We start from the raw sequence: 57671 nt of genomic DNA, 5'->3' as shown, positions 1-57671 counted from the left end.
CTGAAAGGACGGATCAAGAACGCTTTTGGAATTGGCCTGAAGGCCTTTAGTTGAAGGGTTTGGCAGGCAGATGAAATTTCTGCGGGGTATTTTTGAGATGAGGGAATACCGTCATGAACGCGTGGTATTGCGCCACAGTGGGGCATTCGGTAACAAGTTGGTGCGCGAGGGAAACGGCGAAAGACTTATCTGACGAGGGAATTATCTGTGGTGAGGGAATTTATCCCCTCACCACAGGGGGACAGGGCTGAAGTCAGTGGGCAGTCAGCTCGATCACGCAGCATTGGCCGTGGCTGGAGATGTCCAGCAGCCCGGTGTTACCGCTCAATTGCAAGCAGTCGTAGAGGCCCAGGTTGACGGCGGACTCGCCAATCTCGATCGCCAATCCCGGGGCCGCGCTGAACACCAGCACCGTCCCCGCCTCGCTGAAAAACCGCTGTCGGCCTCCCAACCACTGCAATCGCACGCGGTAACGCTGCGGCGCATAGATCAGGTTGAAGTCACGGATAGGTCCGCCCAGCAACGTGCAATAGACATGGCTCTCGCCGCTGAACGCAAAGGGGTCCAGCGGGTGCAATGGCCGCGTGACTTGACCGTCGACGTTCAGTGTCATGCCATCACCCTGCAAGACGCTGATGATCCGCTCGTAACCGGTGAATGTAGAAAAACCGCCCGACTCAGCGATGTCGGCAATCGACAGACGCCAGCCGAAGCCCTCCAGGCCGGTTCCGGCATCGCGAGTGATTTCCTCGGTGCTGCCGCCGCCATTTTTCCACGGCATGCGTGGATAATCCGCAGCGCGTAAAACCTTCAAGTCACTCATTTATGAAATCGTCCTTCCAGGCGATGACGGGAGCCGGGATGAATCAGGCGCGCGGCCGTCACCGGCTGGCGCCCGGACCAGGTCCGGCGACGGATCAACAGGCATGGCTCGCCCCGCTCGATCTGCAGCAGCTTGCACTCGCTCGGTTCGGCCAGGATCGCTTCGACCACATGTTCGCCTTCAGTCAACGGCGCGACCTGGTTCAGATAGGCGTAGGGGGTTTGCAAGGTAAAGTCCTGCTTGAGATAGTCCGGCGCCACCAGTGCATTAACGAAACGGTCCTCGATTTGCACGGGGATGTCGTTTTCAAAATGCACGATCAACGAGTGGAACACCTTCTGCCCTTCACGCATGTCCAGGGCCAAGGCCCGTTCGGAACCGGCGGCTTCTTCTTCCAGAGTGATGACCTGGCATGTGTGACGATGGCCGCGGGAAGCGATTTCGTCGGCGATGTTATGCACTTCGAACAACGCGGACTGGCTTTTGGGTTCAGCCACAAAGGTGCCGACCCCCTGCATGCGCACCAACAGGCCATCAGCGGTCATCTCCCGCAGGGCCCGGTTGATGGTCATGCGGCTGAAGCCCAACTGGCTGACCAGTTCGCTTTCCGATGGCACGCGGTAATGCGGCGGCCAGTTTCCACTGTCGATCTGCTGGGTGATCATCTGTTTGACGCGGGCGTACAAGGGCGCCGGACTTTCACCCATGTTTGCGGCCAGCGGCGGTTTGGCAGGCGGAGTCGGCACGGCGGTTCCTTGTTCTGCAAATAAGAATGCTAGCTTGCCGGAGTTTACCGGCCAGGCAAACGTCTGTATATGTATATACAAATTACGCACGATGAGGTTGAACCATGTCCGCCTTCTTTGCTGAACGCGCGCTGCTGCCTAGTGGATGGGCCAATGCTGTACGTCTTGAGGTCAGCGCCGAGGGCGTCCTGACTCATGTCCAGGCCGACTCCCACGCAGATGGCGCCGAGCGGCTGGGCGGTCCACTGTTGCCGGGCATGCCGAACCTGCACTCCCACGCCTTCCAACGCGCCATGGCCGGGTTGGCGGAAGTGGCGGGCAATCCCAATGACAGTTTCTGGACCTGGCGCGACTTGATGTACCGCCTTGTCGGAAAGATCAGTCCCGATCAGCTCGGCATCATCGCCCGGCAGCTGTACATCGAAATGCTCAAGGCCGGCTACACCTCGGTCGCCGAATTCCACTATGTGCACCACGACACCGACGGGGCGCCCTATGCCGACCCGGCGGAACTGGCGTTGCGCATCAGCCACGCCGCCACCGCCGCCGGCATCGGCCTGACGCTGCTGCCGGTGCTCTACAGTCATTCCGGTTTTGGCGGCCAGGCGCCCAATGACGGACAGCGTCGTTTCATCAACAGCAGCGAGAACTACCTGAAACTTCAAGCACGCCTGCAGCCGGTCCTGGCCAAACAACCGGCGCAGGCGCTGGGTTTGTGCTTTCACTCCCTGCGCGCCGTGACACCTGGACAAATCCAGGAAGTGCTGGCTGCGAGCGACCGTCAGTGCCCGGTACATATCCACATCGCCGAGCAGCAGAAAGAGGTGGACGATTGCCTGAGCTGGAGCGGCGCTCGTCCGTTGCAATGGCTGTACGAAAACACCGAGGTGGATCAGCGCTGGTGCCTGGTCCACGCGACCCACGCCAACGCTGATGAAGTCAGCCTCATGGCCAAGAGCCGGGCCATCGCCGGCCTGTGCCTGACCACCGAAGCCAACCTGGGCGACGGAATTTTTCCAGCCGTGGACTTCCTCGCACAAGGCGGGCGCCTGGGCATCGGTTCCGACAGTCATGTGTCGCTCAGTGTGGTCGAAGAGTTGCGCTGGTTGGAATATGGCCAGCGCCTGCGGGACCAACGCCGCAACCGCTTGTATCGGGCGGATCAGCCAATGGTCGGTCGTACCTTGTTCGATGCGGCGCTGGAAGGTGGCGCCCAGGCCTTGGGGCAACCGGTCGGTGCTCTCGAAATCGGCAAGCGCGCCGACTGGCTGGTACTCGATGGCAACGATCCGTACCTGGCCACGGCCCATGGTGACGGGATTCTCAATCGCTGGCTGTTTGCCGGCGGGGATCGCCAGGTGCGCGATGTGATGGTTGGCGGACAATGGGTGGTGCGCGACGGACGCCATGCCGGCGAAGAAGAAAGCGCCCAGGCGTTTACCCAGGTGCTGCGCGAACTTTTAGGCTGACGCGGATAAAAAATGTGGGAGCGAGCTTGCTCGCGATGAGGCCTTCTCATTCAACACTGAGGTTGATTGAAAGTCCGTCATCGCGAGCAAGCCCGCTCCCACATTGGTTCTCGGGAGGCAATTAGTCTGAAGTCTTGGCCATCTGTCGATCCGACGCGCGCCAGATCAAGCGTGTCGTATCGTAGCCCTGCTGACGCGCCGTGCTCAGCAGCTCTTCGCGCACAACGCTATTGACGGTCGGCGTACGGGACAGCAGCCACATATAGCGGCGGCTCGGGTCGCCGACGATGGCGGTCTTGTAGTCGTCGCTGACGTACAACACCCAGTACTGCCCTTTCGCCACGCCCGGCACGATCCGTGAAAACCAGTTGTCGAACTCGACCCAGAGCTTGTCGGTCTTGCCCGGCACCTGTGGCGTCGCAGTGCCCTTGGCCTCTTCCCACTGCCAGTCCGAAGTCAGGCAGCGATTGAGCACACCCATATTGCCGTCAGGCTTGAGGGTGTAGTGAGCTTCCGATTGGGCGCAATTGCGCTGGAAATACATGGGCAGGCGGGCCAACTCGTACCAGGTCCCTTGGTAACGCTTGAGGTTGACGCTGTTGACAGTCTTGGGTGCCAACGGGTCTTCGCCAGAAGTGGCACAGCCAGCCAAAACCAGGCCAGCTAAAAACACTAACACTAACCGCATCATTATTTTTCTCCCGCGGGCACTGAGTGACCTGCGTGGTGAGTTCGTCGGCTCAAATTCGAAGGCGAACTTGACTGGCAGAACCGATCACACAGGACACTATCCCCGGTTTACTTCAGGCCTTGGCCGGAAAACATCAACACTTTGTCACCAGCGTACTGCACGCTGATAAAGCTTTTCTGATCGCCCCAGGTGCAACTGGACATGCCGAGCGCGCCTGAACAATCGGTCGGTTTCCCCAGTAACGTTTCGACTTCGGACTTGGGCATGCCAGCCGACAGCTTCGAATAGTTTTCCTGGTTGACCTTGCTGCACGCAGTCAGTACGACGCATACAAACAACAAGGCGATAGATCGCAGCGACATGGTGTAACTCCTGGAACGGAAGGGGGTGGCAGGGTGCCAACCAGAAGCTTAGAAGAGAAAACCCCTATCTGGTTCCCCGACGGCCCCGGTATTTATTGGGCTTCGCCAGGTGTTTCATAGGTGAAACACTCAGTTTGTGACAGCATCGTGCATTTCGTCGGAATGGAATCGCAGACGGCTGATGGGACGGGTTCCTGCGCCGATAAAAAGAAACAGCGCAATCTACTGCGTTATGGCAAATTGACGCCCCGTCCTGACCCGTCTCTCCGCGGTAGTGTTCTTAATGACCAGAAACATGAAATTCAGCCACAAAATACTGCTGGCTGCTGCTCTCGTGGTAGCCGTTGCATTCGCTTGTTTCATCCTGTTCAACGACTATCGGCAGCGCCAAAGCCTGCACGCCAGCACCGAAACCTCCATGCAGGAACTCGGCAACCTGACCAGTCGTAACATCCAGACGTGGGTCGAAGGCCGTATCCAATTGCTGCAATCGCTGGCCCAGCAGATCGCCGTAGACGGCAGCAGCGCCGACAGCCTCAAACGCGCCGTGGGCCTGCCGGCATACACCAGCAATTTTCAGCTCAGCTATTTCGGTGGCACCGACGGCGTGATGTTCTCGGTACCGGCCGGCAATCGCGCCGCCGATTACGACCCCCGCGCCCGTGGCTGGTACAAGGCCGCCAGTAGCGCACAGCAAACCATCGTGACCGAGCCCTACATTGCCGCCTCGTCGGGCAAACTGGTGATCACCGTCGCCACCCCCGTGCAGCACCAGAACCAGATGATCGGCGTGGCCGGTGCAGACATCGACCTGTCCAGCGTCAGCGCCATCATCAACTCGCTGAATTTCGGCGGCCACGGCCATGCGTTCATCGTCAGCGCCGACGGCAAGATCCTCATCCACCCCGACAGCAAGCGCGTACTCAAGACCCTGGCCGAGGCCTACCCCAACGGTGCACCGCAAATCAGCCCGGGCGTCAAAGAGGTCGAGCTCGACGGCAAGACCCAGTTCATCTCCTTCACCCACGTCAATGGTTTGCCGGGGGCCGATTGGTATGTGGCACTGGTGCTCGACAAGGACACCGCCCTGGCGATGCTCAGCGAGTTCCGGACCTCGGCACTGATCGCCATGACCATTGCCGTGGTGTTCATCATCGCCCTACTGGGCATGTTGATCCGCGTGCTGATGCAACCGCTGCTGACCATGGGCCGCGCCATGCATGACATCGCCGAAGGCGAAGGCGACCTGACCCGACGCCTGGTCATCCATGGCCACGATGAGTTCGGCGCCCTGGGTACTTCGTTCAACCGTTTTGTCGAGCGCATCCATACCTCGATCCGTGAGGTAGCCTCGGCCACCGGCCAGGTCAATGAAGTCGCCCTGCGCGTGGTCAGTGCGTCCAACTCGTCGATGTTCAACTCCGACCAGCAGGCGTCGCGCACCAGCAGCGTAGCCGCAGCCATCAACCAACTCGGCGCCGCCGCCCAGGAAATCGCCCAGAACGCCGCCCTCGCTTCGCAGCACTCCAGCGATGCCCGCAGCCTGGCTGAAGACGGCCAGCACGTGGTGGATAAAACCATCGCCGCCATGCAGCAGTTGTCAGCCAAGATCAGCGATTCATGCGGCAACATCGAAACCCTGAACAGCAACACGGTGAACATCGGCCAGATCCTGGAGGTGATCACCAGCATTTCCCAGCAGACCAACCTGCTCGCCCTGAATGCCGCCATCGAAGCCGCCCGGGCCGGTGAAGCCGGACGCGGCTTCGCGGTGGTGGCCGATGAAGTGCGCAACCTCGCCCACCGCACCCAGGATTCGGCGCAGCAAGTGCAGAAGATGATCGAAGAACTGCAAGTCGGCGCCCGGGAAGCGGTGCTGACCATGACCGACAGCCAGCGCCAGAGCGAAAGCAGCGTCGGCATCGCCAACCAGGCCGGCGAACGCCTGGGCAGCGTGACCCAGCGCATCGGTGAAATCGACGGCATGAACCAGTCCGTGGCCACCGCCACCGAAGAACAGACCGCCGTGGTGGAATCGATCAATGTCGACATCACCGAGATCAACACGCTGAACCAGGAAGGCGTGGAAAACCTGCAGGCTACCTTGCGCGCCTGTGCTGACCTGGAACAGCAGGCGGCGCGGTTGAAGCAGTTGGTAGGCAGCTTCCGAATCTAGCGCCTGGACTGGCCCCATCGCGAGCAAGCTCGCTCCCACATTGAACCGAGCCTACTGTTAGCACGCGGTCGAATGTGGGAGCGGGCTTGCCCGCGATAGCGGCATCAGCCTCACAGCAAAAATCAGAACCTGGACCCAGGCCTGTTCAAGAACTCGATTTCCTCAGCCGTGGACTCGCGCCCCAACACCGCATTGCGATGGGGAAAGCGTCCAAACCGGGCAATGATCTTCTGATGCCGTTCGGCATAATCCAGGTTGTCTTCAAACACCGCCCGATCCGCTTCGGGTTGCTCTCGGACCAGGTCGATAAACCGTGACACGGCTTCGTTCTGCACCGCCAGGTTTTCGCAGTGTTCGAGCACCAGGTAGATGAACACCCGCTGGATCGGCTTGAGTTGCCGGTCGAAACCCGCCGCCAGGCCCTGGGCCACTAGCGCTTGGGCACGCAGGTCGCCGGAAAAGGCCTTGGGGGTGTCGCGAAAAATCATTCGCGGGAGTTGGTCGAGTGAGAGCACCAAGGCCAGCCAACCTTCCGGGCGTTGCGCCCAGTCGGTCAATCCGCCGGTCAGTGCCTGCTCGACCAGATCGCCGAAGCGCTCGCGCGCCTGGCGATCATGGCGTTTGCCGAACCACAGCTTGCCCTTGTCAGCGGCTATTTCGTCCGGTGTGCCGGCTGAGCCGAACCACCAATCGAGCAACGGCTGCCAGGGCTCGGCCATGCCTTATTCCTTGTGGTAGGCCGTGGCGCGGGCGACTTCTTCCTTGGAACCAAGGAACACCGCCACACGCTGGTGCAGGCCTTCAGGCTGGATGTCGAGGATACGCTGGTGACCGTCGGTGGAAGCACCACCCGCCTGCTCCACCAGGAACGACATCGGGTTGGCTTCATACATCAGGCGCAGTTTGCCCGGCTTGGACGGTTCGCGGCTGTCGCGTGGGTACATGAACAGACCGCCACGGGTGAGGATCCGGTGCACATCGGCAACCATCGCGGCGACCCAACGCATGTTGTAGTTCTTCTTCAGCGGACCTTCTTCGCCCGCCAGCAATTCTTCGACGTAGCGTTTTACCGGGGCTTCCCAATGACGCTGGTTGGACATGTTGATGGCGAATTCCTGGGTGGTTTCAGGAATGGTGATGTCTTCGTGGGTCAGGACGAAGCTGCCCATCTCGCGGTCCAGGGTGAAGCCTTTGACGCCGTCGCCCAAGGTCAGCACTAGCATGGTCTGCGGGCCGTAGATGGCATAACCGGCGGCAACCTGCTGGGTGCCTGGCTGCAGGAACGCCTTTTCATTCAGGGCTTCGTTCTGGCTCAGGTATTCGTTCGGGCAACGCAGTACCGAGAAAATGGTGCCGACTGGCGCGTTGATGTCGATGTTCGACGAACCGTCCAGGGGGTCGAATACCAGCAGGTAGGCACCCTTGGGGTATTTGCCCGGGATCTGGTAGGCATTGTCCATTTCCTCGGACGCCATGCCGGCCAGGTGGCCGCCCCATTCGTTGGCTTCAAGCAGGATTTCGTTGGAAAGCACGTCGAGCTTCTTCTGCACTTCGCCCTGCACGTTTTCAGTGCCCATGCTGCCCAGGACACCACCCAGTGCGCCTTTGGAGACGGCGTGGCTGATCTCCTTGCACGCACGCGCCACCACTTCGATCAAAAAGCGCAGATCGGCAGGGGTGTTGTTGCTACGGGTCTGCTCAATCAAATAGCGACTCAAGGTAACGCGGGACATGGACGGCTCCGAAGAATAGGGGGCGGAAAAACCAGCGCAGTTTAGCGCGAGTCGGGACTTAATTCCTCCTATGAGACGGGGAATGGAGGATTGAGTTCACGGGGTAGCGGCTCGCTTGGGTATTTCTGTTGATTGAGAGGACGCCATTGCGAGCAAGCCCGCTCCCACAATAGACCGCGTTTGTCGAAACAACTCGGTCAACTGTGGGGGCGAGCTTGCTCGCGATGAATGCACCTCAACTCTTGACCGGCGGCTTGCGCAACAAGCTGAACGCCATCGCCGCGAGGAACAGCACACTGATCAACAACACCGCCCACAAGCCGATTTTCTTCCAGTTGGTCTCGACCGTTGCAGGCGTGGTTGCAGCGGCCGCCTCCGGTGTCGAGGTTGCCAGCCCACTCACCGTCGCCGTACCCAGGGCCGCCAGGCGTGACGGTTTGTAATCGGGCACCAGCGTCGTCAATGGCAAGCTGGCGGCTTTCACCGTCGCGCTGCCCAGCGCCAGGCTGTAGGGCCCTTCGCCGCGTGCCAGGAACACCACCTGGGTCGGCCGTACGGCAAAGCGCAGGGCCGGGGCTTCACTACCCAGGCCACCGCCACGCTCGTCCACCGTCAGCTTCAATTGCTGGACCGTCTGGCCGGACAGTTGCAGTTGGTTCTGCAACACATCCTGGCCGTTCTGAGTCAGGCGATACAGCAAGCCACTGCCCATCGGCTGCCATGGCAGACTGCTTTCCCGGCGCCCGGCCAGGGTCACCGGCGCCAGGCTGTTGGCTTGGCTCAGGTCGACCTGCACCTGTTCGATATTCAGCCCCATGGGCAGTTGCCAGGTGTATTCACCGGCCTTCGTGGTGGCGCCAGCCAAAGGTTTCGACCAGACCAACGGCAACGGCAGGCTTTCGCGGCTGGCGCTTTGCAACTGGGCCGAGGTCAGCACCGGCGCGGAGGACGGCGAATCCCACAACAACCGCAGATAGCGCGCCGGTTGCCCCGGCAGGTTCACCTCATGCTGCTCGACCCGCTCATCGGCAAAGGTCAGGCGCGCCACCTGGCCTTCACCCCATGACTGCCAGTATTGCAAGTCGTCACTGGCCTCGATGGTGAAGCGCTGGAAACCGTCGCGCTCGCTGGTCCAGTCGAGAATCAACTGCTGCAGCGGTGCCTTGATCGCGCTGGCATCCAACAGCCAGCCACGCAGCTCTTCCTCCCCCGCCTCGAGCCGACTCGATGGCTGGACTTCCACCAGCGTGCCATTGGCGTTCGATTGCACTCGCACACTGGGCGCGCGCTCGTTGTCATCGGCGGCGTTGTACAGCGGGAACCACTTCACATCGGTAAGGATGCGGTTTTCCCGGCTCTGGGCCGACTCGTGAACCAATGCATAGGCCTGGGCTTGCCCGGCCGCGTTGAAAACCCGCAGATCGCTCAGGTCGGTCTGTCGCGCCTGCAACTGAACATCCAACGGCAATGGGAGGCGATACCAAGGCCCTTCGCCACTCAAGACCAGCGGCACCTGATGGGCAAAGTCCGCCGGTTGCTCCTGGGCCGTAGCCGACAATGCCACCCACAACCCGACCACACCCAGCCCGATCCGACTCAACTTGCGACTCAAGACGACACTCCCTCATTGACAGGCATCGGCGGTTCGGCCGGCGAGGCCGCTTCCGGACGCTTTGGCGGCAGTGGCGCGAAGTAGCCGACCACCAGCAGCAAGACACCCACACCGATAAACGACACGATCCGCGCCAGACCGCCACGGTTACTCAATTCAACAAAGAACAGCTTGGCCACGACCACGGCAATCAACGCCGCGCCGATCAGCCACACTTCACGCCGATGCCGCAGATGCCCACCAATCATCAAGCCCAGGGCGATCAGGGTCCAGACGATGGACAGCCCGGCCTGTACGAACATGGACTCCAGCAACGCATCCAGCTCGAACGGCACCCCCATCCACTGGTGGGCGCTGCGCATCACCAGGGCGGTGAAGAAGGCGAACAACGACACGCCGGCGACCAACTGGGCGATGTGTCCGACGCGACTCCAACGGTTCGTCGATTGCGCCACGGCGTTGCGGGCCCACACATAGACACCGAACAAGGCGAACAGCAGGCCCAGCTCCAAGGGATTGAGCAGCGGCACATAAGGCAATGGCTCCGCGGTGCCATCGCTGAAGGTGTTGGTCAGCCAGAACCAACCGAGCATCAACAGCGCCATGGGTGCCGCGGCGTAAATACGATATTCGCGCGGCTGGGCCGAGACCGGCCACGGCCAGGCACGCGGCGCGGCCATCAACACCAGGTACAGGCTCGGCAAGATCGCCCAACCCAACCAGCGCCAGGCGTTGTACTGCTCGGACAGCAACAGCAGGCCGTAACGCAACTCCAGCATCAACACCGCCATCAGCAACCAGCAACCGAGCACATGGGCGGTACTGCGCGCCTGGGCCGGCAGCATCGGCGCCAGGCGCTTGAGCGAGAGGAAGTGCACGCCAAATACCGCCAGCCAGGCCAGCCAACCGAAATCCGCGGCCGGGTGATAGTAGCTGTGCCCCATTGCCACCAGCACACAGCCCGCCGCCGGAATCAACAAGGTGCACAGCAGCCCCAGCGCCGGCCAGTTCAAACGCAGCGCCAAGACGGTCCACAGCGCCACACTGATCGCCGCGACGAACAGCAGCAAACTGCCCTGCAGGTTCACCGGGGCAAAGCGCAGCACTTCGCTGACCCACGCCAGGGCCCACCAACCGCCTCCCCAGATCAACAACAGCTCAGACAGACGCTGCAAGCTCAGGGCTTCGAATTCCGCTGCCGCATGGCCACGCTGCAGTCGCCACGCCCCCACCAACGCCGCCAGGCCCAACACCAGCGGTGTCCAGAACCCGCTATGGGCCAGAGGTCGCAAATCCTCGGTATTGAGCGGCCCCAGCAGCGCCGGCCCCGCCGTCAGGAACGCCGCACCGCCGAGCAGTTGCAACAGCAGGCCGAACACAAAGCTCACTCGCTGCTTCAAGTACAGGCTCAGCCAGATGATCAGCAGACCGCTGGCCGCCCACACCCCGCTCGCGGTTTGCCAAGGCAGGACGAACAGCACCGCGAGATTGATCAGCACCAGCCCCGCCAGCAACACCACTGACAACCCGCGCAGCAACCGGACATCGTTGCGCACCATGTCATCGCGCGCCGCCAGCAACATGCCGCCAATCAACGCCAGGCCGATCAGGGAGGCGCTGAGCAAACCGCTCCAGCCGGCGCTGAACACCGCCGCCGAGTCGCCCTCGGCACCCTGCAGGCGCAACAGGAACAGCGCACCACCGAGCAGTTGCACCGCAAACGCGGTGAACAGGAAGCTGCGCGATTGCAGGCGCAGGCCCACAAACAGCGTCACCAAACCGGCCAGGGCCCAGGCGATAGCGGTGCCTTGGGTGAAGAAAAACAGCGGCGCCAGCAAATACAGGAAGCTGAGCCCCAGGACAGCCAACACCGGTAAACCCTGGCGCTCCCAATTGGAGGTGAGCTCCGGCGCAGCCTTGCGCAGTTGGTAGAAGGTGAACAGCAAGGCGCCGCCAAGCATCAACGCGCCCAACGGGGCGCCATCGAGCAGGCTGCCTTCGCCGGGACGCAGTTCGCTGATGAAGGCCAGCGCCGAGCCCAGTTGCAGTAACAAGGCAAAGGCCCGGGCCAAGGGGCGTTGCTGGCGCAGGCCCAGCCAGAAGATCCCCGCGCCCTCCACGGCCCAGGCCGCCGAGGTCCAGCGGGCGTCGAGCCCCAATGGAATCGCCAGGCTGGCAAAAATCACCCCCAAGGCCAGGCAGGTTTCAGCCAGCAGCAAGGCGCGCCCCCCCATCAGCACCCGAGCCAGGCCCATGTAGATCATGCCCAGGGCCAGGGCGCTGAACGCAGCGGCAAATTCCAAATGCTGCACCAACGCGAACTGCAGGCCGAAGCCCACCAGCGGCGGCGCGAACAACATCGTACCGTCCACGTAATCGCCCTTGCGCGCCGACCAGCGCAACACCGCATCCCGACTGCCATCCTCGGGAGCATCGTTCATTTCCAACAGTTTGCGACGGGTGAACAACAAGCCAATCGCCAGGTACATCAGGAAGAACAGAATCAGGAACGGCTCGGTGCTCCAAAGCAGCTCCGGCGCGTACGAGCGCAGGCCCCAAGCGAAACCGATACCGAAGGTGCCGACAAAGCCAATCATGTTGAGCAGGCGCCAGGCCTTGAACCAGGCAATCGCAAGGATGCCGGCATTGAGCAGGATGAAATAGCTGAACAGGGCAACGTGGTTGCCGCTGCCGGTGGAAGTCAGGATGGGCGCGGCAAACCCGCCCAGCGCTGCGGCTGCGGCCAGGCCCAAGGCATTCTGGGTCACCGCCAGGATCGCTGAGAACACCGTGACCGCCACCAGCAAGCCCAGGGCCGCCTTGGAGTCGAGCAACGGATGCAGGCGCATGGCGGCGAACACCGTCAGGTACAGCACCGCGATCCCGGTGCCCTGGAGCATCAATGCATAATTGCTGTTGCGTTGGCGCAGCCACCAACCCAGGCCCAGCAGGCCCAAGGCGCTGGCCGCAACACCGGCGTACCGCAGCTCGATCGGTACCACCATACCTTCAGTGGCATAGCGCAGCAGGAACGCCAGACCGAGGAACAACAGCACCACGCCGACCCGCAGCACGGTGTTGCCGCCAAACAACCAGTTGCGTGCACCCATCATGGCGCGGTCGAACAGACTCGGGCCACGAGGGGCCGCGGGCTCCGCAACCATCGGTTCCAGGGGCAACGGTGCAAAGTCGCGGTCGGCACGCCTGCTGGAAGTCGCTGGCGCAGGGGTCCAGATATCATCGGGCAACGGCTGGCTGGCCTGGGTAGCCATCGCGGCAGCCGGCTCGAGGTCTGGCGGCAATTCCCAGACGAGTTCTGGCTCGGTGCGCGTCTCGGGCTTCGCGGCCTGGGGTACGACAACCTCGGGCGCCGACGCCGGCTCACTCGATTCGGCCACCTTACCGCGTTCGAGAACCGCCAGGCGTGCTTCCAGCGTGAGCACGTTCTGCTGGGCCTCTTGCAACAGAACCTGTTGCTTGGCGGCCTGGGCTGCGAGGCGGCTCAGGCCAAAGGTCTGGGCGATGCCAAGTCCCACCAGCGCACCTATCAGCGCATCGGCGAACGACTCATCCACCACCCAGCCCAGTGCCAGGCCCAACAGCGTCAATATCCATTGCATGGTCGATATCCCTAAGCGGCCCGTTGCGGGCGTAACCGGGGCGATGCGGTGCCTGGATCAGTCCAGTGGAAACCACCCAAACCCTGTGGGAGCGAGCTTGCTCGCGATAGCGGCGTGTCAGGCGCATTGATATTGCCTGACCCACGGCTATCGCGAGCAAGCTCGCTCCCACATAGGATTGTTGGCACTCCCAGTACTGAGTCCAGCCACACAGCCCGGCGAAACTGGCGCTTAGTATATCGACGAAGCCCAACCACCGTTGGGCTTCGCTCACATTTCTTACAGCAAACGCTACTCCAGGGCTTTCCAGATGTCGGTGGCGTACTCGCGGATGGTCCGGTCCGAGGAGAACCAGCCCATGCGCGCGGTGTTGAGCACCGCTGAACGCCACCACTGCTTGGAGTCGTGCCAACGCTCTTCGACCTTGGCCTGGGCGCTCCAGTACGAGTCGAAATCGGCGCAGACCAGGAAGCGGTCATAGTCCACCAGCGAGTCCACCAGCCCGGTGTAGCGCATCGGATCATCCGGCGAGAACACCCCGCCACGAATCGCCTGTAGCACATCGTTGAGGCGATGGGACGCGGCGATGTCCGGTGCGGCACTGAATTCACCGTTCTGCTTGCGAGCTTCTACCTGTTCGGCGGTCAGGCCGAAGATGAACATGTGCTCACCGCCGACGCGCTCGTGCATCTCCACGTTAGCGCCGTCCATGGTGCCAATGGTCAGCGCACCGTTGAGGCCGAACTTCATGTTACTGGTGCCCGAGGCTTCGAAACCGGCCGTGGAGATCTGCTCCGACAGGTCCGCCGCCGGGATGATGCTTTCGGCCAGGCTGACGTTGTAGTTGGGCAGGAACACCACTTTGAGCAGGCCGCGCACGGTCGGGTCGTTGTTCACCACCCGGGCGATGTCGTTGGTCAGCTTGATGATCAGCTTGGCCTGGTGGTAACTGGCGGCGGCCTTGCCGGCAAAAATTTTCACCCGCGGCACCCAATCCACTTCTGGTTCAGCACGGATCGCCTGGTACAGCGCCACGGTGTGCATCAGGTTGAGCAACTGGCGTTTGTATTCGTGGATCCGCTTGACCTGCACGTCAAACATCGCCGCCGGGTTCACGGCAATGCCCAACCGCTCGTGAATCAGGTACGCGAGGGCTTTTTTGCTATGCAGGCGCTGCTCGGCGAACTGTTTGCGAAATGCCGGTTTATCGGCGAACGGCTCCAGCTCGATCAGGCGCTCCTCGGGGTTGTCGAGCACGCTCGGGCCAAGGGCATCGACCATCATCGAGGTCAGTTCGGAGTTGGCCTGGAACAACCAGCGGCGGAAGGTGATGCCGTTGGTCTTGTTATTGATCCGATCCGGATAGAGCTTGTGCAGCTCGGAGAACACCGTGCTGCGCATCAATTGCGTGTGCAACCCGGACACACCATTGACGCTGTGGGAGCCGAGGAATGCCAGGTTCCCCATGCGCACCCGGCGACCGTTGTCTTCTTCGATCAGCGAAACCGAGCGCAGCACGTCGAAATCATGCACGCCCTTGGCCCGCAGCGAATCGATGTGCTGGGCGTTGATCAGGTAGATGATCTGCATGTGCCGGGGCAGCATGCGCTCCATCAGCCCAACCGGCCAGGTTTCCAGGGCCTCGGGCAGCAACGTGTGGTTGGTGTAGGACAGCGTGTCCTGGGTGATCTGCCAGGCCGCATCCCAGGCCACGTCGTAGACGTCCACCAATTGCCGCATCAGCTCGGCCACGGCGATCGATGGGTGGGTGTCGTTGAGCTGGATCGCCGCATGGTCGCCCAAGGTCAGCACCGAGGTGTGCATGTTGCGGTGACGGCGCAGCAAATCCTGCAGTGAGGCGGCAACGAAGAAGTATTCCTGGCGCAGGCGCAGCTCCTGGCCGGCTTCAGTGCTGTCGGCCGGGTACAACACGCGGGAAATGCTTTCGGCCCGGGCCACTTCCGCCACTGCGCCCAAGTGGTCGCCAGCATTGAAGCGTTCCAAGTGCAGGTCTTCCACCGCCCGGGCGCGCCACAGGCGCAGGGTGTTGACGCTGGCACCACGCCAACCCACCACCGGCGTGTCATAGGCAATAGCACGCACGGTTTCACCCGGCGTCCAGACTTGCCGGGTCTTGCCGGCCTCATCGGTCACCGTCTCGACGCCGCCACCGAAGCCGATCGGGTAGACCACCTCCGGCCGCTCGAACTCCCACGGGTTGCCGAAATCCAACCAATGCTCGGTCTGCTCCTGCTGCCAGCCGTCGACGATGGCCTGGCGGAACAGACCGTGTTCATAACGAATGCCGTAGCCATGGCCGGCGATACCCAGGGTGGACATGCTTTCCATGAAACACGCCGCCAAGCGGCCAAGACCGCCGTTGCCCAGTGCCGCATCGGGCTCGAGCAGGCGGATGCGTTCCAGGTCCACGCCCAGCTCGGTCAAGGCTTCACGGGCGGTATCCAGCAAGCCAAGGTTGCTCAGGCTGTCGTAGAGCAAACGACCGATGAGGAACTCCAGGGAGAGGTAATAGACGCGCTTCTGGCCCTTGCGGTAGATCTGCCGCGTGTGGTCCATCCAGTGGTCGACCATGTGGTCGCGGGCGGCCAGGGCAATGGCTTCGAACCAGTCGTGATCAAACGCATGATCCGGGTCCTTGCCGACGGCATAAGTGAGTTTGGTCAACACAGCATCGCGAAAAGCAGCGACTTCGGCTTCGCGAACAAGTGGTTCTTGAGTCATTGATGAGACCTCGAACGAGCATGGAATTGTCTGAGCCTAGTCGGTCTGACAGGCGGCACAGGCTCTGGTTCGGTGGTTTTTCCAAGGTGTCGGAGAATCGCCGCCAGGGAACTGCCATATGAACGAATGAATGCAGGGGGCGTGCCGCTCCTGGAGCGTTTTAGCGGGGATTAAAAAAAACCGGCAGATGGTCGTTCAAAATTTCACCAGTCCCGGTATCATCGCGCGCCCTGATGCATGCTGGTAAACCTTGATGATGAAGCCCAACCTGATCGCCGCCGCGGAACTCGACCGACTCGATACCTGGGCCAAGTACTCCGCCCCGATGTGCGGTTCCTGCGTGTCGAGCTGCTGCACGCTGCCGGTGGAGGTCAAGATCAAGGACCTGATCCGGATTGGCATCGTCGATGAATTCGAGCTGGGCGACCCGCCGAAAAACATCGCCAAGCGCCTGCAAAAGGAAGGGATCGTCGAGCGTTACAACCAGAAGTCCGAGATCTTCACGCTCCAGCGCATGAGCAACAACGATTGCCTTTATCTGGACCGCAAGAGCCGGTTGTGCACCATTTACGAGAAGCGCCCGGACACCTGCCGCAACCATCCGCGGGTCGGGCCACGGCCGGGGTATTGTGCCTACAAGCCCAAGGAAGTGGAGCGCGAGCGCAATCCGCGGACGTTGGACAAGTTCTGATCTACAGATGGTTCAGCGGTGCCTGAACCATCGCCATCGCGAGCAAGCTCGCTCCCACAGTGGATTTATGTCGGACACAAAATCTGTATCCGCTGAAAATCAACTGTGGGAGCGAGCTTGCTCGCGATAGGGCCCTGACAGACACCACATAACTTCCAGGCATAAAAAAACGCCCCCGATCTCACAATCAGGGGCGTTTTTTTTCAGCCATTAACTAAGTCGAAACTCAGTTACCGCTTTTCTTGGCAGCGCGGGTACGCTCGCTTTCGCCCAGGATCTTCTTGCGAAGACGGATGGACTTAGGAGTGACTTCACACAGCTCGTCTTCTTGCACGAACTCCAGAGCCTGCTCCAGGGTGAACTTGACCGGCGGAACCAGGGCGATGGTTTCGTCTTTGCCCGAAGCACGCATGTTGTCGAGCTTCTTGCCTTTGGTCGGGTTCACGCCCAGGTCGTTGTCGCGGCTGTTCAGGCCGACGATTTGACCTTCGTAGATGTCCTGGCCGTGTTCAACGAACAGCTTGCCACGAGCCTGCAGGGTTTCCAGCGAGTAGGTCAGTGCCTTGCCGGTCGCAACCGATACCAGCACGCCGTTCTGACGACCGGACATGTCACCGGACTTCATCACGTCGTAACGATCGAAGATCGAAGTCAGGATGCCGCCACCGGAGGTCAGGGTCAGGAACTCGTTACGGAAACCGATCAGGCCACGGGCCGGGATGTTGTACTCAAGGCGCACACGGCCCTTGCCATCCGGAACCATGTTGGTCAGGTCGCCTTTACGCAGGCCCATTTGCTCCATGATCGCGCCCTGGGATTCTTCCGGCAGGTCGATGGTCACGTTTTCGTACGGTTCGTGCTTGACGCCGTCAACCATACGGATGATCACTTCAGGACGACCCACGCCCATTTCGAAGCCTTCGCGACGCATGGTTTCGATCAGTACCGAGAGGTGCAGCTCACCACGGCCGGAAACCTTGAACTTGTCGGCCGAGTCGCCTTCTTCAACGCGCAGTGCAACGTTGTAGAGCAGCTCTTTGTCCAGGCGTTCCTTGATGTTACGGCTGGTCACGAACTTGCCTTCTTTACCGCAGAATGGCGAGTCGTTGACCTGGAAGGTCATGGAAACGGTTGGCTCGTCGACGGTCAACGGTTTCATCGCTTCGACGTTCATCGGGTCGCACAGGGTGTCGGAGATGAACAGTTGCTCGAAGCCGCTGATGCAGACGATGTCGCCGGCTGCCGCTTCTTCAACGTCGATGCGGTGCAGACCGTGGTGACCCATCAGCTTGAGGATACGACCGTTACGCTTCTTGCCGTCGGCATCGATCGCCACGACCGGGGTGTTCGGCTTGATGCGACCACGGGCGATACGGCCAACACCGATAACACCCAGGAAGCTGTTGTAGTCCAGTGCCGAGATTTGCATCTGGAACGGACCGTCACGGTCGACTTTCGGCGCCGGTACGTTGTCGACGATCGACTGGTACAGCGGGGTCATGTCTTCGGCCATGTCGGTGTGGTCCAGACCGGCAATACCGTTCAGGGCCGAGGCGTAGACGACTTTGAAGTCCAGCTGTTCTTCGGTGGCACCGAGGTTGTCGAACAGGTCGAAGATCTGGTCCAGGACCCAGTCCGGACGCGCGCCTGGACGGTCAACCTTGTTGATGACCACGATCGGACGCAGGCCGGCTTCGAAAGCCTTCTTGGTCACGAAACGGGTTTGCGGCATAGGGCCGTCCTGGGCGTCAACCAGCAGCAGCACGGAGTCGACCATCGACATCACGCGCTCTACTTCACCACCGAAGTCGGCGTGGCCCGGGGTGTCCACGATGTTGATGTGGTAGCCGTTCCAGTTGATGGCGGTGTTTTTCGCCAGGATGGTAATACCGCGCTCTTTCTCCTGGTCGTTGGAGTCCATCACGCGCTCGTCGTTGAGCTCGTTGCGCTCCAGGGTGCCGGATTGACGCAAGAGTTTGTCTACCAGGGTGGTCTTACCATGGTCAACGTGAGCAATGATGGCGATGTTGCGTAGATTTTCGATCACTTGTGTATCTCGATCAGAGGATTCGGTGTGCTGACAGGTCGTGGCAGCGATTTACGTTGAGTCCGACAAAGCCGTTACAGCCTGTCGGCGGCGTCGGGGGGCCGGTGACGCAGGCCACAGGCAAACAGCCCCGGGCACTTAGCTCGGTCGATAAACGCGCACATTGGCATGCCCCTCACTGAGCAAATGGTGGGCATGCAGGCGACTCATCACGCCTTTGTCGCAATACAGCAGGTACTGGCGAGTAGGGTCCAGTTCCTTGAAACGCGCGTTCACTGCATAGAACGGCATCGTTTTTACCTCGATGCCGGCGACACTCAGCGGGTCGTCTTCAGCGTCGTCCGGATGACGGATGTCGATGATGATCTGACCGGCCAGCGCTTCGCCGACTTCTTCAATCTGGATGTCCTGGCCCAATTCATCGATGACTCGATCGATTGGTACCAGCCTGGCGTTTTCGAGCGCACGCTCGAGCACCGCCATGTCGAATTCTTTCTCTTCGTGCTCCACCCGCCCGCGCTTGGCGTGGGTCTTGGGGTTCACCGAAATGACCCCGCAGTATTCGGGCATGTGCCTGGCGAAGTCGGCGGTGCCGATTTCATTGGCCTGGTCGATGATGTCCTGCTTGTGGCTGGCGATCAGCGGACGCAAGACCAGCTTCTCGGTCACGCAGTCGATCACCGACAGGTTCGGCAGCGTCTGGCTGGATACCTGGGAGATCGCCTCGCCCGTCACCAGCGCATCGATTTGCAGGCGGTCGGCAATTCGTGAAGCGGCGCGCAACATCATACGCTTCAAAATGACGCCCATATGACTGTTATCGACTTTGCCGAGAATCTCACCCAGGACTTCTTCGAACGGCACACTCACAAATAACACGCGTTGGGAGCTGCCGTACTTCTTCCAGATGAAGTGCGCGACTTCCATCACGCCCAGTTCATGGGCGCGCCCGCCGAGGTTGAAGAAGCAGAAATGGCTCATCAAGCCGCGACGCATGATCTGATAGGCAGCGACCGTGGAGTCGAAACCGCCGGACATCAGCACCAGGGTCTGCTCCAGCGAACCCAGCGGATAACCGCCGATGCTGTTGTGCTGGCTGTGGATCACGAACAGGCGCTGGTCGCGAATCTCGATACGTACTTCGATCTGTGGGTCTTTCAACGAAATACCGGCCGCACCGCACTGCCGGCGCAGCTGGCTGCCGACGTACTTTTCCACATCCATCGAACTGAACGGGTGCTTGCCGGCACGCTTGCAACGCACCGAAAAAATCTTGCCGGCCAGGGCATCACCATAATGAAGCATGCACTTGGCAAGGATGTCGTCGAAATCCCCCAGCGGGTATTCATCGACCTGCAGGAAGTGCGCGATACCCGGCATGCAGCTCAGGCGCTCGGTCATTTCCTTGAGGATCCTGGGTTCGCTGACGCGGGTTTCCAATTCGAGGTTGTCCCACACGCCGTTCACCACCACGACCGGGTCCAGATCACGGAGCACAGTGCGGATGTTCTTGGCCAACTGGCGGATGAAACGCATCCGTACCGGGCGGCTTTTGATGGTGATCTCGGGGAAGACTTTTACGATTAGTTTCATGAAAACAGCGCGCGAACGGCCAGCCGAAAAAGGGGGGCGCGGATTATAGCGGAAATTGCTCAAGGTTTAACCAGTTAATGTGCAGATGGTTTTGCATGCACCAAAACAGGTCATTATCGATTGACGGCGCCACATTGCAGTGCGTTATTGTCTGACAATCTGCGATTTACGCCTTCAAAAGCGTGGATTTGGTGCAAAAAACCCATGCTGGGGCACTGGCATGCAATTTGCTCCCTTGTGAGGCAGGTTGCCTTGGCAGAGTATTCGCGCCGGCATCACCCATATCTAAGGGCACTCCACTACCCGCCCGAAGCCACCCGGAGGACATATGTCGAAGTCGGTTCAACTCATCAAAGATCATGACGTCAAGTGGATTGATCTGCGCTTCACTGACACCAAAGGTACTCAACATCACGTGACCATGCCGGCCCGTGATGCGCTGGACGACGAATTCTTTGAAATCGGGAAAATGTTCGACGGCTCCTCCATCTCTGGCTGGAAAGGCATCGAAGCCTCCGACATGATCCTGATGCCGGACGACGAAACCGCCGTCCTGGACCCGTTCACCGAAGAGCCGACCCTGATCCTGGTCTGCGACATCATCGAACCTTCGACCATGCAAGGCTATGACCGCGACCCACGCGCCATCGCCCACCGCGCCGAGGAATACCTGAAGTCCACCGGTATCGGCGACACCGCTTTCTTCGGTCCTGAGCCTGAATTCTTCATCTTCGACTCGGTCAAGTTCAAGTCCGACATCTCCGGCTCCATGTTCAAGATCTTCTCCGAACAAGGTTCGTGGATGTCCGACCAGGACGTGGAAGGCGGTAACAAAGGCCACCGTCCAGGTATCAAAGGCGGTTACTTCCCGGTTCCACCGTTCGACCACGACCACGAAATCCGTACCTCCATGTGCAACGCACTGGAAGAGATGGGTCAGACCGTCGAAGTTCACCACCACGAAGTGGCGACTGCCGGCCAGAACGAAATCGGCGTGAAATTCAACACGCTGGTCAAGAAGGCTGACGAAGTCCAGACCCTGAAGTACTGCGTACACAACGTTGCTGATGCATACGGCCGCACCGCGACCTTCATGCCTAAGCCTCTGTACGGCGACAACGGTTCGGGCATGCACGTTCACATGTCGATCTCCAAAGACGGCAAGAACACCTTCGCAGGCGAAGGTTATGCCGGCCTGTCGGACACCGCCCTGTACTTCATCGGCGGTATCATCAAGCACGGCAAGGCCCTGAACGGCTTCACCAACCCGTCGACCAACTCCTACAAGCGTCTGGTACCAGGCTTCGAAGCCCCGGTCATGCTGGCCTACTCGGCTCGCAACCGTTCCGCCTCGATCCGTATTCCTTACGTGAACAGCCCTAAAGCCCGCCGTATCGAAGCTCGCTTCCCGGATCCGGCTGCCAACCCGTACCTGGCCTTCGCTGCACTGATGATGGCCGGTCTGGACGGTATCCAGAACAAGATCCACCCTGGCGATGCCGCTGACAAAAACCTGTATGACCTGCCGCCTGAAGAGGCCAAGGAAATCCCACAGGTTTGCGGCAGCCTGAAAGAAGCCCTGGAAGAGCTGGACAAGGGCCGTGCGTTCCTGACCAAGGGCGGCGTATTCAGCGATGACTTCATCGATGCTTACATCGCACTGAAAAGCGAAGAAGAAATCAAGGTTCGCACCTTCGTACACCCACTGGAATATGAGCTGTACTACAGCTGCTGATCCAGTAAACGCCGCCACGCACGGCGTGAATAAAGAGAGGCCTCCTTTGGGAGGCCTTTTTTATGGACGCAGGTTACGTGCATGATGACTCGTCGCCCCCTCATAGAAGACGAGACTGCCCATGACTTTGCGCTTCAAACTCTGCCTTGCCCTGTCTGCCGCGCTGCTGGCCTCCACCGCCGAGGCCGCCTCTGCTCCTGCCCCGGACGCCCTTACCCCACTGCTCAACGCCATTGGCGAACGCCTGGCCCTCGCCGATCAAGTGGCGCTGAGTAAATGGGACAGCCACAAACCGGTAGAAGACCGTCAGCGCGAGCGCGAAGTCATTGCCGCCGCCGTCGCCCAGGCACCGGTCTACAAGCTGAGCGGCGAAACCGTGGAAGCATTCTTCGCCGCCCAGATAGAAGCCAACAAACTGGTGCAGTACATCAATTTGTCCGACTGGGCCCTGGAAGGTAAGGCCCCGGACCTCCCACGCCCGGACCTGGTGGGACAGATCCGTCCGCAACTCGACCGACTGCAAAAACGCCTGCTGCAACAACTGGCTGACTTCGCCCCCTACCGCACCGACCCGCAGTGCCCGCAATGGCTGGCCCAAGCCACCCACCACAACAAGCAGCACCCGGTGCACCGGCTCGCCCTGATCCGGGCGACTGCTGAGCTGTGTGTCTTCACAAAATCCTAAAGACAACAATCCACCCTGTGGGAGCGAGCTTGCTCGCGATGAGGCCAGCACATCCAACATCCTGGCGACTGACACACCGCCATCGCGAGCAAGCTCGCTCCCACAGGGGATTGAGGGCAACAACTTGGGCCAACCGCTTCACCTGACCTATGCTGCAACCCATCACTTTTCGTTTCGGTCAATTTTCCATGGGTCGTGGTTTTTCAATCATTCTGTTGCTGCTGTTGGCGTTGCCTGCCGCCGCGCAGATCTACAAGTACACCGACGCCGACGGCAACACCGCCTACAGCAACCAGCCGCCCCAAGGTGTACCGGCCCAGACGGTGGAACTGCCGCCGCTCAACAGTATCGAACGCCAGCCCTCAACCAGCTCGGACGCACCCACGGACCCCATCGCCAAGGACGAGCCGCGCAATGCCTATGAGGTGCTGGAGCTGACAAATATCCCCACCGAGGAGGCCTTGCGCGCCAATAACGGTACTTTCACCGTTGGCGTCCGCGCCCAACCGCGCCTGCAAAGCCCTCAGCTGTTCCGCCTGCTGCTGGACGGCCAACCCTACGGCCAGCCAACCAATGTACCGCGCCTGCAATTGGTGAATATCGATCGGGGCGAGCATAGCCTGGCGGTTCAAGTCATCGACGGGGACACGCTCGTGCAACAGAGCGAAACCGTGACCTTCACCGTGCAGCGGGTGCACCAGCCATGATCCGCTGGCTGCTCGCGCTGGGCCTCGCGCTGGCCGCGCAGCCGGGCGTGGCGCAGGTCTATACCTACATAGACGCCCAAGGCAATCGCGTCTTCACCGATCAGCCGCGACCCGGCAATGCCCGAAAAGTTGAGCTACCACCTGGCAATCGGATGCCGCCGCCTCCCGCCAGCGCAGCACCGGTGCCAACAGCGAAGAACCTGCCCGAGCCGCTTTTTCGTTATGAAATGCTCCGGCTATTGATCCCGGAGCCGGACGCCACGATTCGCAGTACCGCCGGAGAATTGATCGTCAGTGTCACCAGCGAACCCGGATTGCAAAAGGGCCACCGCTACCGTCTGCTACTCGATGGCCAACCTACCGGCGCACCGGGACCCAGCCCAGTGTTTGCCTTGAGTAACATTGACCGAGGCAGCCATCATCTGGCGGTGGAAATCCTCGATGAGCAAGACCGCATCGTCGAACGTACCGCCAACCAGCCGTTCCACATGCAACGTACGTCCTTGGCGCAGAAGCGCCGTATCAAGCCCTGCGCCACCGCCGATTATGGCCAACGCCCCGAATGCCCCCTCGCCGATAAACCCGAAGAAGAGAAAAGCAGCATCCTGCCGTTCTTCTAACACCGTTCAGGTTTGCGCACTATATTGGTGCATGTGTTTGCACCCTTCCCAGATTTCAACCCAATTTGGTTCGAAAGTACCCGCAAAAACTGGCAGAACGCCACGTAAACGGGCGAATAAAGCCCTTTTGAGGCTCTAAACGCTTCTTTTCGGAGCCTTGGTTTGGTTTTTGCATTTTCCTTGTACCAGCGCGTCATACGCGTGCTTGCTACGCTCCAAAAGAGGTCCTGATGACCATTAGCGACGCACTACACCGCTTGCTACTCGACAACCTCACCACCGCGACCATCCTGCTCGACGCCGAACTGCGCCTCGAGTACATGAACCCGGCGGCGGAAATGCTCCTGGCCGTTAGCGGCCAGCGCAGCCATGGGCAGTTCATCAGTGAGTTGTTCACCGAGTCTGCCGAAGCGCTCAACTCCCTTCGCCAAGCGGTGGAGCAGGCTCATCCATTCACCAAGCGCGAAGCCATGCTCACCGCACTGACCGGCCAGACCCTGACGGTGGATTACGCGGTCACACCAATCCTGAACAACGGCGCCACCTTGCTGCTGCTGGAAGTGCACCCGCGTGATCGCCTGCTGCGCATCACCAAGGAGGAGGCCCAGTTGTCCAAGCAGGAAACCAGCAAGATGCTGGTGCGCGGCCTGGCCCATGAAATCAAGAACCCCCTCGGCGGAATTCGCGGCGCCGCGCAGTTGCTCGCCCGTGAACTGCCGGAAGAAAGCCTCAAGGACTACACCAACGTCATCATCGAGGAAGCCGACCGCTTGCGAAACCTGGTGGACCGCATGCTCGGCTCGAACAAGCTACCGTCCCTGGCGATGTGCAACGTCCACGAAGTGCTGGAGCGTGTCGGCAGCCTGGTGGAAGCCGAAAGCCAAGGTTGCATCACCTTGGTGCGCGACTACGATCCGAGCATTCCAGACGTCTTGATCGACCGCGAGCAGATGATCCAGGCGGTACTGAACATCGTGCGCAACGCGATGCAGGCCATCAGCAGCCAGAACGAGCTGCGCCTGGGCCGCATCAGCCTGCGCACCCGGGCCATGCGCCAGTTCACCATCGGCCACGTGCGCCATCGCCTGGTGACCAAGATCGAAATCATCGACAACGGCCCGGGCATCCCTGCGGAACTGCAGGAAACCATTTTCTTTCCCATGGTCAGCGGTCGTCCGGACGGTACCGGACTGGGCCTGGCCATCGCCCAGAACATCATCAGTCAGCATCAGGGCTTGATCGAATGTGAAAGCCACCCCGGCCACACCACTTTCTCGATCTTCCTGCCACTGGAACAAGGAGCCACATCGACATGAGCCGTAGTGAAACCGTGTGGATCGTCGATGACGACCGTTCTATCCGTTGGGTCCTGGAAAAAGCCTTGCAACAGGAAGGCATGACCACCCAGAGCTTCGACAGCGCCGATGGGGTGATGAGTCGCCTGGCGCGTCAGCAGCCGGACGTCATCATCTCCGACATCCGCATGCCTGGCGCCAGCGGCCTGGACCTGTTGGCGCGGATTCGCGAGCAGCATCCGCGGCTACCGGTGATCATCATGACCGCCCATTCCGACCTGGACAGCGCCGTGGCGTCCTACCAGGGCGGGGCCTTTGAGTACTTGCCCAAGCCATTCGACGTTGATGAAGCAGTGTCGCTGGTCAAGCGCGCCAATCAACACGCCCAGGAACAACAAGGCATGGAAGAGGTGCCGGCCCTGGCCCGCACCCCGGAAATCATCGGCGAAGCGCCGGCGATGCAGGAAGTGTTTCGCGCCATCGGGCGCCTGAGCCACTCCAACATCACCGTGCTGATCAACGGCGAATCCGGCACTGGTAAAGAACTGGTGGCCCACGCCCTGCACCGCCACAGCCCACGGGCGGCATCGCCGTTCATCGCACTGAACATGGCGGCAATTCCCAAGGACCTGATGGAATCCGAGTTGTTCGGCCACGAAAAAGGCGCGTTCACCGGCGCGGCCAACCTGCGGCGCGGACGCTTCGAACAAGCCGACGGCGGCACGTTGTTCCTCGATGAAATCGGCGACATGCCGGCCGACACCCAGACTCGCTTGTTGCGCGTACTGGCGGACGGTGAGTTCTATCGGGTGGGCGGGCATACGCCGGTCAAGGTCGATGTGCGCATCATCGCCGCGACCCACCAGAACCTGGAAACCCTGGTTCACGCTGGCAAGTTCCGCGAAGACTTGTTCCACCGCCTGAACGTGATCCGCATTCATATCCCGCGCCTGGCGGATCGTCGCGAAGACATCCCGACCCTGGCCCGCCACTTCCTCAGCCGCGCGGCCCAGGAACTGGCGGTGGAGCCCAAGCTGCTCAAGGGCGAAACCGAGGAATACCTCAAGAACTTGCCGTGGCCGGGCAACGTGCGCCAGCTGGAGAATACCTGCCGCTGGATTACGGTGATGGCGTCGGGTCGTGAAGTGCACATCAGCGACCTGCCTCCGGAACTGCTGAGCCTGCCGCAGGACTCGGCCCCAGTGACCAACTGGGAGCAAGCCTTGCGCCAGTGGGCCGACCAGGCCCTGTCCCGCGGCCAATCGAGCCTGCTGGACAGCGCCGTGCCGAGTTTCGAGCGGATCATGATCGAAACCGCCCTCAAGCACACCGCCGGTCGCCGTCGCGACGCCGCCGTATTGCTTGGCTGGGGGCGCAATACCTTGACCCGCAAGATCAAGGAATTGGGGATGAAGGTCGATGGTGGGGATGATGATGATGGGGATGAGGGCTGATCGCTCTGTAACCCTTCGCTGCATTTGAAGACCCAATCGCGAGCAAGCTCGCTCCCACAGGGTTCAGTGGTGTTCACGCGCTCGCGAACACCGAAAATACATTGTGGGAGCGAGCTTGCTCGCGATGCTTTTAAAGGCTTCATGCACCGCATCAATGCACGGCGAACCGCAATTGCGCATGCCGCGCGAGCCTCAGCCAACCGGTAAACGCGGAAAAAAACAGCCCATACAAAAGAAAAAGCCCCGGAATACGGGGCTTTTCGCACCATCAGCAGATTTTTTGTGACAAGCCATTAAAAACTGGCACGCCCCCTGCAATAACTCAATCACTACCCAGTTTCGGGGACCTTGGTACAGGCAGGCCGGGGATTCCCCATTTTATACCGGGCTCATCGAGCCCACTGTTTTGGGGGCCTTGATACAGGCAGGTCAAGGTTTCCCTTCTTTACACCAAGGGCTATGCGCCGAGCGCGAGCCCTCCCGTTTTGGGGACCTTGGTACAGGCAGGCCGGGGATTCCCTCTTTTATTGCTCCTGGAGATGGATCTCCAGCCGCCAGCGATCATCGACTTCGCTGCCGGCCCACTCCCCCCGCAACGGACGCGCCGCTACCAGCGTCAGCAACAACCCCTTGTCACTCAAACGCACCCGCCAGTTCACGTCCTTGCCGTTGAGCTTGAGTTGGCCTTTCTCCGGTCGACCTTCTGCTTCGAACAACAGAGCCACCGAGCCGTCAATGACTTCCCCGTGCAGCTTGGGTTCGTTGTTGAACCAAGCCACCAAGGCCCCGTCAGTCACTTCGATCCGTTGCAGCTCGCTCGGGTCGGGCGTGGTCAGGCGGCCAATCATCAGCCCGACCATCACGCCGAAGATCGCCAGGGAGCCCATCACCCGAGGCATTAGCTTCGAACGTTCATCAGTTTGCAGCGTAGAATGCCGCTCATCTTTATCTGCGGAGCCGTGCATGTTTCACGTCATCCTTTTTCAACCGGAAATTCCGCCGAACACCGGCAATGTCATCAGGCTGTGCGCCAACAGCGGCTGCCACCTGCATTTGATCGAACCACTGGGTTTCGAGATGGACGACAAGCGCCTGCGCCGAGCCGGCCTCGACTACCATGAGTATGCCACCTTGCAGCGTCACGCCGACCTCGCCAGTTGTCTGGAAAGTCTAGGGCATCCGCGCCTGTTCGCCTTTACCACCAAGGGTTCGCGGCCATTCCATGACGCCAGTTTCGTCGCTGGCGACGCATTCCTGTTCGGCCCGGAAAGCCGTGGCCTGCCGGCCGAGGTGCTGGACGCCCTGCCCGCCGACCAACGCCTGCGCCTACCGATGCGCGAAGGCTGCCGCAGCCTGAACCTGTCCAACACCGTGGCGGTGGCTGTCTACGAGGCGTGGCGGCAGAACGGTTTCGCTTGAATTTCAGCCTGCCAGAAACACCTGTGGGAGCGAGCTTGCTCGCGATGGTGGCCAGTCAGTCAACATCAATGCTGATTGATCAACCGCTATCGCGAGCAAGCTCGCTCCCACAGGTCTTGTGCCTGGCTGACAGCGCCGCTTACTGAACGGTCGCGCCGCCTTCTTGCTGCATGCGTTGCAGCTCTTGGGCGTACAGGGCGTCGAAGTTCACCGGGGCCAGCATCAGGGCCGGGAACGAACCGCGGGTCACCAGGCTGTCCAGGGTTTCGCGAGCGTATGGGAACAGGATGTTCGGGCAGAACGCACCCAGGGTGTGGCTCATCGAAGCGGCATCCAGGTTCTTGATCAGGAAGATCCCGGCCTGCTGCACTTCGGCGATGAACGCCACTTCGTCACCATTCTTCACGGTCACCGACAGGGTCAGCACCACTTCGTGGAAGTCATCTTCCAGAGCTTTCTGGCGGGTGTTCAGGTCCAGGCCTACGCTCGGCTCCCACTGCTGGCGAAAGATCGCCGGGCTTTTCGGGGCCTCGAAGGACAGGTCACGGACATAAATGCGCTGCAAGGAGAATTGCGGTGCGGTTTCTTCTTCGCTGGCAGCTGTGTTCTGTTGGTCAGTCATCGCAGATCCTTCTTACTTTCAGGTTCTATTAATAGGAAATTCAGGCCTTGAGCATCGCGTCGAGCTTGCCGGCGCGCTCCAGGGCGAACAGATCATCACAACCGCCCACGTGGGTGCTGCCGATCCAGATCTGCGGCACGGAGGTGCGCCCGGCCTTCTGGGTCATTTCGGCGCGCAGCTGCGGCTTGCCGTCGACCTTGATCTCTTCGAAAGCCACGCCTTTGTTCTGGAGCAGGAACTTGGCCCGGGAGCAATAGGGGCAGTAATCGCTGGAATAGACAACGACGTGGGTCATCTCACTTCACCAGGGGCAGATTGTCGGCTTTCCAGCTCGCAACGCCACCGGACAGCTTGGCGGCGGTGAAGCCGGACTTCATCAGCTCGCGGGCGTGAGTACCAGCGTGCTGGCCCTGGGCGTCCACCAGAATCAGCGTCTTGGCCTTGTGTTTTTCCAATTCACCGATGCGCGCGATCAATTTGTCCTGGGGGATGTTCACCGCCCCGACAATGTGACCAGCGGCGTAATCCTTGCTCGGGCGGATGTCCACCACCACGCCGGCATCCTTGTTGACCAGCGCAGTCAGCTCGCCGGTACTCAGGCTACGACCGCCGCCCTGCATCGTATGGGCTACCAGCAATGCCAGCAGTACGACGAAGATACCGACGAGAATGTAGTGGTTAGTGGCAAATTCAATCAGGTGAGCAACCATCGAAGGAGGTTCCAGGGCGTTAAAATGTCGGCCAGTATACACAGCACACAAGGCCGGCCAAACCCCGCCCGGCGGTGACGCCGTCGGAACTTACCTTTAAACTGCCCGTCCCTTTTCCATCGTCTTCTTTTAACCAGCCACGAGTGGATTCCATGACTACCACGCCTAAACCTTTGGTCCTGATGATTCTCGACGGCTTCGGTCACAGTGACAGCCACGAATCCAACGCCGTGTATTCGGCCAAGAAGCCTGTGCTGGACCGCTTGTGGGCCACCGTGCCGAACGGCCTGATCTCCGGCAGCGGCATGGACGTCGGCCTTCCGGACGGGCAGATGGGCAACTCCGAAGTCGGCCACATGAACCTCGGCGCCGGCCGCGTGGTGTATCAAGACTTCACCCGCGTGACCAAAGCGATCCGCGACGGCGAATTCTTCGAGAACCCGACCATCTGCGCCGCCGTGGATAAAGCCGTGGCCGCCGGCAAGGCCGTGCATTTCATGGGGCTGCTGTCCGACGGTGGGGTGCACAGCCACCAGGATCACCTGATCGCCATGGCCGAACTGGCGTTCAAGCGCGGTGCCGAGAAAATCTATCTGCACGCCTTCCTCGATGGCCGCGACACGCCGCCGAAAAGCGCCACCTCGTCGATCGAACTGCTGGACGCCACCTTCCAGGCGCTTGGCAAGGGCCGCATCGCCAGCATCATCGGCCGCTACTACGCCATGGACCGCGACAACCGTTGGGACCGTGTGGCCCAGGCCTACAACCTGATCGTCGACGCCAGCGCCGAATTCAACGCCGCCACGGCCCAGGAAGGCCTGCAAGCCGCCTATGAACGCGGCGAAAGCGACGAGTTCGTCAAGGCCACCAGCATCGGCGAACCCGTCAAAGTCGAAGACGGCGACGCCGTGGTGTTCATGAACTTCCGTGCCGACCGTGCCCGCGAGCTGACCCGCGTGTTTGTCGAAGACGACTTCAAGGAATTCGAACGCGCCCGCCAGCCGAAACTGGCCGGCTTCGTGATGCTGACTCAATACGCCGCCAGTATCCCCGCACCGTCGGCCTTCGCCGCCGGCAGCCTGGAAAACGTATTGGGCGATTATCTGGCGAAAAACGGCAAGACCCAGCTGCGCATCGCCGAAACCGAGAAATACGCCCACGTGACGTTCTTTTTCTCCGGTGGCCGTGAAGAACCGTTCCCAGGCGAAGAGCGCATCCTGATCCCATCGCCGAAAGTCGCGACCTACGACCTGCAACCGGAGATGAGCGCACCGGAAGTGACCGATCGCATCGTCGAGGCCATCGAGAACCAGCGTTACGACGTGATCGTGGTCAACTACGCCAACGGCGACATGGTCGGCCACAGCGGCGTGTTCGACGCGGCGGTCAAGGCTGTGGAATGCCTGGACACCTGCGTTGGCCGCATCGTCGAGGCGCTGGAGAAAGTCGGCGGCGAAGCACTGATCACGGCCGACCACGGCAACGTCGAGCAGATGTCCGACGAATCCACCGGCCAGGCCCATACCGCCCACACCACCGAGCCGGTGCCGTTCATCTATGTCGGCAAGCGCAACTTCAAGGTCCGCGACGGTGGCGTGCTGGCTGACGTGGCACCGACCATGCTCATGTTGCTGGGCATGGAGAAGCCAGCGGAGATGACCGGGACGTCGATTCTGGTCTGATTCACCGCAAACCCTGTGGGAGCGAGCTTGCTCGCGATAGTGATCTTTCAATCGACATATTTGTTGAATGTACTGACGCCATCGCGAGCAAGCTCGCTCCCACATTGGTTTTGGTGTTTTTTGGGCCAGTTATCACACAGCCCCAAATGGGCGTTTTTTTTGCAGCGTGGGGCGGGCATACTAGGCCGTCCCTTTCCCTGGTGTCGCCCGCCTCTATGCTTCGCGTCCTGATAGCCCTCGTTCTGACCTGCCTGCTCCAACCGGCCTTTGCCGACGAGCGCGCGCAAACCCAACAGCAGTTGGAAGCCACGCGTCAGGACATCGCCGAGCTGAAAAAACTGCTGGGCAAGCTGCAGGAAGAGAAATCCAGCGTGCAGAAAGACCTGCGCGGCACCGAGACCGAGATGGGCAAGCTGGAGAAACAGGTCGACGCCCTGCAAAAAGAGCTGAAAAAAAGCGAATCCGAGTTGCAGCGGCTCGATGGAGAGAAAAAAAAACTCCAGAGCGCGCGCACTGAACAGCAAAAGCTGATCGCCATCCAGGCCCGAGCCGCCTACCAGAACGGTCGCCAGGAGTATCTCAAGCTGCTGCTCAACCAGCAGAACCCCGAGAAATTCGCCCGCACCCTCACTTATTACGATTACCTGAGTCAGGCCCGCCTGGAGCAACTCAAGAGCTTCAACGAAACCCTGCGCCAACTGGCCAACGTCGAAAAAGACATCGAGATGCAGCAGGCCCAGTTGCTGGTGCAGAAGAGCAGCCTCGACACCCAGCGCGACGAACTGGAAAAGGTGCGCAAGGAGCGCCAGGTGGCGCTGGCCAAACTCAACGACGACGTGAAAGCCCGCGACAGCAAGCTCAAGGCCCGCGAGCAAGACCAGGCCGAACTGGCAAACGTATTGAAAACCATCGAGGAAACCCTGGCCCGCCAGGCTCGAGAGGCCGAAGAGGCGCGCCAGAAAGCGCTGATCGCCCAGCAGGAAGCCGAAAAAAAGCGTTTGCGTGAAGCCCAGGCCGAAGCTGACTCCGGCGATGCACCGCGCAAGCCGGTCAAATCCAGCCCTGGTGCCCTGGTTTCCAGCGATGGCGAGACCTTCGGCGGTGCTTTTGCGTCGGCCCGGGGCAAACTTCCATGGCCGGTCAATGGTCGATTACTAGCGCGCTTCGGTGAAACCCGCGGTGACGATACCCGCACCAAGTGGGACGGCGTGATGATCAGCGCTTCGGCCGGCAGCCAAGTGCATGCCGTGCATGGCGGGCGCGTGGTATTCGCCGACTGGCTGCGCGGTGCCGGCCTGCTGGTGATCCTCGATCACGGCAACGGTTATTTGAGTCTGTATGGCCACAACCAGACGCTGCTCAAGTCGGCGGGAGATGTGGTCAAGGCCGGCGAGTCCATCTCCACGGTCGGTAACAGTGGCGGGCAGGATACGCCAGCACTGTATTTCGCTATTCGTCAGCAGGGTCGCCCCAGTGACCCGGCCCAATGGTGTCGTGCGCAAGGATAAGCGCGCCCATCCTATTAAGGAGTTCGTTCGACATGCTGCATTTGTCCCGCCTTACCTCGCTGGCCCTGGCGATCGCCCTTGTGATCGGTGCTCCCCTGGCTTTTGCCGCTGAACCGGCTCCGTTGCCGCCAGCCACCACGGCCGCGACCACCAAGGCCCCGCTGCCGCTGGACGAACTGCGCACCTTTGCCGAAGTCATGGACCGGATCAAGGCCGCCTATGTCGAACCGGTGGATGACAAGATGCTGCTGGAGAACGCCATCAAAGGCATGCTCAGCAACCTTGACCCACATTCGGCCTACCTGGGCCCGGACGATTTTGCCGAATTGCAGGAAAGCACCAGCGGCGAGTTCGGTGGCCTGGGCATCGAGGTCGGCAGCGAAGACGGTTTCGTCAAAGTGGTCTCGCCAATCGATGACACCCCCGCCTCCAAGGCCGGCATCCAGGCCGGCGACTTCATCGTCAAGATCAATGGCCAGCCTACCCGCGGCCAGAGCATGACCGAAGCCGTGGACAAAATGCGCGGCAAGATCGGCCAGAAGATCACCCTGACCCTGGTGCGCGATGGCGGCACACCGTTCGACGTGACCCTGACCCGTGCGGTCATCCAGGTCAAGAGCGTGAAGAGCCAACTGCTGGAGTCGGGCTACGGTTACATCCGCATCACCCAGTTCCAGGTCAAGACCGGCGAAGAAGTCGCCAAGGCCCTGGCCAAGATGCGCAAGGACAACGGCAAGAAACTCAACGGCCTGGTCCTGGACCTGCGCAACAACCCTGGCGGCGTGTTGCAGTCGGCGGTGGAAGTGGTCGATCACTTCATCACCAAGGGCCTGATCGTCTACACCAAAGGCCGTATCGCCAATTCCGAGCTGCGCTTCTCGGCCACCGGCAACGACCTGAGCGAAGCCGTGCCATTGGTGGTGCTGATCAACGGCGGCAGTGCTTCGGCGTCGGAAATCGTCGCTGGTGCCCTGCAGGACCAGAAGCGGGGCGTGGTCATGGGCACCACCAGCTTCGGCAAGGGCTCGGTGCAGACCGTATTGCCACTGAACAACGACCGTGCGCTGAAGATCACCACCGCGCTGTACTTCACGCCCAACGGCCGCTCCATCCAGGCCCAGGGCATCGTCCCGGACATCGAGGTGCGCAAGGCCAAGATCACCAACGAGCAGGACAGCGAGTACTTCAAGGAAGCCGACCTGCAAGGCCACCTGGGCAATGGCAACGGCGGCGCCGACAAACCGACCGGTTCCGGCGCCAAGGCCAAGCCGATGCCGCAGGATGACGACTACCAGTTGGCCCAGGCCCTGAGCCTGCTCAAAGGACTGAACATCACCTCCGGCCGCTGAGATGGGCCGGCGCTTCATCCTCGTCCTGTTGTGCCTGCTGGCGGGAGCCGTTAACGCGGCTCCCGCCAGCCCTTCCTCGCCGCACAAGGCGTACCTGAGCCTGATCATCGACGACCTGGGGCAAAACCTGCCCCGGGATCGCCGGGTATTGGCCCTTCCCGGCCCGGTCACTGCGGCGATCATGCCCGACACACCCCACGCCGCCGAATTCGCCCGCGAAGCCCATCGCGCCGGCAAGCTGGTCATGCTGCACATGCCCATGGACCCGGCCACCGGGCCGTTCGCCTGGCACCCGGAGCTGTCCATCGAAGAACTGGGCAAACGCCTGGACGCCGCATTCGCGGCCGTGCCCTACACCAGCGGGATCAACAACCACATGGGCAGCCGCATGACCGCCCAACCCCAGGCCATGGCGTGGCTGATGGCGAATTTGCAGCAGCGCCACAAGTTCTTTGTCGACAGCCGCACCAGCGCCCAGACCGTCGCCGCCGCCGAGGCGCAGAAGATCGGCCTCGCCAGCGTCTCGCGGGATGTGTTCCTGGACGACGAGCGCACCGAAGCCGCCATTGCCCATCAACTGCAGAGCGCCATTGACCTGGCCCGCCGACAGGGCTCAGCGGTGATGATCGGCCACCCCTACCCGCAAACCCTGGCGGTGCTCGAACGCGAACTACCCAGGCTCAAGGCCCAAGGCATCGAATGGATCGACATCAAGTCGATGATCAGCCTGCGCAGCAATCAGGCGATGGCTGGGCATGGGAAAGATGGGGTTTATCGGTAGCGGCGACAGCGTAGGCCCTGTCTCAAACCGAGTCGCCGCCATCGCGAGCAGGCTCGCTCCCACATTAATCCACGGTGAACACATTATTTGCAGGCAACCCACAGTACCTGTGGGAGCGAGCTTGCTCGCGATGACGGCTGTGCATTCAACATCTCTACAAGCTGACCCACCGCTTTGGCGAGCAAGCTCTCTCCCACAGATTTGCGCATCCGGAACCGAATCGGCGGTCAGAGATACCGCGCCATGATCGCCTCCACCGCACCTTCCTTGCGCAGCTCATCCAGCGCCGCTTGCAGTCGGGCGACCACGTCGTCAGGCACGTCTTTGTTCAACGCCAGGTACAACTCGGCGCTGTTGAATCGCAGTACGGTCTTGAGATCGTCCACCCCTTCCTGACGCGCCAGGTAACGCCCGGCCGGGTCACCGGTGGCCCATAGGTCGATTTGGCCGCTGAGCAGTTTTTTAGCGTTGTCCTGATCGCGCAATACGACAATCGGGTTCAGCCCTTGCTTGGTCAGCGTCTCGGCAATCGCGTCGCCCTTGTAGGCGCCGATCTTGTATTTACGCGCCTGCTCCAGCGAGTCGAGGGCTATCTTGCTGTCAGCCTTGGCGAGCATGATCCAGTCGTCCGGGCCGATAGGGCCGACCCATTTGAAAAGCTTTTCACGCTCTGGCAACCGCGCCATGACAAACACACCGTAACCAGGATTTTCCAAGGCGAGCTTGTAGATTCGCTCCCAAGGAAAACGCAGAGTCAGGCTGTAGGAGATATCGGCGCGTTTGAACATCTCGCGGACGATGTCCACGGCGATGCCATTGATATTTTCGCCCTGGGCGAAGTTCTTGCCATTTTTCGCCATGTTGTATGGCGGGAAGTTTTCCGTCAGCAACACCAATGAGGTATCGGCGGCGCGGGTGGTGCCTGCGAGCAGCAACGTGACGCCGGCAAAGGCAAGAACGAGACGTTTGAGCATGTCGGGCTACCGCAATCCATGGTGTGCCCAAGAGTGCCTTGGGCCCGCCATGGTGTCCAGCGATCAGCGAATGCAGATACCGCGATGCGCCATATAGGCCTTGGCTTCCGGCACGGTGTATTCGCCAAAGTGGAAGATGCTCGCCGCCAGTACCGCGCTGGCATGGCCCTCGATAATCCCGTCGGCCAGGTGCTGCAGGTTGCCGACACCACCGGAGGCGATGACCGGAATGCCCAGGGCATCGCTGATGGCGCGGGTGACACCGAGGTCGAAGCCGTTTTTCATGCCGTCCTGGTCCATGCTGGTCAGCAGGATCTCACCGGCGCCCAGACCTTCCATCTTCTTCGCCCATTCAACGGCGTCGAGCCCCGTAGGTTTTCGGCCACCGTGGGTGAAGATTTCCCAACGCGGGGTTTCGCCCGGGCCGGAGACCTTCTTGGCATCGATGGCGACGACAATGCATTGCGAGCCGAAGTGCTGGGCCGCTTCGCCAACGAATTCCGGGTTGAACACCGCCGCCGTGTTGATGGACACCTTGTCTGCACCGGCGTTGAGCAGGTTGCGGATGTCCTGCACGGTACGCACGCCGCCGCCCACGGTCAGCGGGATGAACACCTGGCTGGCCATGCGCTCGACGGTATGCAAGGTGGTATCACGGCCGTCGACGCTGGCCGTGATGTCGAGGAAGGTAATCTCGTCGGCACCCTGCTCGTCGTAGCGACGGGCGATTTCCACCGGGTCGCCGGCGTCACGGATGTTCTCGAACTTCACGCCCTTGACCACTCGGCCGTTGTCCACGTCCAGGCAAGGGATGATGCGTTTGGCCAGCGCCATGGTGAGTCCTCAGCCTTTGTAGGAATCGCAGAAGGCCTGGGCCTCGGCGACGTCCAGGGTGCCTTCGTAGATCGCGCGACCGGTGATCGCGCCGATGATGCCGGGGGCCTTGGCGTCGAGCAGCGCCTTGATGTCGCCCAGGTTATGGATACCGCCGGAGGCGATCACCGGGATCTTCGTGGCGGCGGCCAGGGCGGCGGTGAACGGGACGTTGCAGCCCTGCATCATGCCGTCTTTGGCGATGTCGGTGTAAACAATGGCAGACACGCCGTCAGCCTCGAAACGCTTGGCCAGGTCGATCACCTGCACGGTGCTGACTTCAGCCCAACCGTCGGTGGCGACGAAGCCGTCTTTTGCGTCCAGGCCAACGATCACCTTGCCCGGGAAGGCGCGGCAGGCTTCGGCGACAAACTCAGGCTCCTTGACGGCCTTGGTGCCGATGATCACGTAGCTCACGCCAGCCTTGACGTAGTGTTCGATGGTTTCCAGCGAACGAATGCCGCCGCCGATCTGGATCGGCAGGTTCGGATAGCGCTTGGCGATGGCCGTGACCACCTCACCGTTCACCGGCTGGCCTTCGAAAGCGCCGTTCAGATCGACCAGATGCAGGCGACGGCAACCACCTTCCACCCACTTGGCGGCCATGCTCACCGGGTCATCGGAGAACACCGTGGAATCTTCCATGCGGCCCTGACGCAGACGTACGCAAGCGCCGTCCTTGAGATCGATAGCGGGGATAATCAGCATCTGGCAAACCTTCAAAGACGAATATTCAGCTTGGCTCGAAAATCAGTTTTTCTCGAGCGCCCACAGGTCGCTTTCAATGCTTTCGAACCTTTCTTTAAGGTGCGTCTGCACATCGAAAATCGCCCTGTTGTAATAGTGCGGCGCAATCTCGCGGGTAAACAGATCAAGAATTTCCGCCGCTTCGAACGAGCCCAGGTCCAGCTCGAAACGTTCCTCCATGAACCGCTGGATCTTGCGGTTCGCCTCACTCTCCTGCTCGGGCGTGAGGGTGAGGATCGGCGGTTTCTTGCGGGCCATTACCAGCGACCGTCCCACGCCGCGAAGTTCTGCAGCAACTGCAAGCCATGGGTGTGGCTCTTCTCCGGATGGAACTGCACGGCGAATCGCGAACCGTCGGCCAGGGCTGCAGCGAAATCGACGCCATAGTGACCGCTGCCCACCACCTGCCGCGCATTGCCAGCGGCGATGTAGTAGCTGTGCACGAAATAGAAGCGCGCCAGGTCCGGGATGTTGTGCCACAGCGGGTGATCCACCGTCTGTTTCACTTCGTTCCAGCCCATGTGCGGGACCTTCAGGTGCTCGCCGTCTTCATGCAGGCCCTTGCCGAAGAACTTCACCTGGCCTGGGAACATGTTGATGCAATCGACACCGTCGTTCTCTTCGCTGCGTTCAAGCAAGGCTTGCATGCCCACGCAAATGCCGAGGAACGGACGGTCCTGGCTGACTTCATGCACCAGCGAATCAAAGCCCAGGCGACGAATCTCGGCCATGCAATCGCGAATCGCCCCGACGCCGGGGAAAACCACCCGGTCGGCTTCGCGAATCACGGCGGCATCACTGGTGATCAGCACCTTGCCAGCACCCACGTGCTCGAGGGCCTTGGCCACCGAGTGCAGGTTACCCATGCCGTAGTCGATAACCGCGACCGTCTGCATTACAGCACGCCCTTGGTGGAAGGCATTTGCCCAGCCATGCGGTCATCGAGCTCGACGGCCATGCGCAGGGCGCGGCCGAATGCCTTGAACACGGTTTCGATCTGGTGGTGAGTGTTGTGCCCGCGCAGGTTGTCGATGTGCAGGGTCACGTTGGCGTGGTTGACGAAGCCCTGGAAGAACTCCTGGAACAGATCGACATCGAAGCCACCGACGGTGGCACGGGTGTACGGCACGTGCATCTGCAAGCCCGGACGACCGGAGAAGTCGATGACCACTCGCGACAGCGCTTCATCGAGCGGCACATAGGCATGGCCGTAGCGACGGATGCCCTTCTTGTCGCCGATGGCCTTGGTAAAGGCCTGGCCCAAGGTGATACCGACGTCTTCCACCGTGTGGTGGTCGTCGATGTGCAAGTCGCCTTTGCTGACGATGTCCAGGTCGATCAGCCCGTGACGGGCGATCTGGTCCAGCATGTGCTCAAGAAAAGGCACGCCGATATCAAACCGGGCCTTTCCGGTGCCATCCAGGTTGATCGAGGCTTTGATCTGGGTTTCCAGAGTGTCGCGCTCGACAGACGCCTTACGTTCGGCCATCACCAGCTCCGCAAAATCATTGGGCGAAAAAGGCAGCCATTATAGGGGCGCGAGCGGCAAACAGAAACACGGGAGGTGATATCCCTGACGGGTTGTCGGCGATAGACATGTCCATACAAGCTTTTGTGATCACCCAAAACAACTGTGGGAGCGAGCTTGCTCGCGATGGGGGTGGGCCAGCCAACAGAAATGTCGACTGACACGCCCCCATCGCGAGCAAGCTCGCTCCCACATGGGTTGCCCTGACCCAATGGGTCAGGGCAACGGTCTTAGTGGAACAACACCGCCGTCTTCTGCAGGGTTACCCAAACGCCCCACGCCAACGGAATGCCCACCACCAGCCAGGCAGCGACTGCCAGGGGCTTGGTGCCCGGCGCGGCTTTCCACTCCAGGGAAGTGGTGCTGTCTGCGCCCTTGTCATGGCCCAGCGCCTGCTCGGCAGCCAGCTCGGCGTCGGTCATGAAGTACTTGTCGGCGACCGGGCGAACCAGCAGGTTGCACAGGAAGCCCAGTACCAGCAGGCCGGCGAGGATATACAAGGTGATGTCATAGGCTGCGGCACGTTCAACGCCGATGCTCAGTTGATATTCACGCAGGTAGTTCACCAGTACCGGACCCAGCACGCCCGCCGCAGCCCATGCGGTCAACAGGCGACCGTGGATCGCGCCAACCATTTGCGTACCGAACAGGTCCGCCAGGTAGGCCGGCACCGTGGCGAAACCGCCGCCGTACATCGACAGGATGATGCAGAACGCCGCCACGAACAGCGCGACGCTGCCCAGGTGACCGAGGTTCGGAATCAGCGCGTACAAGGCAAAACCCAGGGCGAAGAACACGAAATAGGTGTTCTTGCGACCCAGGTAATCCGAGAAGGATGCCCAGAAGAACCGTCCACCGATGTTGAACAGGCTCAGCAGACCGGTGAAACCGGCGGCGATGGCGGCGATCTGGCCCAGTTGCGTAGCGTCCAACTGGCCGAACGGCAGGTCATTGCCGAGCAACTTGCCACCGAACACTTCCTGCAGCAGTGGCGAAGCCATGCCCAGGATGCCGATACCAGCGGATACGTTCAGGCACAGCACCAGCCAAACCAGGCGGAACTGCGGGGTTTTCCAGGCGACGTTCACGTGAACGTGGCGATGGGTGATCATCGCGTTCGCGGCTTTCTTCGGTGCCGGGGTCCAGCCTTCAGGCTTCCAGCCTGTCGGCGGGACGCGGTACGACAAGGCCCCACCGATCATGAACACGAAGTAGATCGCGGCCATGACCAGGAAGCTTTGCCACACACCCACGCCAGTCGGCGAAGCGAAGTGGCTCATCAGCGCTGCAGCCAACGGAGCACCTACCATCGCGCCGCCGCCAAAGCCCATGATCGCCATGCCGGTGGCCATGCCACGCTTGTCCGGGAACCACTTGATCAGGGTCGAGACCGGGGAGATGTAGCCCAGGCCCAGGCCAATACCGCCGATCACGCCGGAACCGATCCACATCAGCCATATCTGGTGGGTATAGATACCCAGCGCGGAAATCAGCAGGCCACCGCACCAGCACAATGCCGATACAACACCAGCCTTGCGTGGCCCGGCGTGTTCCAGCCAGCCACCCCAGATGGCTGCCGAGCAACCCAGGAAGATGAAGAACAGGGTGTAGATCCAGCCGAGCATCGAGATCGGCCAGTCACATTGGGACGAAAAGACTTGCGAGATGAAGCTCATGTCCGGCGCACAGGCCACAGGCTTGGTGACACCCAAGGCTTTGGACAGTGGCAACCAGAACACCGAGAAGCCGTAGGCCATGCCGATGCACAGGTGAATGGCCAGTGCGGCCGGTGGAACCAGCCACCGGTTGAAACCGGGCTTGGCGATGATGCGTTCCTTGGAGAGGAACGCAGGCTGGTCGGCGATGCCGCCGGCCGTGATGCTCGTGCTCATTGGTGTATCCCCCAGTTATTAGAATGGTTCGCCAGCCACGCATCACCATCAGCCTTCATTGCACGCAGGCATGACTGTATTTTCTGGTGAAGCTCCATTTTAGTGCGACATTACGCCGCAACAGGACGGGCGAACAGGCAAAGGTTACCATTTGATCGTTACAGAAGAATCAAAGTGATATCACCTTTTTCGTGTCATCTGTCATATCGCGCCATTGCTGACTTTCTGTAGGGCGTGAACCGTTTATTTTTCAGGAATGTGTATGCCCATCGTCGTCGAGCACCTGAACGAAGCCACCGGCCAAGACCAGCAGGACCTGCACAAAATCTACCGAGACGCCCCTACTTGGCTGTTCGAGCCTTTTGTCGACGCCGCACAACTCATACAGAGCAGCCTGGAAGACGGCTCGCTGATCGCGGCACGCTTCAATGACCGGCTACTAGGTGCCGCATGCCTGCAACGGCACCAGGACACCTGGCACTTGTCCCATATGTGCGTACGAAACATTACCCGCCGTCGGGGCGTGGCTGAACGGCTGGTGAGCGAAGCGCGGAGAATCGCCGCGGAGAACGGCGCAGAACTGCGGCTGTTGGCCCCGGCCGGGCATCTGGAAGCCCAGGCACTGGCGGCCAAACTGAAGATCACGCTGGATGAACGCTAATGAAGGCCTACATAAATCCCGTGGCGAGGGAGCGAGAGACGATCACCCAACGCACCAGCAATTCAGGGCGTTATACTCCCAGGCTAAATTTTGAACTCAACCTATAAGGACTCGCCCATGAAAGCGTTCGGCAAAATCCTGGGTCTGGTACTTCTCGGGCTGTTGCTGATCATTGTGGCCCTGGGCTTTGCCCTGACCCACCTCTTCGATCCCAACGACTACAAGGAAGAGATCCGCCAGATAGCCCGCGATAAGGCCCACATTGAGTTGACCCTCAATGGCGACATCGGCTGGAGCCTGTTCCCATGGTTGGGTCTGGAGTTGCATGACGCCAGCGTCGCGACACTGGCCAACCCGAAACAACCTTTCGCCGACCTGCAGATGCTCGGCCTGTCAGTGCGGGTGATACCGTTGCTGCGCCGGGAAGTGCAGATGAGCGACGTCCGGGTCGAAGGCCTGAACCTGCGACTCAATCGTGACAAAAATGGCCACGGCAACTGGGAAGACATCGGCAAGACGCCCGCCTCGGCAACGACGGCGAATGCCCCGGCCCCTGCCGAACAGCCAGCCCCCACCACCGGCACTGCGGCAGAAAAGCCAGCCCAGCCGACCCGCCTGGACATCGACAGCCTGACCGTGAACAACGCCCGGGTCGAATACACCGACGAGCAGACCGGCAAGCTGTTCACCGCCGAAAGCATCCAATTGAGTACCGGCCCGGTACATGACTCCACCAATATCCCGGTCACCCTTACCGCATTCCTGTCCAGCAACCAGCCGGCCGTGCGCGTGCGCACCGAAGTCACTGGCGAACTGCGCTTCGAACGCGCCTTGCAGCGCTACAAGTTCGAAGACCTGAAGCTGTCGGGTGAAGCCACAGGCGATCCGTTGCAGGGCAAGAGCCTGAATTTCGCTGCCCAAGGCCAGTTATTTGTGGATAAAGCGGCAAACGTCGCCGAATGGACTGGCATCAAGCTGTCTCTCAACCAGCTGCGTGCCTTGGGTGAACTGAAGGTCAACGACCTCGACAAAACGCCAAAGTTGAGCGGCGGTGTGTCGATCGCCCAATTCGACCTGGCAAACTTTGTCGACAGTATCGGCCAGAAACTGCCGGCCATGGCCGAAGGCAGCCTGAGCAAGGTCGAACTGGTCAGTCGCATTGCCGGCACACCGACTAGCGCCGAATTCAATGACATCAACCTGAAAATCGACGACAGCAGCTTCAATGGTCGTATCGTCGTGGAAGACTTCGCCAAGCAATCCTTGCGTGCGCAGCTCAAGGCCGACACGTTCAACGTCGACCGCTACCTGCCACCCAAATCCGCCGAAGCCGACAGTAGCAAGGCGGCTCGCGAGGCCGAGGTCAACAACACCGAAGCCAGCGCCATGGCCGGTGCCGGCAGCACGCCACTGCCAAGCGCTCCGACCCAGGGCGCCTGGAGTAACGACCGACTGTTTCCGGTGGAGCGCCTGAGCAAACTGGACCTGGAAGCCGACCTGACCTTCGGCCAACTGACCCTCGATAAACTGCCCATCCAGAACGCCGCGCTCAAGGCCACGGGCCTTGGCGGCCTGCTGACCCTGGAGAACCTGCGGGGCGATTTGTACAACGGCAACTTCGAAGCCAAAGGCACCCTGGACGTGCGCCAGCCCACGCCGCAGTTGAACCTGCAAACCCGCATCAACCGGGTGCCGGCCGAGAAAATCATCGAGAGCCAGGGTAAGAATCCACCGGTCAAAGGCCTGGTGACGCTCAACAGCGCCATCACCGCCAGCGGCAACAGCCAGAAAGCCTTGATCGACAGCCTCAACGGCAACGCCGGTTTCGTCATCAATGATGGCGTGCTGCTCAATGCCAACCTTGAACAGCAGCTGTGCAAAGGCATCGCCACCCTCAATCGCAAGACCCTCAGCGGTGAACCCCGGGGCAAGGACACGCCGTTCCAGCAACTCAACGGCAACCTCACCTTCAATAATGGCGTGGCCAGCAACCCGGACCTGAAAGTCCGCATTCCCGGCATGACCGTCAACGGCAACGGCGACATCGACCTGCGGGTGCTGGGCATGGACTACCGTGTGGGCATCATCGTCGAAGGCGACAAGAGCGACATGCCCGACCCGGCCTGCCAGGTCAACGAACGCTACGTCGACATCGAATGGCCGTTGCGCTGCCGCGGGCCACTGGAACTGGGCGCCAAGGCCTGCCGCCTGGACAACGAAGGAATGGGCAAGGTTGCGGCGAAACTGGCCGGCGACCGCCTCGGTGACAAGATCGAAGAGAAGCTGGGCGACAAGGTCAGTCCCGAGCTGAAAGATGCGCTCAAGGGGCTGTTCAAGCGATGAAAGCCGAGCAGTTTTCCAGCGCCGTACTGGACTGGTTCGACCGCCACGGGCGCCACGATTTGCCCTGGCAACAAGGCATCACGCCGTATCGGGTGTGGGTTTCGGAAATCATGCTGCAGCAAACCCAGGTCAGCACCGTACTCAATTACTTCGATCGGTTCATGGCCTCGCTGCCCACCGTCGAAGCCCTGGCTGCCGCGCCAGAGGACGAAGTGCTGCACCTGTGGACCGGGTTGGGCTACTACACCCGCGCCCGCAACCTGCAGAAAACCGCGAAGATCGTCGTCGACCTGTACGGCGGTGAATTCCCCCGTGACGTGGAAAAACTCACTGAACTGCCGGGTATCGGCCTGTCCACAGCCGGCGCCATCGCCAGCATCAGCATGGGCCTGCGGGCACCGATCCTCGATGGCAACGTCAAGCGCGTACTGGCGCGCTTCACGGCCCAGGAAGGCTACCCGGGCGAACCAAAAGTTGCCAAACAGCTGTGGGCCACCGCCGAGCGTTTCACACCCCAGGACCGGGTCAATGCCTACACCCAGGCGATGATGGACCTGGGCGCCACACTCTGCACCCGCAGCAAACCCAGTTGCCTGCTCTGCCCGCTGAAAAACGGCTGTGAGGCGCACATGCTCGGCCTGGAGACTCGCTATCCGATCCCCAAGCCGCGCAAGGAAGTGCCGAAAAAACGCACGCTGATGCCGATGCTGGCCAACCGTGAAGGCGCGATCCTGCTTTACCGTCGCCCCTCCACCGGGTTGTGGGGTGGTTTGTGGAGCCTGCCGGAACTCGACGACCTCGACGACCTGCAGCACCTGGCCCTGCAACACTCGCTGGAACTGGGCAAACACCAGGAGATGCCAAGCCTGGTGCATACCTTCAGCCACTTCCAGTTGGCGATCGAACCCTGGCTGGTCCGGGTCCGGGAAACCGGCCATCACGTGGCCGAGGCCGACTGGCTCTGGTATAACCTCGCCACCCCGCCGCGCCTGGGCCTCGCCGCCCCGGTCAAAACCTTGCTCGAACGCGCGGCCGCCGTATTGAACGCAGGAGAGTTGCAATGACCCGCACCATCATGTGCCGCAAGTACAAAGAAGAACTCGAAGGCCTGGAGCGCGCTCCGTTCCCAGGCGCCAAAGGCCAGGATATTTACGACCATGTCTCGGCCAAGGCCTGGGGCGACTGGCAGAAACACCAGACCCTGCTGATCAACGAAAAACGCCTGAACATGATGAACGCCGAAGACCGCAAATACCTTCAAGGCGAGATGGACAAGTTCTTTTCCGGCGAAGAATACGCCAAGGCCGAAGGCTACGTGCCGCCGTCCGAATAAGCTGCTCAGAATCGGGGCGGATCGTAAGCGACGGTAATAATTAAATATTTTTTGAAAACTTGCTTGACGACCCCCTGAAAAACCCGTTTAATGCGCCCCGTTGCCCAGATAGCTCAGTCGGTAGAGCAGGGGATTGAAAATCCCCGTGTCGGCGGTTCGATTCCGTCTCTGGGCACCAAATACCGAAAACCCCGATCAAGAAATTGATCGGGTTTTTTTATTGCCCGGGATTTCCTTCCTCAGCCTTATCGACTCGGCTACATTCCTCCGCTTCCCTCTAGTAGCGAGCGAGTCGACATGGACATCACCAACATCCCCTTTGGCACCACCGACTGGGCAACCATCGAGCCCACCGAACACAAAGGCGTCACCGGAACCGCTTACTGGCGCACTCGGCAATTCGGGAATATCCGGGTGCGGATGGTGGAATACACGGCGGGGTATCTGGCCGACCACTGGTGCAGCAAGGGCCATATCCTGTTTTGCCTGAAGGGTGAGTTGAACACCGAACTGGAGGACGGGCGACAGTTCGTGCTCAAGCCAGGCATGAGCTACCAGGTAGCCGACCAGGCCGAGCCCCATCGCTCTTCAACCTCACTGGGTGCCACGTTGTTTGTAGTGGATTGAATTCGAAGCGCCCGCCATGACGCTGTAGGATAGATCGCCTTATTTTCATGTCAGGAATCTGACCCATGTCATCGGCAAACAAACAGCAGAAGCGCAACCAGCGCGCCAAGGCAAAAGCCAAGAAGAACCGGATTCAACGTGCCGCCGCGCCGAACGACTTCCTGGACCCGAACGACGAGCGCATCGACCTGGAAACCGTGGATTTATCGGAGCTGTTCCAAGCCATGCGTGCGGCAGAAAAGATCAGTCAGCAGGCCATGTGCGCAGTTTTCCTGGGACATCCATTGCTCGCACTCGTGCTGGAACAGGAAGGCGAAGAAGAAGCCACTGACTTCATCATCACCGCCCTGATCGAATATCGGCGCATGACAACGGACGTCGACGAGCAGACCGCACTGGACTGGGTCGAGAGCGAGCAGTTCCAAGCCGATTACGTCGCTGCGTCCAACGCGCTGGCGCAAGACCCGAGCTGACCATCACCCCGCCAAGCGCCTTTGTCATGAGGGCGCTCGCGGTGGATGACACCCTCTTGGGATAGCGCCTACAAACAGAGGGCAACCGACATAAGGTGGCGTCATCCCCGTCTTGCACGAATCAGCTGTTTTTCCTCCCGAGCAATCAGCCTCGTCCGGCATCATCGACACTTTGTCTGGAGCATCCTTTTGGTCCGCCCACCCTCACGGTTGCCCTTTCGATGACTTCCCTCCTGCCTCAAGATGACCCAAAGCTCGCACCGCTGATTAACGAGCTTGGCGAACTGATCCGCCAAGCACGCCAGAAAGTGCTGCGCGCGGCCGGAAGAAGAACTGCGCAATGAGCTGGATCGCGAACGGGCGCGACTTGAAGACGTGACCGTCGACCTCCGAAAACCGCATGTTCAGTAAACCCATGTAGGATTACGCGCTTTTTCAGCAACAGCGACCTCAAGAACGCTATCCTGCATATCACCGGTCGCAGCCCATCCTTCTCTGATCCAGGCCTTGCGGGCCGCCCCTAACGAATTGGAAACCGAAGCCCAATGGCCTCACTGAACAAACAGCAAAAACGCGCCAAGCGCGCCAAAGACAAAGCCAAGCAGATCCGCATGACCGGACGCAAATCCATCCCAATGTATGGGGACCCGGCCCACGCGACCGCCCAACCGCCAGTCTACGTACTGGAGCTGTTCGTCAAACTGCGCGAAGCTGAGGCCATCAGTCGCAGCGAAATGCTCGACACACTGCTCGCGTCCCTGAGCGTGATGATCAGCGAACGCCCGAGCCTGCTGGACCTGAAAAACGCCGAAAACGAAAGCATGGCAGCCACTAACCTGGCCGCCGACATGCTGGTGGATTACCGCATGTGGGTCGATGAAATGGACCGCGATACCGCCCAGCGCTGGCTCAGCACGCCGGAATTCATCAAGGACTTCAGCGAGGCGCTGGATCGGTATCGCCAGTCGATGGAAGAGCCCGCTAGCGAATAAGTCGGCCGGCTATTCGTCACCGTTCCAATGGAATACCAAATTGCGTGCGGCACCGCTGCCAACCTGAGCAGTGTCGCGGCGCACCTCACCGTTGCGGGTCGCCATTACGGTGTACTTGCCTGGCGGCAGTTGCACGTAAACCAGCGGTCCTGCGTCATTCAGCGTCAGCAGCGTTTGCCCCGACGCGCTCTGGACGGTGACATCCACATCCGGGATGTATTTGTTTTCCACGCCAATCGCAAATGTCATGTGCAGGTTATAACCCTGGGCCTGTCCGATCGCCCGGGCTTCATCCTCGCCGATACCGCCGGACAGATAGGTGATGCCGTTCTGTTGCAACGGCTGGACCTGAACGCCTGTATTGTCGATAGGGGTAAGGTCTGTGGCGTTGAGCGTAAGAGGGAATAGCAGTGCGCCGATGGCGATAAGACAGTAGATAGACTTCATGGCGGCAATTCCTGATTCAGGGAAATCCACCTTATTTGATCGATTCATGGACGTTGCGGTTTAGATCGATTGGAAGTTGAGTCGACTGCGGATTGGAATGACACGCTCATCCGATTAACCCTTCCAACCCCCGCCCAAAGCTGGCACCATCGCGCCTTTTTTTACGCTACTCCCCCGGAATCTTCACCGGCAGACAGGGTTCAAACGGCTGTTCGGTTGTTGATGGCGCGACAGTCTGCTGCGCCTATGCGACAACCTGCCGCACATCACCGGTTTACCACCCGTAGCGCTGTTGGCGGCCTTTCGGACGCATGCTAGCTTGGCCGCCTCGCCAAGGAAGGCCGCTAACAGCAAGGGAGCACACACCATGAGGACCGCACATGGCTCAGGCCACGCCCGCGCTTAAAATCCGCAACCTGCACAAACGCTACGGAAAGCTGGAGGTGCTCAAAGGCGTCTCGCTGACCGCCCGCGACGGCGATGTGATCTCGATCCTGGGCTCCTCCGGGTCCGGCAAGTCCACGTTCCTGCGCTGCATCAACCTGCTGGAAAACCCCAACCAGGGGCAGATTCTGGTGGCCGGCGAAGAGCTCAAGTTAAAGGCGGCAAAAAACGGTGAGCTGGTGGCCGCCGACGGCAAACAGATCAACCGCCTGCGCAGCGAGATCGGTTTTGTATTTCAAAACTTTAACCTCTGGCCGCACATGAGCGTGCTCGACAACATCATCGAAGCGCCGCGCCGAGTGCTCGGCCAGAGCAAGGCCGAAGCCGTCGAAGTGGCCGAAGCCCTGCTCGCCAAGGTCGGCATCGCCGACAAGCGTCACGCCTACCCTGCCGAGCTGTCTGGCGGCCAGCAACAGCGCGCCGCCATCGCCCGCACCCTGGCGATGCAGCCCAAAGTAATCCTGTTCGACGAACCCACCTCCGCCCTTGACCCGGAAATGGTCCAGGAAGTACTTAGTGTGATCCGCGCCTTGGCCGAAGAAGGTCGCACCATGCTGTTGGTGACCCACGAAATGGGATTTGCCCGTCAGGTTTCCAGCGAAGTGGTGTTCCTCCATCAGGGCCTGGTCGAGGAACAAGGATCGCCCCAGCAGGTCTTCGAGAACCCGCTTTCGGCACGCTGCAAACAATTTATGTCTAGCAACCGCTAACGGAGCAGTACACATGCAGACCTACAAGAAATTCTTCCTGGCCGCAGCCGCCAGCCTGGTCTTCTCAACCAGCGCCATGGCAGCCGACAAACTGAAGATGGGCATCGAAGCCGCCTATCCGCCGTTCAACAACAAGGACGCCAGCGGTCAGGTCGTGGGTTTTGACAAAGACATCGGCGATGCCCTGTGCGCCAAGATGAAAGTCGAATGCGAAGTGGTCACCTCCGATTGGGACGGCATCATCCCGGCCCTGAACGCCAAGAAGTTCGACTTCCTGATCTCTTCGCTGTCAATCATCGAAGAGCGTAAGCAGGCCGTGGATTTCACCGACCCGTACTACTCCAACAAACTGCAGTTCATCGCACCGAAAAACGTCGATTTCAAAACCGATAAAGACTCGCTCCAAGGCAAGGTCATCGGTGCACAGCGCTCCACCTTGGCTGGCACCTACCTTGAAGACCATTATGAGGGTGTCACCACCAAGCTCTACGACACCCAGGAAAACGCCTACCTGGACCTGACCTCCGGCCGCGTCGACGCGATCCTGGCGGATAAATACGCGAACTACGACTGGCTGAAAACCGACGCTGGCCGTGCTTACGAATTCAAGGGCGACCCACTGGTGGAAAGCGACAAGATCGGCATCGCCATACGCAAGGGTGACCCGCTGCGCGAGAAATTGAACGCCGCGCTGAAAGAAATCGTCGCCGACGGCACCTATAAAAAGATCAACGACAAGTACTTCCCGTTCAGCATCTACTGATCCTGACGTGCCTGGCCGGTGCCGCTCTTGCAGCACCGGTCCTTAGCAAAGCCTGCCGCGATATGAACACACACCCATGATGATCGATCTCTACGGATTCGGCCCGGCGCTCGCCGCCGGCGCGCTGATGACCGTCAAATTGGCGCTCTCGGCCCTGTGCCTTGGGCTGCTGCTCGGCCTGCTCGGCGCCTTGGCCAAGACCTCCCCGTACAAGCCGCTGCAATGGCTTGGCGGCACGTATTCGACACTGGTGCGCGGTATTCCGGAATTGCTCTGGGTGCTGCTGATCTACTTCGGTACCGTCAACCTGATGCGCGCCTTGGGCGAGTACTTCGGCAACCCTGAGCTGGCCCTTGACGCATTCGCCGCCGGCGTCATCGCCCTGGGGCTGTGCTTTGGCGCCTACGCCACGGAAGTGTTTCGCGGCGCGATCCTGGCGATTCCCAAGGGCCATCGCGAAGCCGGCGTAGCCTTGGGCCTGTCGAAGTGGCGGATCTTCACCCGGTTGATCCTGCCGCAGATGTGGCGCATCGCGCTGCCCGGCCTGGGCAACCTGTTCATGATTCTGATGAAAGACACGGCGCTGGTCTCGGTGATCGGCCTGGAAGAAATCATGCGCCACGCGCAAATCGGCGTGACCGTGTCCAAGCAACCGTTCACCTTCTATACGGTGGCCGCATTCATGTACCTGGGGCTGACGGTGCTCGCCATGATCGGCATGCACCTGCTGGAACGACGCGCCGCCCGTGGATTTACCAGGAGCACCCAATGAACTGGGACGTCATCATCAAGTGGCTGCCGAAGCTGGCCCAGGGCGCCACACTGACCCTGGAGCTGGTGGCCATCGCCGTGATCGCCGGCCTGCTGCTGGCGATTCCACTGGGCATCGCCCGTTCTTCACGCCTGTGGTACGTGCGGGCGCTGCCCTACGCCTACATCTTCTTTTTCCGTGGCACGCCGTTATTGGTTCAACTGTTCCTGGTCTACTACGGCCTGGCGCAATTCGATGCCGTGCGCAGCAGCGTGTTGTGGCCATACCTGCGCGATCCATTCTGGTGTGCCACCGCCACCATGACTCTGCACACCGCCGCATACATCGCCGAAATCCTGCGTGGCGCAATCCAGGCCATCCCACGGGGCGAGATCGAAGCCGCGCGAGCCCTGGGCATGTCGCGGCCCAAGGCGCTGCTCTACATCATGCTACCCCGCGCCGCGCGCATCGGCCTGCCGGCCTACAGCAACGAAGTGATCCTGATGCTCAAGGCCAGCGCCCTGGCGAGCACCGTGACCTTGCTGGAACTCACCGGCATGGCCCGCACCATCATTGCCCGGACTTACCTGCCGGTGGAGATCTTCTTCGCGGCTGGCATGTTCTACCTGGTGATGTCGTTCCTGTTGGTGCAAGGCTTCAAGCAACTGGAGCGCTGGTTGCGCGTCGATGCCTGCCAAGGACGCTGACAGCGGCGTGCTGACGGGCGAGGCGCTGCTCGCTCGTTTCACCACGTTGGACGCTTTTCTCACGGAGCACCAGGCCCTGTGGAAACCGCGTCCGTTCACCCATCTACAGCTGCCCTGGGAAAAGTCCCACCCGGAACTGGCCCAATGGCTACGCCAGCGTTCGCTGGAGGCTGCGGAAAACGACCATCATCAGCCGTGGTTGATTGAAGACGCGCCAGCGCCATTTCCGGAACTGGCAGCGCTTTCCCGCGCATTGAGTGCCGTCGCACAATTACCGGCCAAAGTGCTTGAAGCGCCGGCCCACCGCCTCAACGTCGACGTACCCGGTCGCAAGTGGCAGCAAATCGAGGCATTCGCCAGCCGCCTGCGCTTCGCCATAGAACCGACTCATTGGCTGGACTGGTGCGCCGGCAAAGGCCATCTCGGCCGACGCCTGCTGCACGGCGAACAACAACTGACCTGCCTGGAATACGACCCGGCCCTGGTCGCCAGCGGCCAGCAACTGAGCCAACGCCATCACTTGCCCGCCACACACCTGCGCCAAGACGTGTTGGCGGCAGACGCAGCCCAGGCGATCCGCCCCGAACACACACCCGTGGCCCTGCACGCCTGTGGCGACCTGCATGTGCGCCTGATGCACTTGGCGAGCGCCACCGGTTGTGGACAACTGGCTATCGCTCCGTGCTGCTACAACCGCATCGGCACCGAACAATATCAACCGCTGTCCGACGCAGCCTTTGGCTCCGCCCTACACCTGTCGCTCGACGATCTGGGCCTGCCAATGAGCGAAACCGTCACCGCTGGCGCACGCGTCCGACGGCAACGGGACCAGTCCATGGCCTGGCGCCTGGGCTTCGACCTGCTGCAGCGGCAGATCAGAGAAAGCGACGACTACCTGCCTACCCCCTCATTACCCAGTGCCTGGCTGGAAAAATCCTTCTCTCAGTACTGCGTTGATCTGGCAGCCCTGAAGGACTTATCCACAGTCGGCTCACCGGATTGGGCCGCATTGGAAGCGGCGGGCCACCAACGCCTGGCCGAGGTGCGCAATCTGGAATTGGTGAGAGGCCTTTTCCGACGCCCGTTGGAACTGTGGCTGGTACTGGATCGAGCGCTTTTGCTCACTCAAAAAGGTTACGACGTTCGCCTCGGCACCTTCTGCGAAATGCCCCTGACGCCACGAAACCTGATGTTGCTGGCAGAGCGTTACTGAGGCGAAACAGCCTGTGGATAACTCTGTTGATGGAATATGTCCGGATTCAAGAAATTCGCGATTTCCTGACCGATTCAGGGCTGGTCGTTTTTTGTTCACATGGATAAAAAACCATGAAAACAGGTATTTGCGAGCAAACGAGAAAGCTGTCACAAAATCGCAAGGTGCCACGCGCTTCGTCCTTCCCATTGTGCATAAGCATCTGAGCGAAACGACATAACCGTCGAATTCGGTACGGCCCGGGGCCTGTCGTTACGTCTGGAACCCTGCGTAGTACAACAGCCCACGGTATCGCGCAGTATGGACTTCACCCACCTGCCCCCTTGGATATCACCGCCACTCTGCAACGCCTCGAGCCCCATGCAAAAATAGTCAGAATTCAGGGGTTTACAGAACGCCCCCAGTCGCTATAATCGTCGCCCACACGCCGGTATAGCTCAGTTGGTAGAGCAACTGACTTGTAATCAGTAGGTCCCGGGTTCGACTCCTGGTGCCGGCACCATACAAAACGAAGCCCTCGCAGAAATGCGAGGGCTTTGTTGTTTCTGGAGGTTGAACGTTCCTAGGAGCTGGATAAGACCGATATCGCCTTATCAGCATCGACAGACCAAACCTTGCCTGCGCTCCTACCCGTTACAATTTCACGTCAGTACAAACGTTGACGGTCTCTTGCACCGACCTATAATGCACCCCAACACACCCGCCAAGCCTAGGTTGACCCAGTCAGCAAGCTCAAATCGTGCGGGTTTTTTTTGCCCGGAGAAAACTACATGAGGCCCTTCGACAAGCCGGCTCTCAGCGTAGAACAGCAATTGGAACTGCTAAAGCAACGAGGTTTGCACATCGTCAACGATGATCGAGCCATGCGTTTTCTCGAAGTGGTCACGCTGTTTCGCCTGAGTCCCTACATGCGCCCCTTTCAGGAGCCAGACCCTGAACATACTTTCAAGCCCGGCAGCACACTGAAGGCAATCGTCGATATCTACCGCTTCGATGGTTCCTTGCGGCGCATCACCATGGATGCCATCGAACGTGTCGAAGTCGCCATACGAGCGACTATCAGCAATCATATGTGCCCTAAGTACGGGCCTGACTGGATAGCTGACGCGTCAGTCTTCTCCTCGTCATACTCACACCCCGATCTGTTGCGTCCGTTGCGGGAGCAATTGACTAAGGAACGCAGCAAACTCAGACGTGATATCGACCGCATCAAAAAGGGTCGGCAAGCCGATGGGCTCCAACAACAGCGGATAGAAAACCGCATGCGTGACAACTACTTCCGATATTACGGTGCAACCTATGCCTCCCCTGAGCTGCCACCCGCTTGGGCGGTCCTGGAAGAACTCAGCCTTGGGACGGTATCTACCCTCTTCAATGCCATAGGCAAAAGCGCCGACAAGAAAGCTATCGCCACCAGATTCAGCCTGCCCTTCGAAGTATTGGCCTCCTGGCTCCACACGCTGACCTTTATTCGCAACTGCTGTGCCCATCACTCACGGCTATGGAACCGAGAACTCTCGATTCGACCATCCTTACCTAAAGAATGGACCATTCCCACTGCCCCCGCCGACCAGCCTCAGCCCAAACAGCGGCTATACGTCGTATTGACGATGCTGGCCTACCTAACCGACTTGATCAGCCCAGACAGCCAGTGGAAGCTTCGCCTGGCCGAAATCATGGATCAGCAGGAACTGAATTATTTGAGGCTCATGGGATTTCCAAATGATTGGAAAGATCAACAGCAATGGCGCCTAGCGTAGAGAAACTAGAAATAGACTGCGGTTAATTCCCTGTTTCATCATTCCAGCCAAAAATCGTGGTCGCCCCAACAAATTCCCCTTAAAAATCAATAGTCCACGCAACTTTCCGCGAAACCAATGATTTCACCGGTGGATAATTTCATCCACAGCCGCAGAATCCCCAAAATCCGAGCCTTGCCCGAATTATCCACAGACGTGAAAAAGATCGGGAAAGCCGCTGTGAGTATGAGTAAAACGGGGACAGACCACGATTCCTATCTTAAATGAATGTGCAGATGCCCAATTAATCGTGGTCTGTCCCCGTTTTTACTGAAAAATCGCTCAAACCGACGTTTTCCAGCTTTTCGCCCAGCAGAACCGGGGGCTGCAGCGATGCCCGCCCAAGGCTATACATAGCCCCGCGGTACAACCGGGCTGCACTTTTCTTCCAAAATTTGCAAAACGTAAAATGAGAGATCGCCTGTGAACCTCCACGGCCAGCCTGAGCTGCAGGGTCGTTTGCACTACTTTCGAATTTGCACAAAAAAGGACGCAAGGCCCGTCGGCGGGAGGGGGATAAGTGATTTTTGAGCACTTTTTTTGGGGGGGCCGTTACTTCTTGCCTGTCGGCAATCGTTGTTGGATCCCGTCCCCTGGGGCAATATCAAAAAAACAGCTAGGGATGAGGGAGGTAGAGATGCGGAGGGTGAAGGATTTCGCACCAATAGCGATTGCTATAGCAATCGTAGGCGTAGTTAATCTCGGCTACTTGTGGAAATTTGGATGGGGATTTTCGGGAAGCACCACGGCCTGGGGGGAATATGGCGATTTTGTGGGTGGATTACTAAACCCTATTGCTGCAATGGCAAGCGTTTACTTTATTTACATCACTCTAAAAAGACAGTCAGACGATGCCCGCAGAAATAACATCTCAATAAAAAAAAACTTAGCAATATCTAGCCGCTCCATAAATAGCCAGGAAAACCAGATAGCTATAGCATCAAGACAGCTACGCGACTCGCAAGCGTATAAACTTATAGAACTGTATCGTTCAATGGCAGATCGCTTCGTAACAAAAGATGGCGAACTGAGAGGGGCTGCAGCGTTTGCCCTAATGAGAGCAGACGCCCTTCGAGGGCTAGAGCCGTTCTTGGCCCGCGGACAATCTGTGGTAACACAAAGTTTCAATACTGCGTACATGGACACAGCAAACGATTATTTCTCTGGCGAACAAAAGCATATTCAACAATTCGTCAGATCGACTATCAAAATAATCGAATCAATCGACAAACTACAACATTTAAATGACGAAGAGGACACTTATATCGAACTATTAAAAACACAAGTAACACAAGATGAATTATTTGCACTGCTATTCTGGTATATATCTGATCAAAGCGACCCTGATTTTCGCAACACCGTACGAACTCATAAAATTTTAGAAGAGCATGTGAGTGACATACCAAGGACCTCTGCTATCAAGTTAGCAAGAGCTGTTGATCACGTTAGAGAAATGGGCGGCGGACAGATTTAGATTTTGCCTAAAACGGGGACTAAAACGGGGACAATTTTTTTGGAGGTCATTAAAACGGGGACAGACCACGATTCCTATCTTAAATGAATGTGCAGATACCCAATTAATCGTGGTCTGTCCCCGTTTTACTATGAGCAAAACACCCAACACCGCGCACCTATCAACGGCGGTGGATGTTGCCAGGTCGATCGCAACCTTGATCGCGAGGCCCGGAGACAAATCAGCTATGAGCTGGGACACGGTCGGATCGACGTAGCTGCTGCCTATATTGGAGGACAGGCATGAGCAAGCCATTCGATATGGATTTGTTCTTGGCTGGCGTTCTGACCGGCTCGCACGCAACCCGGCAACGCCATGTGCGACAGACAAAAATCATCCAGGCCAAAATTGCGAAGCGCTGGCAACTAGAAACGCCTTGGGCTTGGCAGAAAAAGGATGTGACCTGGTTTCTCAAGCACCACCTTAGCCACCGCAGTGAGGCGACAAGTTACTACTACCTGCTAACGCTCCGTCTGCTCGCTCGACGTCTAGGCACGTCATGGCTTTTCTATCTTTAATTGCGACCTGGTGCTATTGGATATCGCCATCAGCAATTAGCAAGAAGCGGAGCGAGATATCTAGAGTTCCTGTATCGCTACAGTGTAACCGCTCCATGAACCTCACATTAAAGCTCCTAGCACAGATCTGTGTGGAGCAGTAGACAGCCATTCCTACCCTGATCTATTGATCAGTCATCAGGGGATGCAGAGCTCCAATTTCTTCTCGCTTTTTCTGAGAGACAGCATTTTAACTAAAAGTGGTAAATCCTAATTCCATTCCAGCTACATCAATGATAGCTTCCTCTCAACATTGATAGCGGTGTTTGGTATGAGCAAAAAAGAAGATAAGCCAGCTCAAATTTTTTTTGATTACAAGAACGTGATTGAAACGCTCTCGCGGGTGGAGGAGGCATTCGCTGTGCGCCGATTAAAGTGCCACTCCGGTAGCGCGCTTGGCTCGTTGTTTTCCTCAATACGCCGGATAGCTCAAAAATCAGAGAATCTGAATAAAAGACAGTGGCATATATCGTTTATTAAGTCCACTGAGGCTATACGTATACTCAACGCTGTCGAGGCCGTGCTAGATGAAATTGGAGCGCAGGAGGCGATTCATCGTATTACGACGAGCGACATGAATCTTGGCACCCGACAAGAGTCTAATGGAAAGGATGCGTTATGGGAGCTTGATTTGTATAGACGCTTCAAACTAGGAGGCGTATCCGTTTCTTTCGAAGAGCCGGATTTAGTAGTGTCTCTTGGCGAGAGCTACGGGGAGTACGCTATAGCATGTAAGAAAATATATTCCAGAGCCAGTGTTCAAGAATCCTTCAAGGGGGGGTGTAATCAACTTAAAACTCATGGAAAGCCAGGAGTGATTGCCTTCAATCTAGATGATGTTCTCCCCAGGGGTCCTTTGTTTGAATTTTCTACAGCGACTGAACTCAAGCAGCGTATTGATATGTTTAATACAAAATTTATACGGGAAAATGAACGTCACTTTGCACGTATAGCAAGTCGAGGGGCATGTGATGGTGTGCTAGTCTCCACGTCGTTCATTGCTCACGTGCCAGATATGAATCCGCCAGTTAATGTGATTCGGACATCTGCAGCATGGACTAGTCGAAAGGAACCGAATGTACAGGATCGCTTCAACGCCTTCATTGAGTGTCACGACAGAATCTATGAGAATGCTCGCGTGTGATCCTGTTGAAAAATTGGCGATGGTTTCCGCATAGAAAAATTCTCGCCCGGCCTTGTAACAAGGCTTTGAAGTCTTCCACGATCGCGCATGCGGCAGACGCTCCAGCACGCGGCGCAGCCAAGCAAGGCTCGCCTCCACCTTCCTAGCTGTCGGAAAAACATTCCGATGTCGGCTGGGTGGTGAGGCATTCGCTGATCGTCTATGGCCCCTTGATGATGGCTGCGCTACGGTTTTGTACGGCTATAGTGCGCCAGGAGCCTACTACGGCTGAAGGGTAAAAAGCACCTGCCCCAACGCCCGCATGAACA

At 59.6% G+C, this 57671-nt stretch carries 53 protein-coding genes, 2 tRNA genes and 1 pseudogene; 33 read left to right on the top strand and 23 right to left on the bottom strand.

The genetic code is table 11. The features are described 5' to 3' along the window. Positions 1-253 precede the first annotated feature (253 nt). Together J9870_RS01775 and hutC are read right to left on the bottom strand one after the other, a co-directional pair. Positions 254-823, bottom strand: coding sequence for a HutD family protein (locus J9870_RS01775; RefSeq protein WP_210642434.1), 570 nt, complete (start codon positions 821-823; stop codon positions 254-256). Next, positions 820-1530: a histidine utilization repressor gene (hutC, locus tag J9870_RS01770; RefSeq protein ID WP_210645068.1), complete on the bottom strand. Its 711-nt coding sequence runs from the start codon at positions 1528-1530 to the stop codon at positions 820-822. Before hutC ends, J9870_RS01775 begins: the two co-directional genes overlap by 4 nt. Positions 1531-1673: 143 nt before the next feature. On the opposite strand from hutC, the gene J9870_RS01765 reads away from it, so the two are divergent. Then, a complete protein-coding gene (locus J9870_RS01765) occupies positions 1674-3038 on the top strand; it encodes a formimidoylglutamate deiminase (RefSeq protein ID WP_210642433.1) in 1365 nt (454 codons plus the stop codon). A gap of 121 nt (positions 3039-3159) precedes the next feature. Here J9870_RS01765 and J9870_RS01760 read toward each other — a convergent pair whose 3' ends face one another. After that, positions 3160-3729, bottom strand: coding sequence for a lipocalin family protein (locus tag J9870_RS01760; protein WP_210642432.1), 570 nt, complete (start codon positions 3727-3729; stop codon positions 3160-3162). A 107-nt stretch (positions 3730-3836) separates the two neighbouring features. Continuing rightward, positions 3837-4091: a hypothetical protein gene (locus tag J9870_RS01755; protein ID WP_003196877.1), complete on the bottom strand. Its 255-nt coding sequence runs from the start codon at positions 4089-4091 to the stop codon at positions 3837-3839. A gap of 283 nt (positions 4092-4374) precedes the next feature. Between J9870_RS01755 and J9870_RS01750 the strand changes: the two genes are divergently transcribed. Continuing rightward, a complete protein-coding gene (locus J9870_RS01750; protein ID WP_210642431.1) occupies positions 4375-6267 on the top strand; it encodes a methyl-accepting chemotaxis protein in 1893 nt (630 codons plus the stop codon). 122 nt (positions 6268-6389) lie between these two features. On the opposite strand, the gene J9870_RS01745 is transcribed toward J9870_RS01750, so the two are convergent. From J9870_RS01745 to J9870_RS01725, 5 genes are all read right to left on the bottom strand, one after another. Then, complete coding sequence (locus tag J9870_RS01745) at positions 6390-6986, bottom strand: DUF924 family protein (protein ID WP_210642430.1); 597 nt, start codon at positions 6984-6986, stop codon at positions 6390-6392. Between the two features lie 3 nt (positions 6987-6989). Next, positions 6990-8000 (bottom strand): class 1 fructose-bisphosphatase, encoded by a 1011-nt coding sequence (locus J9870_RS01740; RefSeq protein ID WP_210642429.1) that lies wholly within the window; start codon positions 7998-8000, stop codon positions 6990-6992. Between the two features lie 235 nt (positions 8001-8235). Further along, positions 8236-9612: a DUF3999 domain-containing protein gene (locus J9870_RS01735; RefSeq protein ID WP_210642428.1), complete on the bottom strand. Its 1377-nt coding sequence runs from the start codon at positions 9610-9612 to the stop codon at positions 8236-8238. Then, on the bottom strand, positions 9609-13232 hold the full coding sequence (locus J9870_RS01730; RefSeq protein WP_210642427.1) for a DUF2339 domain-containing protein: 3624 nt from the start codon (positions 13230-13232) through the stop codon (positions 9609-9611). The genes J9870_RS01735 and J9870_RS01730 overlap by 4 nt, the downstream gene beginning before the upstream one ends. A gap of 291 nt (positions 13233-13523) precedes the next feature. Beyond that, positions 13524-15974, bottom strand: a complete 2451-nt coding sequence (locus J9870_RS01725; protein WP_210642426.1) for a glycogen/starch/alpha-glucan phosphorylase — start codon at positions 15972-15974, stop codon at positions 13524-13526. Between the two features lie 253 nt (positions 15975-16227). Here J9870_RS01725 and J9870_RS01720 point away from each other — a divergent pair, with 253 nt between their 5' ends. Further along, positions 16228-16665 (top strand): YkgJ family cysteine cluster protein, encoded by a 438-nt coding sequence (locus tag J9870_RS01720; protein WP_135843250.1) that lies wholly within the window; start codon positions 16228-16230, stop codon positions 16663-16665. Positions 16666-16891: 226 nt separating this feature from the next. On the opposite strand, the gene typA is transcribed toward J9870_RS01720, so the two are convergent. Both typA and thiI read right to left on the bottom strand, forming a co-directional pair. Beyond that, on the bottom strand, positions 16892-18712 hold the full coding sequence (gene typA, locus J9870_RS01715) for a translational GTPase TypA (RefSeq protein WP_210642425.1): 1821 nt from the start codon (positions 18710-18712) through the stop codon (positions 16892-16894). A gap of 138 nt (positions 18713-18850) precedes the next feature. Continuing rightward, positions 18851-20305, bottom strand: a complete 1455-nt coding sequence (gene thiI, locus J9870_RS01710) for a tRNA uracil 4-sulfurtransferase ThiI (protein ID WP_210642424.1) — start codon at positions 20303-20305, stop codon at positions 18851-18853. Positions 20306-20633: 328 nt separating this feature from the next. Here thiI and glnA point away from each other — a divergent pair, with 328 nt between their 5' ends. From glnA to ntrC, 6 genes are all read left to right on the top strand, one after another. Continuing rightward, the gene (gene glnA / locus J9870_RS01705) at positions 20634-22040 is read left to right on the top strand and encodes a type I glutamate--ammonia ligase (protein ID WP_003196860.1); all 1407 of its coding nucleotides are present in this window, start codon (positions 20634-20636) and stop codon (positions 22038-22040) included. Positions 22041-22161: 121 nt separating this feature from the next. Beyond that, positions 22162-22725 (top strand): chorismate mutase, encoded by a 564-nt coding sequence (locus J9870_RS01700; protein ID WP_210642423.1) that lies wholly within the window; start codon positions 22162-22164, stop codon positions 22723-22725. A gap of 188 nt (positions 22726-22913) precedes the next feature. After that, positions 22914-23432 (top strand): DUF4124 domain-containing protein, encoded by a 519-nt coding sequence (locus J9870_RS01695; RefSeq protein WP_210642422.1) that lies wholly within the window; start codon positions 22914-22916, stop codon positions 23430-23432. Continuing rightward, a complete protein-coding gene (locus J9870_RS01690; protein ID WP_210642421.1) occupies positions 23429-24052 on the top strand; it encodes a DUF4124 domain-containing protein in 624 nt (207 codons plus the stop codon). The genes J9870_RS01695 and J9870_RS01690 overlap by 4 nt, the downstream gene beginning before the upstream one ends. A gap of 230 nt (positions 24053-24282) precedes the next feature. Continuing rightward, positions 24283-25368, top strand: a complete 1086-nt coding sequence (glnL, locus tag J9870_RS01685; protein ID WP_210642420.1) for a nitrogen regulation protein NR(II) — start codon at positions 24283-24285, stop codon at positions 25366-25368. Further along, entirely contained in the window at positions 25365-26801 is a 1437-nt protein-coding gene (gene ntrC / locus J9870_RS01680) for a nitrogen regulation protein NR(I) (RefSeq protein WP_109751990.1), read from the top strand. The genes glnL and ntrC overlap by 4 nt, the downstream gene beginning before the upstream one ends. A 524-nt stretch (positions 26802-27325) precedes the next feature. Here the strand turns inward: ntrC and J9870_RS01675 are convergent. Next, positions 27326-27766, bottom strand: a complete 441-nt coding sequence (locus J9870_RS01675; RefSeq protein WP_210642419.1) for a hypothetical protein — start codon at positions 27764-27766, stop codon at positions 27326-27328. Here J9870_RS01675 and trmL point away from each other — a divergent pair. Further along, entirely contained in the window at positions 27765-28220 is a 456-nt protein-coding gene (gene trmL / locus J9870_RS01670) for a tRNA (uridine(34)/cytosine(34)/5-carboxymethylaminomethyluridine(34)-2'-O)-methyltransferase TrmL (protein WP_058546236.1), read from the top strand. The genes J9870_RS01675 and trmL overlap by 2 nt on opposite strands. 139 nt (positions 28221-28359) lie before the next feature. On the opposite strand, the gene secB is transcribed toward trmL, so the two are convergent. The 3 genes from secB to J9870_RS01655 are packed head-to-tail and all read right to left on the bottom strand — an operon-like array spanning position 28360 to position 29552. Next, on the bottom strand, positions 28360-28842 hold the full coding sequence (gene secB / locus J9870_RS01665; RefSeq protein ID WP_135843240.1) for a protein-export chaperone SecB: 483 nt from the start codon (positions 28840-28842) through the stop codon (positions 28360-28362). A gap of 40 nt (positions 28843-28882) precedes the next feature. Next, entirely contained in the window at positions 28883-29137 is a 255-nt protein-coding gene (grxC, locus tag J9870_RS01660) for a glutaredoxin 3 (protein ID WP_053148644.1), read from the bottom strand. A gap of 1 nt (position 29138) precedes the next feature. Continuing rightward, a complete protein-coding gene (locus J9870_RS01655) occupies positions 29139-29552 on the bottom strand; it encodes a rhodanese-like domain-containing protein (protein WP_135843238.1) in 414 nt (137 codons plus the stop codon). A 152-nt stretch (positions 29553-29704) separates the two neighbouring features. Here J9870_RS01655 and gpmI point away from each other — a divergent pair, with 152 nt between their 5' ends. The 4 genes from gpmI to J9870_RS01635 all read left to right on the top strand — a co-directional run bounded on the left by gpmI (position 29705) and on the right by J9870_RS01635 (position 34872). After that, a complete protein-coding gene (gene gpmI, locus J9870_RS01650) occupies positions 29705-31234 on the top strand; it encodes a 2,3-bisphosphoglycerate-independent phosphoglycerate mutase (RefSeq protein ID WP_210642418.1) in 1530 nt (509 codons plus the stop codon). A 215-nt stretch (positions 31235-31449) separates the two neighbouring features. Beyond that, positions 31450-32742, top strand: coding sequence for a murein hydrolase activator EnvC (locus tag J9870_RS01645; RefSeq protein ID WP_210642417.1), 1293 nt, complete (start codon positions 31450-31452; stop codon positions 32740-32742). A 32-nt stretch (positions 32743-32774) separates the two neighbouring features. Beyond that, a complete protein-coding gene (locus tag J9870_RS01640; RefSeq protein WP_210642416.1) occupies positions 32775-34091 on the top strand; it encodes a S41 family peptidase in 1317 nt (438 codons plus the stop codon). Between the two features lies 1 nt (position 34092). After that, a complete protein-coding gene (locus tag J9870_RS01635; protein WP_210642415.1) occupies positions 34093-34872 on the top strand; it encodes a divergent polysaccharide deacetylase family protein in 780 nt (259 codons plus the stop codon). Positions 34873-35099: 227 nt separating this feature from the next. On the opposite strand, the gene J9870_RS01630 is transcribed toward J9870_RS01635, so the two are convergent. The 7 genes from J9870_RS01630 to J9870_RS01600 all read right to left on the bottom strand — a co-directional run bounded on the left by J9870_RS01630 (position 35100) and on the right by J9870_RS01600 (position 40886). After that, positions 35100-35846, bottom strand: coding sequence for an ABC transporter substrate-binding protein (locus J9870_RS01630; RefSeq protein ID WP_210642414.1), 747 nt, complete (start codon positions 35844-35846; stop codon positions 35100-35102). A 63-nt stretch (positions 35847-35909) separates the two neighbouring features. Then, a complete protein-coding gene (gene hisF / locus J9870_RS01625) occupies positions 35910-36680 on the bottom strand; it encodes an imidazole glycerol phosphate synthase subunit HisF (RefSeq protein ID WP_123345509.1) in 771 nt (256 codons plus the stop codon). 9 nt (positions 36681-36689) lie between these two features. Then, complete coding sequence (gene hisA / locus J9870_RS01620; protein WP_060739613.1) at positions 36690-37427, bottom strand: 1-(5-phosphoribosyl)-5-[(5-phosphoribosylamino)methylideneamino]imidazole-4-carboxamide isomerase; 738 nt, start codon at positions 37425-37427, stop codon at positions 36690-36692. Between the two features lie 42 nt (positions 37428-37469). Then, entirely contained in the window at positions 37470-37724 is a 255-nt protein-coding gene (locus J9870_RS01615) for a DUF2164 domain-containing protein (RefSeq protein WP_003186749.1), read from the bottom strand. Beyond that, positions 37724-38362 (bottom strand): imidazole glycerol phosphate synthase subunit HisH, encoded by a 639-nt coding sequence (gene hisH / locus J9870_RS01610; RefSeq protein ID WP_210642413.1) that lies wholly within the window; start codon positions 38360-38362, stop codon positions 37724-37726. Before hisH ends, J9870_RS01615 begins: the two co-directional genes overlap by 1 nt. Further along, positions 38362-38955, bottom strand: coding sequence for an imidazoleglycerol-phosphate dehydratase HisB (gene hisB / locus J9870_RS01605; protein ID WP_003186751.1), 594 nt, complete (start codon positions 38953-38955; stop codon positions 38362-38364). The genes hisH and hisB overlap by 1 nt, the downstream gene beginning before the upstream one ends. A 269-nt stretch (positions 38956-39224) precedes the next feature. Then, positions 39225-40886: an OFA family MFS transporter gene (locus J9870_RS01600; protein ID WP_210642412.1), complete on the bottom strand. Its 1662-nt coding sequence runs from the start codon at positions 40884-40886 to the stop codon at positions 39225-39227. A gap of 262 nt (positions 40887-41148) precedes the next feature. Here J9870_RS01600 and panM point away from each other — a divergent pair, with 262 nt between their 5' ends. From panM to J9870_RS01560, 8 genes are all read left to right on the top strand, one after another. After that, the gene (gene panM, locus J9870_RS01595) at positions 41149-41547 is read left to right on the top strand and encodes an aspartate 1-decarboxylase autocleavage activator PanM (protein ID WP_210642411.1); all 399 of its coding nucleotides are present in this window, start codon (positions 41149-41151) and stop codon (positions 41545-41547) included. Positions 41548-41664: 117 nt separating this feature from the next. After that, a complete protein-coding gene (locus J9870_RS01590; RefSeq protein WP_210642410.1) occupies positions 41665-43890 on the top strand; it encodes an AsmA family protein in 2226 nt (741 codons plus the stop codon). After that, entirely contained in the window at positions 43887-44954 is a 1068-nt protein-coding gene (mutY, locus tag J9870_RS01585; protein ID WP_210642409.1) for an A/G-specific adenine glycosylase, read from the top strand. Before J9870_RS01590 ends, mutY begins: the two co-directional genes overlap by 4 nt. Next, positions 44951-45223, top strand: a complete 273-nt coding sequence (locus tag J9870_RS01580) for an oxidative damage protection protein (RefSeq protein WP_210642408.1) — start codon at positions 44951-44953, stop codon at positions 45221-45223. The genes mutY and J9870_RS01580 overlap by 4 nt, the downstream gene beginning before the upstream one ends. A 102-nt stretch (positions 45224-45325) precedes the next feature. Next, a tRNA-Phe gene (locus tag J9870_RS01575) sits at positions 45326-45401 on the top strand. 119 nt (positions 45402-45520) lie between these two features. Continuing rightward, positions 45521-45850, top strand: a complete 330-nt coding sequence (locus J9870_RS01570; protein ID WP_210642407.1) for a DHCW motif cupin fold protein — start codon at positions 45521-45523, stop codon at positions 45848-45850. Positions 45851-45915: 65 nt separating this feature from the next. Next, positions 45916-46323, top strand: a complete 408-nt coding sequence (locus J9870_RS01565; protein ID WP_210642406.1) for a hypothetical protein — start codon at positions 45916-45918, stop codon at positions 46321-46323. Between the two features lie 545 nt (positions 46324-46868). Next, positions 46869-47315 carry a hypothetical protein gene (locus tag J9870_RS01560; protein WP_210642405.1) on the top strand — a complete coding sequence of 149 codons (447 nt, stop codon included), beginning with the start codon at positions 46869-46871 and terminating at the stop codon, positions 47313-47315. Positions 47316-47324: 9 nt separating this feature from the next. Here the strand turns inward: J9870_RS01560 and J9870_RS01555 are convergent, their stop codons facing one another. After that, complete coding sequence (locus J9870_RS01555) at positions 47325-47762, bottom strand: carboxypeptidase regulatory-like domain-containing protein (protein WP_210642404.1); 438 nt, start codon at positions 47760-47762, stop codon at positions 47325-47327. A 380-nt stretch (positions 47763-48142) separates the two neighbouring features. Between J9870_RS01555 and J9870_RS01550 the strand changes: the two genes are divergently transcribed. From J9870_RS01550 to J9870_RS01505, 11 genes and pseudogenes are all read left to right on the top strand, one after another. Then, entirely contained in the window at positions 48143-48916 is a 774-nt protein-coding gene (locus tag J9870_RS01550) for an ABC transporter ATP-binding protein (protein WP_210642403.1), read from the top strand. A gap of 13 nt (positions 48917-48929) precedes the next feature. Beyond that, positions 48930-49679 carry an ABC transporter substrate-binding protein gene (locus J9870_RS01545; RefSeq protein WP_210642402.1) on the top strand — a complete coding sequence of 250 codons (750 nt, stop codon included), beginning with the start codon at positions 48930-48932 and terminating at the stop codon, positions 49677-49679. 76 nt (positions 49680-49755) lie between these two features. Then, entirely contained in the window at positions 49756-50451 is a 696-nt protein-coding gene (locus tag J9870_RS01540) for an ABC transporter permease (RefSeq protein ID WP_210642401.1), read from the top strand. Continuing rightward, positions 50448-51137 carry an ABC transporter permease gene (locus tag J9870_RS01535; protein ID WP_210642400.1) on the top strand — a complete coding sequence of 230 codons (690 nt, stop codon included), beginning with the start codon at positions 50448-50450 and terminating at the stop codon, positions 51135-51137. Before J9870_RS01540 ends, J9870_RS01535 begins: the two co-directional genes overlap by 4 nt. Further along, the gene (locus J9870_RS01530; RefSeq protein WP_210642399.1) at positions 51118-52350 is read left to right on the top strand and encodes a methyltransferase; all 1233 of its coding nucleotides are present in this window, start codon (positions 51118-51120) and stop codon (positions 52348-52350) included. The genes J9870_RS01535 and J9870_RS01530 overlap by 20 nt, the downstream gene beginning before the upstream one ends. A gap of 426 nt (positions 52351-52776) precedes the next feature. After that, positions 52777-52852: transfer RNA gene (locus tag J9870_RS01525), tRNA-Thr, on the top strand. Between the two features lie 268 nt (positions 52853-53120). Further along, the gene (locus J9870_RS01520; RefSeq protein WP_210642398.1) at positions 53121-54110 is read left to right on the top strand and encodes an Abi family protein; all 990 of its coding nucleotides are present in this window, start codon (positions 53121-53123) and stop codon (positions 54108-54110) included. Positions 54111-54795: 685 nt separating this feature from the next. After that, positions 54796-55623: a putative phage abortive infection protein gene (locus tag J9870_RS01515; RefSeq protein WP_210642397.1), complete on the top strand. Its 828-nt coding sequence runs from the start codon at positions 54796-54798 to the stop codon at positions 55621-55623. Positions 55624-55752: 129 nt separating this feature from the next. Next, positions 55753-55908, top strand: a pseudogene (locus tag J9870_RS29390) (integrase); the annotation flags it as partial. Next, on the top strand, positions 55905-56180 hold the full coding sequence (locus tag J9870_RS01510; RefSeq protein WP_210642396.1) for a hypothetical protein: 276 nt from the start codon (positions 55905-55907) through the stop codon (positions 56178-56180). The pseudogene J9870_RS29390 and the gene J9870_RS01510, both read left to right, overlap by 4 nt. Before the next feature lie 310 nt (positions 56181-56490). After that, positions 56491-57363: a hypothetical protein gene (locus J9870_RS01505; protein ID WP_210642395.1), complete on the top strand. Its 873-nt coding sequence runs from the start codon at positions 56491-56493 to the stop codon at positions 57361-57363. The last annotated feature ends 308 nt before the right edge of the window (positions 57364-57671 follow it).

This window comes from Pseudomonas sp. Tri1, assembly GCF_017968885.1.
Classification (GTDB): domain Bacteria; phylum Pseudomonadota; class Gammaproteobacteria; order Pseudomonadales; family Pseudomonadaceae; genus Aquipseudomonas.
Note: the sequence above shows the minus strand (reverse complement) of the source record. Positions and strands in the feature narration are given on the sequence as shown.

What these genes read in the sequence shown, in the direction of transcription:
- J9870_RS01775 (WP_210642434.1), bottom strand. Translation starts at nt 823, where the DNA reads ATGAGTGACTTGAAGGTTTTACGCGCTGCGGATTATCCACGCATGCCG.
- hutC (WP_210645068.1), bottom strand. Translation starts at nt 1,530, where the DNA reads ATGGGTGAAAGTCCGGCGCCCTTGTACGCCCGCGTCAAACAGATGATC.
- J9870_RS01765 (WP_210642433.1), top strand. Translation starts at nt 1,674, where the DNA reads ATGTCCGCCTTCTTTGCTGAACGCGCGCTGCTGCCTAGTGGATGGGCC.
- J9870_RS01760 (WP_210642432.1), bottom strand. Translation starts at nt 3,729, where the DNA reads ATGATGCGGTTAGTGTTAGTGTTTTTAGCTGGCCTGGTTTTGGCTGGC.
- J9870_RS01755 (WP_003196877.1), bottom strand. Translation starts at nt 4,091, where the DNA reads ATGTCGCTGCGATCTATCGCCTTGTTGTTTGTATGCGTCGTACTGACT.
- J9870_RS01750 (WP_210642431.1), top strand. Translation starts at nt 4,375, where the DNA reads ATGACCAGAAACATGAAATTCAGCCACAAAATACTGCTGGCTGCTGCT.
- J9870_RS01745 (WP_210642430.1), bottom strand. Translation starts at nt 6,986, where the DNA reads ATGGCCGAGCCCTGGCAGCCGTTGCTCGATTGGTGGTTCGGCTCAGCC.
- J9870_RS01740 (WP_210642429.1), bottom strand. Translation starts at nt 8,000, where the DNA reads ATGTCCCGCGTTACCTTGAGTCGCTATTTGATTGAGCAGACCCGTAGC.
- J9870_RS01730 (WP_210642427.1), bottom strand. Translation starts at nt 13,232, where the DNA reads ATGCAATGGATATTGACGCTGTTGGGCCTGGCACTGGGCTGGGTGGTG.
- J9870_RS01725 (WP_210642426.1), bottom strand. Translation starts at nt 15,974, where the DNA reads ATGACTCAAGAACCACTTGTTCGCGAAGCCGAAGTCGCTGCTTTTCGC.
- J9870_RS01720 (WP_135843250.1), top strand. Translation starts at nt 16,228, where the DNA reads ATGATGAAGCCCAACCTGATCGCCGCCGCGGAACTCGACCGACTCGAT.
- thiI (WP_210642424.1), bottom strand. Translation starts at nt 20,305, where the DNA reads ATGAAACTAATCGTAAAAGTCTTCCCCGAGATCACCATCAAAAGCCGC.
- glnA (WP_003196860.1), top strand. Translation starts at nt 20,634, where the DNA reads ATGTCGAAGTCGGTTCAACTCATCAAAGATCATGACGTCAAGTGGATT.
- J9870_RS01700 (WP_210642423.1), top strand. Translation starts at nt 22,162, where the DNA reads ATGACTTTGCGCTTCAAACTCTGCCTTGCCCTGTCTGCCGCGCTGCTG.
- J9870_RS01695 (WP_210642422.1), top strand. Translation starts at nt 22,914, where the DNA reads ATGGGTCGTGGTTTTTCAATCATTCTGTTGCTGCTGTTGGCGTTGCCT.
- J9870_RS01690 (WP_210642421.1), top strand. Translation starts at nt 23,429, where the DNA reads ATGATCCGCTGGCTGCTCGCGCTGGGCCTCGCGCTGGCCGCGCAGCCG.
- glnL (WP_210642420.1), top strand. Translation starts at nt 24,283, where the DNA reads ATGACCATTAGCGACGCACTACACCGCTTGCTACTCGACAACCTCACC.
- ntrC (WP_109751990.1), top strand. Translation starts at nt 25,365, where the DNA reads ATGAGCCGTAGTGAAACCGTGTGGATCGTCGATGACGACCGTTCTATC.
- trmL (WP_058546236.1), top strand. Translation starts at nt 27,765, where the DNA reads ATGTTTCACGTCATCCTTTTTCAACCGGAAATTCCGCCGAACACCGGC.
- J9870_RS01675 (WP_210642419.1), bottom strand. Translation starts at nt 27,766, where the DNA reads ATGCACGGCTCCGCAGATAAAGATGAGCGGCATTCTACGCTGCAAACT.
- secB (WP_135843240.1), bottom strand. Translation starts at nt 28,842, where the DNA reads ATGACTGACCAACAGAACACAGCTGCCAGCGAAGAAGAAACCGCACCG.
- grxC (WP_053148644.1), bottom strand. Translation starts at nt 29,137, where the DNA reads ATGACCCACGTCGTTGTCTATTCCAGCGATTACTGCCCCTATTGCTCC.
- J9870_RS01655 (WP_135843238.1), bottom strand. Translation starts at nt 29,552, where the DNA reads ATGGTTGCTCACCTGATTGAATTTGCCACTAACCACTACATTCTCGTC.
- gpmI (WP_210642418.1), top strand. Translation starts at nt 29,705, where the DNA reads ATGACTACCACGCCTAAACCTTTGGTCCTGATGATTCTCGACGGCTTC.
- J9870_RS01645 (WP_210642417.1), top strand. Translation starts at nt 31,450, where the DNA reads ATGCTTCGCGTCCTGATAGCCCTCGTTCTGACCTGCCTGCTCCAACCG.
- J9870_RS01640 (WP_210642416.1), top strand. Translation starts at nt 32,775, where the DNA reads ATGCTGCATTTGTCCCGCCTTACCTCGCTGGCCCTGGCGATCGCCCTT.
- J9870_RS01635 (WP_210642415.1), top strand. Translation starts at nt 34,093, where the DNA reads ATGGGCCGGCGCTTCATCCTCGTCCTGTTGTGCCTGCTGGCGGGAGCC.
- J9870_RS01630 (WP_210642414.1), bottom strand. Translation starts at nt 35,846, where the DNA reads ATGCTCAAACGTCTCGTTCTTGCCTTTGCCGGCGTCACGTTGCTGCTC.
- hisF (WP_123345509.1), bottom strand. Translation starts at nt 36,680, where the DNA reads ATGGCGCTGGCCAAACGCATCATCCCTTGCCTGGACGTGGACAACGGC.
- hisA (WP_060739613.1), bottom strand. Translation starts at nt 37,427, where the DNA reads ATGCTGATTATCCCCGCTATCGATCTCAAGGACGGCGCTTGCGTACGT.
- J9870_RS01615 (WP_003186749.1), bottom strand. Translation starts at nt 37,724, where the DNA reads ATGGCCCGCAAGAAACCGCCGATCCTCACCCTCACGCCCGAGCAGGAG.
- hisH (WP_210642413.1), bottom strand. Translation starts at nt 38,362, where the DNA reads ATGCAGACGGTCGCGGTTATCGACTACGGCATGGGTAACCTGCACTCG.
- hisB (WP_003186751.1), bottom strand. Translation starts at nt 38,955, where the DNA reads ATGGCCGAACGTAAGGCGTCTGTCGAGCGCGACACTCTGGAAACCCAG.
- J9870_RS01600 (WP_210642412.1), bottom strand. Translation starts at nt 40,886, where the DNA reads ATGAGCACGAGCATCACGGCCGGCGGCATCGCCGACCAGCCTGCGTTC.
- panM (WP_210642411.1), top strand. Translation starts at nt 41,149, where the DNA reads ATGCCCATCGTCGTCGAGCACCTGAACGAAGCCACCGGCCAAGACCAG.
- J9870_RS01590 (WP_210642410.1), top strand. Translation starts at nt 41,665, where the DNA reads ATGAAAGCGTTCGGCAAAATCCTGGGTCTGGTACTTCTCGGGCTGTTG.
- mutY (WP_210642409.1), top strand. Translation starts at nt 43,887, where the DNA reads ATGAAAGCCGAGCAGTTTTCCAGCGCCGTACTGGACTGGTTCGACCGC.
- J9870_RS01580 (WP_210642408.1), top strand. Translation starts at nt 44,951, where the DNA reads ATGACCCGCACCATCATGTGCCGCAAGTACAAAGAAGAACTCGAAGGC.
- J9870_RS01570 (WP_210642407.1), top strand. Translation starts at nt 45,521, where the DNA reads ATGGACATCACCAACATCCCCTTTGGCACCACCGACTGGGCAACCATC.
- J9870_RS01565 (WP_210642406.1), top strand. Translation starts at nt 45,916, where the DNA reads ATGTCATCGGCAAACAAACAGCAGAAGCGCAACCAGCGCGCCAAGGCA.
- J9870_RS01560 (WP_210642405.1), top strand. Translation starts at nt 46,869, where the DNA reads ATGGCCTCACTGAACAAACAGCAAAAACGCGCCAAGCGCGCCAAAGAC.
- J9870_RS01555 (WP_210642404.1), bottom strand. Translation starts at nt 47,762, where the DNA reads ATGAAGTCTATCTACTGTCTTATCGCCATCGGCGCACTGCTATTCCCT.
- J9870_RS01550 (WP_210642403.1), top strand. Translation starts at nt 48,143, where the DNA reads ATGGCTCAGGCCACGCCCGCGCTTAAAATCCGCAACCTGCACAAACGC.
- J9870_RS01545 (WP_210642402.1), top strand. Translation starts at nt 48,930, where the DNA reads ATGCAGACCTACAAGAAATTCTTCCTGGCCGCAGCCGCCAGCCTGGTC.
- J9870_RS01540 (WP_210642401.1), top strand. Translation starts at nt 49,756, where the DNA reads ATGATGATCGATCTCTACGGATTCGGCCCGGCGCTCGCCGCCGGCGCG.
- J9870_RS01535 (WP_210642400.1), top strand. Translation starts at nt 50,448, where the DNA reads ATGAACTGGGACGTCATCATCAAGTGGCTGCCGAAGCTGGCCCAGGGC.
- J9870_RS01530 (WP_210642399.1), top strand. Translation starts at nt 51,118, where the DNA reads ATGCCTGCCAAGGACGCTGACAGCGGCGTGCTGACGGGCGAGGCGCTG.
- J9870_RS01520 (WP_210642398.1), top strand. Translation starts at nt 53,121, where the DNA reads ATGAGGCCCTTCGACAAGCCGGCTCTCAGCGTAGAACAGCAATTGGAA.
- J9870_RS01510 (WP_210642396.1), top strand. Translation starts at nt 55,905, where the DNA reads ATGAGCAAGCCATTCGATATGGATTTGTTCTTGGCTGGCGTTCTGACC.
- J9870_RS01505 (WP_210642395.1), top strand. Translation starts at nt 56,491, where the DNA reads ATGAGCAAAAAAGAAGATAAGCCAGCTCAAATTTTTTTTGATTACAAG.